This window comes from Lampropedia hyalina DSM 16112 (assembly GCF_900129055.1).
Lineage (GTDB): Bacteria > Pseudomonadota > Gammaproteobacteria > Burkholderiales > Burkholderiaceae_C > Lampropedia > Lampropedia hyalina.
In genome coordinates this window covers 1-47,591 of sequence record NZ_FQUZ01000026.1, presented here as the reverse complement: position 1 = coordinate 47,591, position 47,591 = coordinate 1, and the positions used below count along the sequence as shown (strand labels likewise).

The following is a 47,591-nucleotide window of genomic DNA, read 5'->3' as shown; positions in this document are numbered from 1 at the left end:
GAAGGTGGGGTTTGCGTTCGAGGTGCGCGAGGGGGGCAAGGGACGGGCGGCGGCCAAAACCACAGCCCGGCCAGTGGCGAAGAAGGCGGCCAGCAAGACAGCGGCCCGGTCATCGGCGAAGAAGGCCGTGCGCGCGCCTGCTGCGGGCAAGACCCCGAGTGCGGCCCTGGCGGCGGTGATCGGGGCGGAGCCGGTGAGCCGGCCGCAGGCCCTGAAGAAGGTGTGGGAGTACATCCGGGCGCAGAACCTGCAAGACCCGCAGGATCGGCGCACGATTGTGGCCGATGCGCGCTTGCGGCAGGTGCTGGGCAGGGACAGGGTGGGCATGTTGGAGATTACTGGGTTGCTCGGGGAGCATTTGCAGTAAGGCTATCCGCTACACTGCTGAGCGTTCTTCCGTGCTGTTTTTCCATTGTCGTACCTCGCCATGCCTTTCACCGCTTCCGTTCCCGACGAAACACTGCTGCCCGCTGCCGGTGCGGCGTGGCGTTGGCATGGCGTGACGACCCCGGCGGAGCTGGATGCGGTGTTGGCCATCGAGGCGCAAAGCTACAGCCATCCGTGGACGCGCGGCAATTTCACCGATGCACTGAAGGCAGGCTTCCACATTCAGTTGCTGTCGCATGGTTCGCAGTTGCTGGGCTACACGGTGGCCATGCCGGGGGTGGAGGAGGCGCATCTGCTCAATATCACCGTGTGCCCCGACGTTCGCCGACAGGGGCTGGCCGGGGTGCTGTTGCAGGCACTGGCAGTGTGGGCGCAACAGCAGCAGGCGCAGTGCATCTGGCTGGAGGTGCGTGCCAGCCATGCGGCCACGCAACGCCTGTATGCCCGCCACGGCTTTGAGTTCGTGGCCGTGCGCAAGGGCTATTACCCGCTGGATGGCCAGCAGCGCGAGGATGCGGTGGTCATGAAGCGCGTGCTGCCGGGGAGTGCCGCCTGATGCACGCCCCGCTGCAACTGGATGCCCGCCGCCATGCCATGCTCAAGGCCATGGGGCTGGAGCTGTGGTGGATGCCTGCACCGCCGTTGCCATCGCCATCGGCAGTGCAGGAGCAGCCGGGTGAGGGCGTGAAGCCGCTTCCCGCATTGCGCACGCAACCGCCACCGGTTGCAGCTCCGGCACAGAAGCATGTGCCTTCCTCTGTGCCCACGGCATCGCCATTGCCTGCCGAGCCGAAACCGGCGAGTAGCCAGACGGCCACTTTCGCTGAATCTGTGGCTTCGGTGCCGCAGCGAATGGCACTGGGCGCATGGTGGTGCCAGCCGCCCGTGCCGGTGTTCGACAGGGCAGCCCAATCGCCGCAGCAGGGCACACGCTGGCTGTTCGTTACCGATGATTTTGCCGATGCCGGGGTCGATGCGCCGCAGGTGCAGCAGCTTTTCCACAACATGTTGCGTGCCATGGGACTGTTCCAGCAGGCCGGTGTCTGGCAGGCGCGGATGCAGCGTGCCGTCCCGGATGCGGTGGCCGATACTGCCCTCACGCTGGAACAGGTGGCGCAGACCTTGCGCCCGCAGGTGGTGGTGCTGATGGGGCGGGTGGCCGCGCAGACCCTGTTGCAGAACCAGCAGCCGCTGGGGGTGTTGCGGCAAACCCCCCACCAGGTCTGCGGCATGCCGGTGCTGGCCACCTACAGCCCCGGCTACCTGCTGCATGCCGCCCATGCCAAGGCCGGGGCCTGGGCCGATTTGCGCCAGGCTCTGCGGTTGGCACAGCCTTCCCGCACCACGCGGTAAGGGGGATGCCGCCCGATTTGTCCAGCGTGCCGGGGATGGGTGCGGGGGCATTGGCCGCCGTGGCCCTGTAGTGGCCTGAATTCGCGCACACTCCACGGCTTTCGCTCCTGTCTGATCGACACAGGAGATGGACGAACCGGCTCAGGTGGTGGGTATGCAAAAAGGAATTCTGGCTTCTGTGGCGGCATCGGGCATTTTTGCCTGCATGTATTTTCTGTCGCCTGCCCTCGCGCCCTTGCAGGGGCAGGAGGTGTTTGGCTGGCGCATCGTGCTGACCATTCCCCTCACCACGGCCCTGCTGTGGCTGCGCCACGAGTGGCCTGCCGTGCGTGCCCTGTGGCAGCGGGTGTGTCGCCAGCCGCTGCTGGTGCCGTTGCTGCTGCTCAGTGCCTTCTTGCTGGGCATTCAGTTGTGGCTGTTCCTGTGGGCACCGCTCAATGGCCGTGCCTTGCCAGTGGCCCTGGGGTATTTTCTGTTGCCACTGGCCATGGTGCTGACCGGGAGGCTGGTGTATGGCGAACGCCTCAGCCGCGCCCAGTGCTGGGCCACGGCCCTGGCGGCCCTGGGCGTGGCCTGGGAGTTCGGGCGCACGGCCAGCTTCTCGTGGGAGATGGCGGTGGTGTCGCTGGGCTATCCGGTGTATTTCGTGCTGCGCCGCCGCCTGGGCACGGCGAATCTGGCCGGGCACTGGCTGGATGTGGTGCTGATGGTGCCGGTGGCGTGCTGGTTCGTCTGGCAGGGGCCGCCCGTGGCCGAGTTGTTCGGTGCGCACCCCCGGCTTTATGCCTTGCTGCCCTTGCTGGGGCTGCTCAGTGCCGTCTCGCTGGCCTTGTACATGGTGGCGCACCGGCTGCTGCCGCTGGGGCTGTTCGGCTTGCTGTCGTATGTGGAGCCGGTGCTGCTGGTGGTGGTGGCCCTGTTGCTGGGCGAGCGGGTGCAGGCTGCGCAATGGCCCACCTATGGCCTGATTTTCGCTGCCGTGGCCTGTCTGATGCTCGAAGGCGTGGTGCAGGTGCGCCAGCAAATGCGTACAGGCCGGATTTGACGCCATGGTGAACCGCACGAAAAAACCTGGCAGGCCGCCCCGTTGCCCACTGCCGTAGCAGATGCCGGTGCGATAATGGCGACCATTTTTGCGTGCCTGCCCTGACAGGCATCCATTCATCCACATTGCAGGAGAAATCCCATGGAAGTTGCCCCGAGTTGGCAGCTTTCAACCCCTTCGGAAACACTTGCCGACACGCCCTGATTCTGTGTGGCGCGATGGCGAGGATTTTCAATCGGTGACAGGCTCTTTGCCAGCCTGAACCTAGGGCGTGTCATCCATTAGATTCGCCCTAGGGGTTGAAAGCGTCGTTTCACTGCCGCCCCGTCCCCCTTGAAAAAATCTTGTGTTCCCACGCCCGAAGGAGTGAGTTGCCATGCTCAACGTCTTTACCTTGGCCAATGGTCGGCTTGTGCAGGAAGAAGTCGAATCCCTCTACGATCTGACCCAGTTGCAACCCATCTGGGTGGACATGGAGTCCCCCACGCCAGAGGAGAAATTCTGGCTCAAGCAGCACTACGGGCTGCTGATTCCCGACGATGCCGTCGATGACGACATCGAGGAATCCGCCCGCTTCTATGAAGAAGACAATGGCGAGCTGCACATTCGCAGCGACTTTCTGATCGACGATGACGAGCCGCACTCGGCGCGGGTGGCTTTCATCCTGAACCAGAGCAACGCCAACCTGCGCAGCTACAACGTGCTGTTTTCCATCCGCGAGGAAGAAGTGCCGGTGTTCCGGCTGCTGCGCCTGCGCGCGCGTCGCACCCCCGGACTCATCAGCGATGCCAAGGAAGTGCTGCTGAACCTGTTCGATGCGGATGCCGAATACTCTGCCGACACGCTGGAGACCATCTACGACGAGCTGGACGCTTCCAGTGAGCGCATTCTGTCGGGCGAAGTCACCGACACCGAAGCCAGCGACGTGCTGGGCAGCATTGCCCGGCACGAAGACCTGAACGGCCGCATTCGCCGCAACGTCATGGACACGCGCCGTGCCGTCAGCTTCATGATGCGCAGCAAGATGCTCAATGCCGAGCAGTTCGAGACCGCCCGCCAGATTCTGCGCGACATCGAGTCGCTGGACAGCCACACCGCCTTCCTGTTCGACAAGATCAACTTCCTGATGGATGCGACGGTGGGTTTCATCAACATCAACCAGAACAAGATCATCAAGATATTCTCGGTGGCCAGCGTCTGCCTGTTGCCGCCGACGCTGATTGCCAGCATCTACGGCATGAACTTCACCTACATGCCCGAGCTGGAATGGAAGCTGGGCTACCCGTATGTGCTGGCCCTGATGGTGGCCAGTGCCGTCATTCCGATGTGGTATTTCCGCCGCAAGGGCTGGCTCAAATAGCGCAGGCAGAGCCTGCATCGTGCTTTCTTCGGCGGGTAAATGCGAATAAATTCTACAATCGCGCCTTCCAGCCAGCCACAGTGCCCGCCTCGGTATCTCCCTGTCTCCCCGCACCGGTTGCCGCATCGTTGGATGCGGTGATGGCCGTGCGGGTGTGCAGGAGCCTGCCTTGATGCTGCGGACGACTCAGCCAGCCAATATTCCCGTTTCATCACCCAAGCTGTGAAAGTGAATCTGTATGGTTGAGTCCTTTGCATCGGGGCGGCACACGTCTGCCCTGCCTCCCTCGTTCCGTCTCTCGGGTACGGCCTTCGCGCTGGCATGTGCCGGTCTGCTGGGAGGTGCGCTGCTGCCGCTGGCAGCCAGGGCACAAACGGCAGCGGCTCCTTCAACCGTCTCTGCCACCGCGCTGCCGGAAGTGCAGGTCACGGCTTCCGCCGAGGAAGCAAAAAACCAGGGGCATACCACCACCATCACAGCCGAAGACCTGCAAAAACAGGGCGCGGCCAGCATGGCCGATGTGGTGCGCTATCAGCCGCTGGTGTCCGCACCCGAGACTGCCAGTGGCACCGGCAACCTGTGGGACGGTGCGGGCACGCCCGGCTACAACGTGCGGGGCCTGGAAGGCAACCGGGTGGCTCTGGAGGTGGATGGCATCGAGTTGCCGCCTGCCGAAATCAAGCCCGATGGCATGAGCACCAGCAGCTTCTCCACCGGCCGCGATACGCTGGAGACCGATCTGTTCCAGCAGGTCGAGATCGCCTCCGGTGCGACGGCGGCGGGGCGCGCTGGCAGTCCGAACCTGGGCGGGCGGGTCAGCTTCACCACCAAGTCCCCGGAAGACTTTCTGCGCGATGGCAAGCAGTCGCACCTGGGCTACAAATTCGGCTACCAGTCGGCGAACAAAAGCCGCGCCCATACCCTGACCGGCGCAACACAGATCGGCGCGGTGCAGGCCCTGGGCATTTATGTGCGCCGCGATGGCGAACAGGCGAAATCCGAAGGCGATATTTCCCCCAACCCGCAAGACTGGGACAGCAATGCGCTGCTGACCAAGTTCGTCTGGGGTGCGCACACCGGCAACCGCCTGGGGCTGAGCGTGGAGCACTTCGACCGGGGCACGCAATACACCAATGCCAGCGAGGTCACGGCCTCGATGCCGCAGGCCCCCGGCAGGATGTCACCGACCGCCGCAGCCGCATCAGCCTGGAACACCGCTACACTCCGGCGCAGGAGCTGGCCGTGTTCGACAGCCTCGAAAGCCGCATCTATTACCAGAGTGCCGAAGCCAAAAACATCACCTTCGTGCCCGAAGTCATTCCCCGTGCCGGTGCCAGCTATGCCCGCCACCTCTATACCAACAGTGAATACGACACCTGGGGCGCGAGTGCCGATGCCAGCAAGTCCCTTGGGGCACACACTCTGTACTATGGCCTGTCCTACACCCAGATCGACAGCCAGCGTCCCTGGGAAGAAACACGCACCGACCTGTCAGGAGTCTTCGTCTCCCAAACCATCAAGGATCGCGCCAGTGCCGCCAAGGACGCGCGGCTGAGCCTGTATGTCCGCGATGAGATTGCCCTGAGTCTGGGGGGGCGGCGTGTCAAGGTCACACCGGGGCTGACCGTGCAGCACCAGCGTGTCAAACCCACCGATCAGGCCCGCTATGCGCAGGGTTCCGGTGCTTCGGCGGGCGAAGTGCGCAAGAGTTCCGATACCGCCTTGCTGCCCAGCCTGAACGTCAGTCTGGAACTGGCTCCCCAATTCGATGCCTATGCCCATTACAGCCGAGGGGTGCGCCGACCCAGCATCACCGAGCTGACCGGTTCTTTTGAAAATCCGGGTACGGGCTATGCCGTGCTGGGCAATCCTGATCTGGACAAGGAAACCAGCCAGACCCTGGAGCTGGGCGTGCGCGGCCAGGCTGCCAAGGGCATCACCCTGAATGCCTCTGCGTTCTACAGTCGCTACAAGAACTTCATCGAATATGAAAACATCGGGCGCGACCCCAATCTACCGCAATTCGGGCTGTTCGTGTACCGTGCCCACAACATTGGCAAGGCGGAAATCTGGGGAACCGAACTCTCCAGCCGTTTCGATCTGGGGGTCTGGGCACCGTCGGCGCGGGGTCTGAGTGTGAATCTGGCCGGTGGCTGGTCGCAGGGCAGTGCACAGAACACCCGCACCGGCAATCGCGGCTGGTTGCCATCGGTACTGCCGGCCAAGGTGGTGGCGGGGCTGGCCTACGATGACCCGTCCAGGCGTTTCGGCACGGCATTGCACGCCAGCCACACCCGCAGCAAACAGGCCAGCGATGCCGCCAGTGCCAGCACCACCGAATACTTCGCCGTGCCTTCCGCCACGGTGCTGGATTGGACTGCTTACTGGAACCTGAACCGCAACGTCACCTGGAATGTCGGCATCTACAACCTGAGCGACCGCAAGTACTGGGACTACGCCTCGGTGCGCTCGCTGGCCGCCAACGCCACCGCAGACATCCAACGCCAGACCCGCCCAGGCCGCAGCTTCGGCACCAGTCTGGAAGTGAAGTTCTGATCTGGCTTTGCCCAACACAAACCCCATAACTCCGTCATGCTCGGCATGACGCTGTGGGTGGGCTTCACCAGCACGCCATTTCAGTTCCCGGTGCGCGTACCTGCCTGCACCCGCTCGAACTGGGGTTCTTTCCAGGAGCCGTGCAGGCGGAATTCTCGAGTGGCCGCGCTGGCCAGCGGGCGGCTGAGCAGCAGTTGTGCCACGAAGCTGCCTGCGCCTATGGCAGGGTTGATGGCGGTGGCCACCAGCGAGGCGGTCAGGGCGTTGATTTCCGGCACGACGACGACGTGCAGGTCTTGCGTTTCGCGCAGGATGTCGGCTTCGCCTTCCATGATGACGGCGGCATTCACGCCTTTCATCTGAAGGTTGTTGCTGCGGATGATGCCCTGTGAGAGCTGGAAGTCGCCCTGCACGAAGTCGAACGCGAAGCCGTCGCTGAAGATGTCGCGGAAGTCCAGCGACAGGCGGCGCGGCAGGGCTTGCAGGTTCAGCACGCCCAGCAGCCGGGCCATGCCTGCATCCACCGGCAGGAACTGTCCCTGTTCCACACGAAGCTGAAATGCGCCGTCCAGGCTGGGGTAGTCCAGCCGCGCAGGCGACCCCAGCCAGCCGAGGTGGCCTTGCAGTGTGCCTTGTCCGCCTTGCAGCACGCCAGGCATACCCAGCCGGGCCAGCAGTCGCGCGGCGTTGTGCACCTTCAACTGGAATTGCAGCGCGGTGCGCTTGCCATCGCCCAGCAGGGAAGGGGGGGCGTTGCCCAGCGGCACGATTTGCTTCCAGTTGCCCTGGGCGGTGAGTTCGGCTTCGGGGGTCTGGATGGCGAGGTGGCTGACGCGCCATTCGTGGCCTTGTCCGGCGGATGGGGGGCGGTTGGTGGCTTGCAGTTCCACGCGCCCCCAGTCGCGGCGGGCGAACAGCAGGCGGTCGATCTGTACGTCCAGCGCGGGCAACTGTTGCAGGGCCGGATGGCTGGCGGATGGGGCCGGAGACGCAGTGGCGGCTGTCGTGGCGGATTCGGGCAGTTCCAGATAGTCCAGGCGGGCCGTGATCTGTCCGGCATCGCCTTGTGGCTGGCGACGGGGCAGACGGTAATCCAGGTCGCCCACCAGTTCCTGCGATTGCACGCGGGCACTCCAGTGCGGGCGTTGTGCCGTGGCGTGGCTGAGCTGCATCTGGAACTGGTGCAGGGTGCGCCCCTGCCAGTGCAGGCGGTCGATCTGCCAGTCCGATTGCCCCGGCAGGTAGCGTGTGCTGGCAGAGGTGTCTGCCACGCTGCCGGAAGCCGCCGCGCTCTGGCCGTCGGCTGATGCGAGCAGGTTCTGCCAGGCGTGAACATCGAGTTCCGGCAGGCGCACCACGGCGCGAATGCCGGAGCGGTCGGCCTCTGGTCTGGGTGGGGGCTGGCCAATCCAGATCGTGCCGTTGTTCTGCGCCAGATCGGCCCGCAAGGTGTCACCCAGACGGATACGCAGACCCTGAGTGGCCGAGTCGGTGTGGATGCGCAGTGGCATGGGGCGGTCGGCGGGTTTGTCCAGCGGTGCGGGCAGGTCGCTTTGGATGCCTTGCAGGCTGCTGTCGATGTCCAGTTGCACGGCTTCGCCGCGCGTCTGCACGGTGACGCGGTAGTCGGTCTGGCCTTGCAGGGCGTTCAGCCACGGGCTGGCGGCTTGCGGCCAGTGGCGGCGCAGTCCTTCGGCATTCAGCGTGCCCTGTGCCTGAATCCGGGTTTGCACGGGCTGGCCGGAGACGAAGGGCCGCATGTGTCCATCCAGTTGCACGCTGCCGCCCAGGGCCTGGGCGCGGAGTTGCTCGAAGCGAAAGTCTTTTTCGCTGAAGTGCAGGTTGCCGCGCAGGTCTTGCAGGGCCGGAATCTGTGGCCACCAGTCCAGGCGGTTGCCCTGAAACTCGACGGTGCCCTGCACACGGTGTTCGTCCCCCCTGGACAGCCCGATACCCAGTTGCAGATGCAGTGCGGCTTCGCCCGTGGCCTGCATGTCGTCCAGCAGGTGGTGGGTGTAGCCTGCCACCGGGGTGTCGCGCACGGCATCGAACTGCTGTTGCAGCGGGCCGCTGGCTTGTACATCGACTTCCACCACGGCCTTGCGCAGGTCGGCAATGCGCGCACTGGCGCGGTGGATGCGCACGGCCCTGTCCTGCTTCAACTGGCCTTGCTGTACCTGCAACTGCATCCGGTTGCCCTCGAATACCAGTTCGCCGCGCAGTCCGGCCAGATCGGGCCACGGGCGCACGGCCTGTTGATTCGGGCGCAGCAGGTAATGCGGTACATAGCGGTATTCAACGTCTTGCAGTTGCGCGGCAATGCGGAATTGTTCGGCGGGCGCGGCAGTGCGGGCGGAAGCCGTCGCAGGATGGGGGTCGAACGGGAACCGCCGCAGATCGCCGCGCACGGTGAAGTCCACGCGTGGGGCGCGGCCTTGCAGCACGGCTTCCTGTACATAACGGCGCGTGTCGGCGGGAATGCTCAGCGGCAGGTAGCGGTGTACCTGGGCGGCATCGACGTTCTGGAGCTGGCCGTGGAGTGTCAGTACACCCGGCAGGCGCGAGGCCGGCTGGCCGGGGCGTTGGCGGGCGTGCGCCTGCATCTGCGCATCTGTGTAGTTGCTCCAGACGGCACTGGCCTGCCCCTGGGCATGGGGATTGGCCCATTGGCTCTCGCGCACTTCCAGCCGCATCTGGCCGTTGGCACTGCGTTGCCAGTGCAGGTCGGCAGAGAGCCGGGTGACGGGAATGCGGTGGCTGAAGACTTGCGGCAGGTGCAGATCGCCGTTCTCAACTTGGACGCGCGCCTCGCCGCCATCCTGGGTGAGGGTGACTTCGCCCGACAGTCCGTGCAGCCCGGCTGGGGCCTGGGGCAGGGCCGAGCCGTCGGCGGCCACGCCCAGCCGCAATTGCTGCACGCGAGCCTGCACGCGGTACTGCGGCGGCTGGGTGGCGGTGGTGGAAGGGGGGGCGGTCTGCCAGTCCAGCACCAGTTCGTCCAGCATGCCAGCGGGTTGCCAGCGCGCCAGTTGTGCGGGCAGGGTCTGCGCCCAGTGTGGCGAGGCTGCGGTCGTCTCCTGGGCGGTTTGCGCGGTGTCTTGCGCCAGCCAGGGCCAGGGGACGAACTCCAGCAACCGCGCCACGGCTGCCAGATCGGCATGGCTGGCCTGCACGCGCGTCTGGCCATTCTGGCGGGCGGTGGCGCGTTCGTGGTGCAAGGTCAGATTGCCTTGGTTCCAGCGCAGGCCACCCGTGGTGTGCAAGTCCAGATCGCGGGTTTGCAGCGACCAGCCGCGCGGCAGGCGTTCGGCCTCCACACGGGTGGAGAAGTGTTCCACGGCCAGCGCGCGTGCCGCACCGGGCAGATGCACTCGTGCCTGTTGCAGGGCGACATCCAGACTGGCTTGCTGCACCTGCCCTTGCTGCCATTGCAGCCAGGCGCGCACGCTGGCCTGCCCTTGCAGCGGCTCCAGCCATGCACCCTGTTGGGGCAGATGCTCGCGCCACTGCGCCAGCAGTGGCAGGTGGTGCACAGAGGCCAGCGTGGCCAGATTCACGCCCTGCCATTGCATCCAGCTCTGGCCGCTCCAGCGTGGCCACCAGGTTGTGCCGGTGGAGACCAGCGGGCGGCGCAACTGGGCACGCCATTCCAGTGCGGGCACGCCGGGCAGGTCGGGGCGCAGCTTCAGTGCAATCTCGTGACTGCGCAGATGGTGGCGCAGCAGCAGTTGCACTTCTTGCAGCTTCAGCGAGGTGGTGGGCGTGCTGGCATCGGTCAGCCAGATTTGGGCATCCTGCACCAGCAGTTCGGGCTGGGTCAGCAGCCATTCCAGCACCGGGCTGGCGCGCTGCATGGCGGGCGCAGCGGCTGCATCGGCGGGGGTATTCGGGCCAGTGCCAAGCGTTTGCCCCGCCACTTGCCATTGGCCGTCGCTGCCATGCTGCACATGAATGGTGGGCGATTGGAACACCAGTTGCTCGAAGCCCTTGCGCCAGAGCGAACGCGGCGAAACGGCGGCCACCACTTCAGGAATCGCCAGCACCTCTGTACCGGAGGCATTGCGCAGCGAGACATGGCGCACCGTTACAGCGGGAATCAGCCCATTGGGGCGGCTTTCGATCTGCCCGATCTGCAATGGGCCACCCAGCCAGCGGCTGGCCTGGGCCTCGATTTGCGGTTTCCATTGCGACAGGCGCGGCATCACCCAGCCGTGCAGCAGGGCCAGTGTCGCCAGCACCAGCAGCCAGAACACCAGCAGCAGCAGCAAGGCCCAGCGCACCAGGCGGCGCGCCACACGTTGCCACCGGGGAATGAAAGAGGCAGAAGCAGACATGCGGGAGGGGGGATGAATCGGAGCGGGTGGTGAGGTGAACGGGCGGCCTGCATTATCCGGCACGCCTTCCGTCGCTCAAGGGAACGAGCGTTTCCTCAAGGCAACCTCTGCCGGGCACAGGGACTGTAGTGGCCTTTTACGCGAGAACCTTCTGCGCAGTACACTTGGCGCATATTGAGTTCGTCGGAGTTCCCGCCATGCCTTCCAGTTCCGTTGTGCTTTCTTCTGCGGTCGTGCCAGCCACGGCGGCCTATTCGCGTTTCTTCCAGCGGCTGGCGCGGCGTTATGCGGCAGAGCTGCATTTGCTGCCAGCAGGTGTGCCCGACCGCAGCCGCATGGCCGCCACGCTGGCGCAGTTGCGCCCTCAGTACGAGCTGGGCGCGGCCCTGCGCATTCTGCGCCAACTGGTGCTGCACCGGCTGGTGGAGCTGGACACCGAAGGCCAGGCCAGCCTGCGCGACATCACCGGCCCCATGACCGTGCTGGCCGAACTGGCACTCGATGCCGCCTGCCAAGAGGCCCAAGCCAGTCTGCTGGAGCGGCACGGACGGGCACAGGATGCACACGGCCAGCCCGTGGCCCTGTGGGTCATCGGCATGGGCAAGCTCGGGGCGCGGGAGCTGAACGTCTCCAGCGACATCGACCTGATCTACGTCTATGAAAAAGATGGCGAAACCAGCGGCAACGCCCAGGGGCGCGGGCGCATCTCCAACCACGAATACTTCGGCCTGCTGGTGCGGCGCATCCAGACGCTGATCGGCGACACCACCGAACACGGCTTCGTTTTCCGCATGGACCTGGCCCTGCGCCCGCACGGCAATTCCGGCCCGCCTGCCGTTTCCTTGCAGGCACTGGCCGAGTATTTTGTCGCACACGGGCGCGAGTGGGAACGCTTTGCCTGGCTCAAGAGCCGGGTGGTGGCTTCTACTGGCACCGTTCATCCGCACAGGGACGAGGCGGATGCTCCGGGGTCGGGCTACGCCTTCCCCGGCGTGCAGAAACTGCGCGAAGTGGTGTTGCCCTTCGTCTTCCGCCGCTACCTGGACTATGCCGTGTTCGATGCCCTGCGCAATCTGCACCGGCAAATCCGCGACCATGCCAACACCCGCAGCGCGGGCCGCCCTGAGCGCGCCAACGATGTCAAGCTCTCGCGCGGCGGTATCCGCGAAATTGAATTCACCGTGCAACTGCTGCAAGTGGTGCGCGGCGGGCACTTCCCCGAACTGCGCTGCCGCCCCACGCTCGAAGCCCTGCGCCGCCTGACCCACGCCGGGCTGATGGATGAAGCCACCGCCACCAGCCTGGCCGATGCCTACCTGTTTCTGCGCCGTGTGGAACACCGCATCCAGTACCTCGACGACCAGCAGACCCACATCCTGCCCGTGCGCGACGACGACCTGCAATGGATTGCCGCCACGCTGGGTTTTGGTGACACCGCGCATTTTTTGCGCGAACTTGACCAGCACCGCGAACGGGTGGCGCAGGAATTCGACAGCCTGCTGGGCGGCAATGCGCCACGCCGCTGCACCGGCGGACAATGCAGCCGCAAACACGCCATGCCCACCTCGCTGGCGCAATTGCTGGAGCAGGTGCCACCCGACTTTGCCCAGCATCTGCGGGCATGGCAGGACTCGCCGCGCTTTCTGGGGCTGCGTGACGAAGCCAGCGCACGCGTCCTGAAAATCCTGCTGCTCACCGGCCAGCATCTGGCCCAGGGCACTGCCACGCTGGAAGGAGCCTGCCGCTTTGCCGACTGGCTGGAAACCATGCTGGGGCGCGAAACCTACTTTGCGCTGCTGCTCGAACGCCCCATCGTCCACGACCGCCTGCTGCACCTGCTGGGTGCGGCCCGCTGGCCACTGCGCTACATGCAGCGGCATCCTGCCGTCATCGACGAACTGGCCAGCGGCTCCATCTTCAGCGACCGCTTCGACCGCGCCACCTTCCAGCAGGAACTGGAGCGGCGGCACACCGCGCTGCAAAGCACCGGCGAGGCCGACGAGGAAAGCCTCATGAACCTGCTGCGCCGTGCCCACCACGGCGAAGTCTTCCGCACCCTGGCGCGGGATGTCAATGGCTCCATCAGCGTGGAACAGGTAGCCGACGACCTCAGCGCGCTGGCCGATGCGGTGCTGGAAACCACCACCGCCTGGTGCTGGCAGCACCTGCGCAAGAAACACCGCGACACCCCCCAGTTCGCCATCATCGGCTACGGCAAACTCGGCGGGCTGGAGCTGGGCTACGGCAGCGATCTGGACATCGTGTTCGTCTTCGACGATGACGACGATGACGCGCCCGTGGTCTATGGCAACCTGGTGCGCAAGCTCATCTCGTGGCTCACCACCAAGACCGCCGAAGGCGACCTCTACGAAATCGACACTGCACTGCGCCCCAATGGCAACTCCGGCCTGCTCGTCACCGGCTTTGCGGCCTATGCCAACTACCAGCAGCAGCGCGGCAGCAACACCGCGTGGACGTGGGAGCATCAGGCCATGACCCGCGCCCGCTTCGTACTCGGCAACCCGCATCTGCGCAGCGAGTTCGATACCGTGCGCCAGGCCGTCATCCAGTCCCCCCGCGACCACGCCCTGCTGGCGCAGGAAATCTGCACCATGCGCCAGCGCATGCGCCAGGCCCACCCGGTCAAGGCCGGCGAATTCGACGTCAAACACAGTCCCGGTGGCATGATCGACATCGAATTCGCCACCCAGTACCTCGTGCTGGCCTGGTCAGGCCAATACCCGCAACTGGTGCGCAATGCCGGCAACATCGCCCTGCTCCAGATGGCCGAAGACGCTGGCCTGCTGCCCGCTGGCATCGGCCACGCAGCCGCCAACGCCTACCGCGAAATGCGCCGCATCCAGCACAACGCCCGCCTCAATGAACACGAACCCATCGTGCCCCAGTCCGGGCAGCCCTGGCAGCAGGCCGGCCCGGTGCTGTGGCAAACCTTGTTTGGCACGAATGCGGCATGATGTAGAAAATCGTTGCCTGCACGGTTTACGGCACACCTGAAGGCATTCGGCGCATGTTGCGGACTGGGCTTGTGGTTATGGGGACATTCCGTTGAAGCCGCAGGGCGCGTTTTGATGGTGAAAAAAGCGTTTGTGTTGCGCATTCCCTTCTGCGCTTCGCTGGGGGCTATCCTTGCCTTGCGCTGCCCCTTTCCCGATACGCCTTATCGTCAGGGTGCAGAGCTTCCTTCACCGGGCTGGCAGGCACTCAAGACCGCACGCCACATGGCGGCATCGTGCTGTGCATCCCGCTGCACCTTCTCCGGCCAGTGGTGCGTTGTCAGCTTTTGTTTGACCGTGGTCTCGTCGCCCAGAACCTTCAGGGCCTCCAGAACGCGGCGCATGTAATCATGGCCCGGAATCTGGTCGTCCTGCAACACCGGCGTGCCGTTGCGGTAGCGCAGACTGCGCACGGCAGCCGGAATCTCTGCCGGTGCGGCAGTCCTGCTGCAACGCTTAATCAAGCCATGCCAGACCGCAACCGCTGCATAGGACTGTTGCCAGAATGCCCGCAAATCCAGTGCATGGGCTGGAACCGGCTGCGCAACCGCCTTGCGCTGGCCCAGCAGCGTTTCGGACCAGCGGGCCGTGCCCTCGTAAAACCACGCACGCTTGAACGGCGTGTAGCCGTTCTGCACCTGGTGGAACAGTTCATGCGCCGGAGTCAGATTGCCGCTGCGGTAATGGCTGGCAATCTGAATCATCAACACACATTCCCCTGAGGGCAGACGGCTGACCTCATCAAAGGCAAGACCCGTCTTTTTCAGTTTCTGGAAAAGCACCAGAATGTGGCTGGCCCCTTGGGTTTGGTAGCGAGGGCTTTCCAGCGGCAACTGGAAGTGCAGGCTTTTGAGCATCTCCCGCATGGCCAGCAATTGCTGCTCCACATCCGCGACCACATCCGGCAGGCCCGAATCGGGTGTATCGACGGAGGAATGCAGGGCATGTTCACCCGTCAGCGAGTACTGGAAGATGAACTCGCCACTGCGGTGTTCGCTCCAGTCGCCTGCCAGTGGCCGCAGCGCGCGCTGGCACTCGGCAGCCTGTGCCGGCAGGCACCACAGTGCAAGCCCAAGGCTGACGATGCCCATACACAGCTTGGCTGCGCCAATCGGTGCAATCTTCGTTGTCATTTGCCCTTGCGCACCAACTCCTCCACCAGACGGTGCAGCCCGGTGCCATTGGAGCTTTTCACGAGCACCAAATCCCCATCGTGCAGGTGCGCTTCAGTCCATTCGATGACTTGTTCCACGGACTGAAAAGCCTCTATCACACAAGAGGACCCGGACTCACGCAGCTTCGCAGCAAGGTGGGCCATCAGAGGGCCGCACAGCACCAGCACATCGGCAGGCTGTTTCTTCAGCGCATCTGCCAGTGCAGCATGGTAGGCCACTTCATCTGCGCCCAATTCCAGCATGTCTCCCAGAATCAGGACATGCCGTTGGTATTCGCCATTTCTGAACCGGGCATTGGATGCGTCAATCGCGGCTTTCATGGACAGGGGGTTGGCGTTATAACTCTCATCAATGACGGTGAATGAACCGCCATTGTCACGTTGCAACACATGCACGACGCCTCTGCCTTTGACAGGTTTGAAAGTGCTGAAGCTTTTGACCAGTTTTTCCGCATCCAATTCAAGAGCCAGTGCCGTGGCGATGCAGGCCATTGCATTCTGTACCATATGCAGTCCTTCAACTGGCATGTGAAAATGCAATGAACCGACTGGAGTGGCAACCAATGCCTGTTGCTCTGCCTCATCCCAATTCAATAAGCGAATTGTTGCATCTGTATGCTGGCCATAGGTATAAATACGAAGCCTTTGGTCTTTTGCCTTGTTGATCAGAATGTCTGAATGTTCTGTGTCATGGCAAATGATCGCTATGCTACCGTCTGCCATGCCATCAAAAATCATCGCTTTTCTTTTGGCAACGCCAATCGTGTTTTTATGCTTCTCCAAGTGCCCAGGCCCGATACTTGTAATGATGGCCACATCCGGGCGTGCCACCAGGCTGCTGATATCGATGGTGGATTGCTCTATTTCCACGACATAGAAGTCAGCGTCCCATGGCATTCCGCGTAAACTTTTCGCAATGGCAGCAGATACATTGCCTCCCCTGCTGATCTGGGTGTCTTTTTCTAGATCCAGAAGTGCCTTGAAAAGCATGCTTGTCGTGCTGGTTTTTCCAGATGTTCCAGTGATTCCAATTAATTTTCCCTTGAATTGAGATCGACTGAAATGAGCAAGATGGTATAAAGCGGTTTTGCTGCTTTTGACTTGATAGATCGGCGTTGCCTTTGATGTCAGAGGTTCGGGTATATTGTCGTGTTCCAATGACGTAATGATGGCTGCTGGTGGCGCGGGCAGCTTGACAAGATCATCTGGTTGAATTCCTAAGCCCGAAGTGCCGTTTGCAAGAACGACTACGTCACCTGGTTGATAATCTGGAGTCAAAGCCACAATCCGTTTTGCCAGAAAGTGAGATTTTGGTTTTGTCAGCCATGTTCCAGGGGTAGCTTGTTCAATGCCATGAGCAGACCAAAAGCGAGTTACTTTATCTCCAGGAAAATAGGTGATGTGCCAAGGTTCGGATTCATACTCCCAACAAAATCCAAAAATTGGCGCGTGATCCAGTAGCCAATCTTTTTCCCTGCCATAAAAAGTAAGCCGTACATCGATGGATAAGCCCCAGCCGTGATTGCTGGTGCCTGGTATGGCGGCTAAGGCAAGGTTTTTCTTCAGTGACCAGTGACGGTCATTCCATTGAATAGCCGCATTTGATGGCTCACAAGGATCATGGCATGCTAGAAATATTTTTTCCTGTTGTGTCAAGTTACGGTATGTGCTGTCAGCGTTGACAGGCATCAAGACCACACCATCCAGGAATGCGGAATGTCGCATTTCATTCCATTTTTTTGCTGCAGGTGCCAATAAAAAACCTCCACGAATTTCTTCGAGCAAGCGGGCGTCCACTTTGCCATTTTGTTGTCCTTTAAGGCAGGCTGGTATTTTGATTTCGTGAAAAATAAGATCGGAGGATGTTGCTGTGATATCAGATTGCTTCATATTTTTATCCATTGCTGGATTTGAAGGGTTCTTGTTGATAATTTCAAAACCATCTGTTAATGGGCCTGACCAGCTTTCGGTTTTTACTTCAATTACGTTACTTTCATCCGGTCCTTTGCGACATTCTGCCAGCATATCGCTTATTGCATCAGAATCACCAGCCAGTAGCATCTGCACTGAGCCGTCATTTTGGTTGCAGACCCAACCGCTTAAAGCGCGTAATTTTGCATTCCTACGTGCCCAGTTTCTGTAACCGACTCCCTGCACCTTGCCTCGGATGCTGACGAGTGTCGCAGTTGGAGCTGATTTTTTATACTGAATTTTCTGAAAATTTTCTTTCAGTTTTTTTAAAATATTGGGGAGAACCTCGCCAAAATCACATCCTCTACTGGCACCCAGTAGTAAAACTGAATCACCTTCCTGTACATATTCCATAAATTGGCTGACAGTGCCTTTGGCATCTGTTGATACACCACCTACCAAGCCCTCTGGTAATTTTGGAAGCAGTTTGTCCCATTCGTGGTTTGGGTTGTGGATGAAGAATTTGTCAAAACCATAACTATTGAAAGGCTCCTCGAGCTTCAGGTGGAAGTCTGTGGCAATATTTCCCATGTTCACGATGCGACTCATGATGACAATACGTCTGCCATTTTTCGAAAATTCACTCTGCTTCAAGACATCGAATGCTGCAAGAATAGAAGGTATTTCGAGGTTGTGGGAACAGTCCACGACCAGTACATTGTTGTGCGTGGATATTGCCAGTGTATTGTCTCGGGCTTTGAAGTCTTCCAGTGCTTTGGCTGAAGCTTGAATGTCGAAACCGGCCAGCTTGGCTGCTGTCAGGGCGGCCAGGGAGTTGAGCGCAACGGGTTTGCCTATGGCTCCCACATCGTATGAAACTTCCTCGCCGAGGATGTTGGCCTTTACGCTCATCGTCAGATCGGTTTGTTGCTGGTCGATGGTCGGCAGGTTGAAATGGTATGAAAGCAGGCGGGCGTCTGCGTCTGGGCTTTCGCCATAGGAGCAGGGCGTTGCACCGTAGTTTTTGACATACTCAAGCACCTTGTCGTACAAAGGCATTTCTCGGTACAGGACGGCTTTGCCATCAGGATAGATGGTTTCGCATATTCTGGATTTGAAGTACGCCACATCCTCTATGCTCTTTGAGCTGGCACCATATTGGGTGAGTTCAATGTGGGTGATGATGGCGATGTTGGGGCGTACTGCCTGCATGGCCCAACCGCTTTTCATCCAGAGTGCGGAGCCGGCCACTTCCAGAATGCAGGTATTTGGAAGGTTGTTTTCTTGATTGAACGCAGGATCAAACATGCCAAGACTTGCAGTCCAGATTACCACGCCTGTCCTTGAGTTATGGCCATTGGTCATGGCAATGCAATTGCTGAAGGGGCGGATTGCACGGGTCAGTAAGTCACAAGTTGTTGATTTTCCTACAGCACCTGTTACGGCAAAAATGGTGCCGTTATCGGCCATTTTGTTGCGTGCGGCTGTTGCCAATGTTTTCAATATCTGATAACTGTCTTTTACCACAAGCTGTGGAATATGAGAGAGTTCTGGTATGGGCCGTTGTACAACAAGACAGTTTACGTTTTCTTTTAAATTTGCTTTGTTGTATTGATTCAGAAAAGAAATGTGGCTATCTGAAAAAATATTTTTGTAATGGCCAGAGTTGCCAGTTCCTTTTAGCCAGGTTTCATAAAACATGCACACCATGCAAGTGCGTGGTTCTTTGACGAAGCCTGCCCCTGTAACAAAGTAGTCCAGATAAATTTCTTTTTCTGGAGGGTATTCCCAATGTCCGTGGGTTAATTTTTCCAATTCTGAAGAAGAGAATGAATATCGAGCTGGTTTTTCATCTTGAGCGTTGAGGGATGAAGATGCGGTTTGATTTTTGCCTGGCACTGCCAGTTGCACAGTCCATGGCAGCCACACCGGTTGGGTAGGGTATATGGCTGAAACAATTTTGACGCTGACTTGCAGATCAACGTTTTCCCAATCCTTCAGATATGGTGGGCGCAGGCCATAGTAGTCACGGTAAATGGTGCCGGGCTTCCAGCGCGAGGTGGGCATCAGCCAGTCGCATGGATCGTGGTCCATGCTGATGCCCCACGGTTTCATCCGGGTTGGGCTTTGGGGTACGGCGCGGAAATCCAGGCGTATGTCTTCCTGAACTGCATCGTCGCAACACCAGAAGCTTTCCACCCACAGCATTCTGCGTCGGTCGATGGTGGTGGGGCTGACTCGGCATCCCAACAGGGTCAGTGGCCCCAGTTTGCATGGTTCCATGCGTGCATCGGCTGGAATGGTGTCTATTGTCCAGTTTTGATGGGTTTCCAGTTCGGGGTAGATTGGAGCAGAGAGTATTTCCGGAGAGCAGGTGGCCTGGGGTGCAGGTATTTTTCTGAGGAATGGGCGGGCAGGTGGTGTCAGTTCGATATAGCCGCAGCCATCTGCCGTCGGAATCAGTTGGCTTGCGGTGGCAGCGCACTGAATGGCATAGTTGCGAACGGCAGTTTGTGCTGCTTGGCCAGACAGTTGCTCGGAGAATCCGAAGCCGATGCCAATCGGTACGAAAACGATGCGTTCCACACCATGATGGCTCAGTTCCAGGCGGAAGATGCCGCTGTCGCCCAGGGTGCTGCGTACCGAATCGAACAGCAGATCGCCTGCGTCATGAATGATGGGCCGATCACGATAGATTTCGATGCCTTGCAATACGTGGGCCGAGGCACCCAGCACGGCATCGGCACCTGCATCGATCAGGCTGTGGCCCACGGCGATTTCAGCCGCATCCGGCATGGTGGCCAGGTTTTCCCCCCAGTGAACCGCCACCAGTACGATGTGCGCGCGCTGGCGAATGGCGGTAATGCGTGGTGCGAATTCGGCATGCCAGGCTGCGGCATCATGGAGGGGGAGATAGGCAGAGCCAGGCCTGCGATCGGTGGCGGCATAACGGTGCTGTGTCGCATCGATGGAGAAGATGGCGATGTTCAGCTCTCCCGCACGTCGCAGCACAGGGGTCAATGCGGCTTCCCGATGTGCTCCTGTGCCGGCATGGCCAATACCGATGGCATCGAGCCAGGCACCTTGTTCCAGCAACGCATCAGGCCCGTAGTCGCCGCTGTGATTGTTGGCCGTTGTCACCACGTCGATATGGGACTCGAGCAGAATCTGAAGCATTTCAGGACGGGCGCGATAGTAGTAGGGGCCGCCTTCGCCCTTGTTGATGCCTTGTTCTCCTTGCGTGGCGACGACACATTCCAGATTGACGATGCTGAGGTCTGCGTCTTTCAATGCGGGAATGGGCAATACATTGGCAGGGCCCAGTTCGGCGGTGCGGTAGTGCTGACGGCGACCCAGATTGACATCGCCCCCCCAGGCGACCACGGGTCTGGATGGGGCTGGAGCGGAAACCGCGACGGAGTTCGCAGCCGGCAAGGTATTCGTGACCTGATCTCCCCCAGGCTCTGGGGTGGGTGGTGGGCTGATTGATGCCGTTTTTTTCAGCATCTTCCAGTACGCCACATACCCCGAAAGGTAATGTTCGATGTCATCGATGCGCACCCGGAAGGTATGGTGGCGGATGAAGAAGCTGCCCAGAATGCTTTCTGGCTTGGCAAAGTACATGGCGAACTCTGGCCAGAAGAAGCCATTGAGCAGGTAGTGGGCGCGGTGGTGCAGTGCACGATGGAACTTGTCGATGTCCAGGCCTTCGAGCACATGGCGCATTTCAGGGTGATTGGTCTCGATGCGGCCGAGCATGGCTTCGAAGGCCATGGACAGCTCCAGCAGCGTGGGGTAAGTGGTCTCGCGCTTGAGGATGAAGTCCAGATAACCTGCGACGTTCTGCACACCAAAGCGGAAGTATTTTTCTTGCGGCTTGTACAGGGTCAGCTCGTTGGCGCAATAAGACAGCCAGTGGTCGTGGTGTTTCCAGTGATCGGCACGGATGAAATAGTCAAAGGCCCGTTCTACGATGCTCAGCCAGCGCGCATCGCGGGTCAGGCCGTACAGGCGCATCAGGCCGAAGGCGGCTTCACCGTCGTAGTAAACGATGCGGAATGTCTCTTTCAGCGAAAGGTCTGTGCTGTGGAGCACATGCACGAAGCTGCCGTTTTCTGCGTTCTGCATGCGCCCAATGCCCAGTGCCAGTTGTTCCATCAGGGGGCGGTAGCGGGTGTCGCCGGTCAGTTCGTCGTACTTGACCAAGGCCAGCAGGCTCACGGCATTGGCCCCGAGCTTGATTTCGCCGTTGATGTCCACGTTGTAGGCGAGGGTGGTGCCATCGGGCTGCGGATAGTGGCGGATCAGGGTTTCGGTCAGGTAGATGAGTGAACGGCGCACGGCAGCCAGCAGCGCATCGTTGCGTGTCAGCTCCCAACCTTCGAGCATGGAGTACACCGAGCTGGCGTGGCGCAAGGCGTTATAGGTGGGAATTTCGCGCCCGAAGCAGGGAAAATGGCCGTAGATGAATTGCCCAGTCTGTTGGACTTGACTGGCGAGAAAATTGGCACTGCTGTCGATCAGGGTGTAGACCTGGTCCGGGTTCAGGCTCTTGATCTGGCGGCGGCTGGCATTCAAAGATGCGCTGTCACGCCAATGCACCTGCGTGGTGCCAGGGCCTGGCAGAGCAATGGGCCCATTGCCTTCAGGCAGGGCTGCCAGTTGCGGGTCATCGGACAGGAACAGGCCATCGTGGGCAAAGAGGTAAACTGGGTTTTCGGGCGAGAAGTCCAGCACGACTTCCTTGCCAAAACGCCGTCGTGCGTAAACGGTGAAATTATTCAGGTTCAGTCCGGCTTCCACCTTGTTGGAGCCGGGGTAAAGCATGGCGTTGGCGTTGAGTTCCTGTTCCAGGAATGCCACGTCAAGCTTGGCGTCCAGGGCGAGGCCCAGGCGAAAGTAGTTGCGCTTGGTTTGCTTCAAAAGGGCATTGAGGTCTTGCCAGGTCGTTGGCTGTATCTCACGAACCCAGTCCACACGCAGCCATTTGAAGGCATTTTTGTTCCGGCTGGCCAGGCGTTGGGTGTTCTGAACGGCTTGTTGCCAAGCGGCTTCCAACGTGTCGGCCCGATAGTGCCGAACCACTGCACGACTTTGCCCGTCACACAGGGAGAAAAACAGGATGATGGAGCTTGCCCCTGATGGCATCAACGCCTGCTGTTGCGTAAATTGCGATTGGATACGATCGTGCGCATGTACGAGCAAGCCAGACAAAGACATCGGTAGGATCCTTTATGGAATGAAGAAGAGGCAGACTTTTGAGAAGAATGATGGCGGTGAGCATAACCTGCAATTGCCCAGGTCACACCGACCGTATCTGTCATCGATGCAGCGAAGCCAGAAAAACTTGCACGGTATGGTCTCAAGCGCAAATGGTAGACCCCGACAGCATGACCCGAGACACATCACCCGGTGCAGCAGCCCCCGGTACAGCGATGCGTATTGCCCGCGCTCCGCTTGCACCACCATGCCTTCATCTACCATGTGCAGGCCTCAGATGCGTGAGTTGCCACTATTGACCGCGCATACTTGGCCATTCACACAGGCCATACTTGCCGCACGCAGCGTACCCGTGCCGGAAGCTGCTCACCAGCGCAGCCAGTCCGGCACCTTGAAGCGCACGATGGCGACGTAGGCGGCGGTGTAGGTGATGGCGAAGAAGACACAGAACAGCATCAGCACCCAGCTGGTGTGCCAGAAGATGACGGCGGGCAGCACGGTGAGCACGGTGTAGGCCCACAGATACGGGGAGGTGCGGTTGTTGCGCATCAGCATGTCGCGCGCCTCGTTGTCGTCGTCGAACACGCGCTGCACGATGCGGCGGTAGATGAGCTGGTGGAAATGCAGTGCGTCGGCCATGCCGGGAGAGGAGCCACGCACCCATTTGCGGTACATGGAAAACAGCGTTTCCCAGACCGGGTAGATCAGCAGCAGCAATGGGAACCAGGGCGAGACTTCCTCGTGCCGCTGCACCAGCAGGATGCAGCCGATGGAGAGGATGCTGCCCCACAGATACGCCCCGCTGTCGCCCGCAAAAATCAGGCCGCGCGGGTAGTTCCACAGCAGAAAGCCACCGCTGGAGGCAGCCGTGACCACGAACATGGCGGCCAGGGCACGGTCATTGACCTGAAGGCTCACATGCGCCAGTGCCAGCGAGACGATGATGGCCACCATGCAGGCCAGGCCGTTGTAGCCGTCGATGATGTTCAGCGCATGCGGCAGTCCGGCCACCGCCAGCAGCGCGATGCCGATGCCCAGCCACGGCCACAGCCATGTGGTGCCGTCCAGCCAGCCAATGTCCAGCCGGGGCACGCTCGCCCCCAGCAGCCAGACGGCCAGGGCCGCGCTGGTGAAGGTGAGCAGGAAACGCCAGCGCACCGACATGCGCTGGCTCAAGTCTTCGAGCAGGCCGCCGAGCACGGCAGGAATCATGCACAGCCCCCACACGATGCTCCACCAGCCCAGGTTCAGATTGGCCACGTCTCCGCGCAGGGTGTTGAACATGCCCACGAACGCTGCGCAGCCCATGCCGCAGGCCAGGGCCACGCCGCCGATGCGGGGCACGTCGCCCTTGTGGAACCGCTGGGGCATGCCTCCGGGGTAGCGGCGGGCGTGCCGCCGGGCGCGGCGCACCAGCAGGCCACTGATGATGGTGGTGATGAAGAAGGCAAAAACACAGAGAATCAGCATGGTGTTGAATCGTTTCCTGGCCTGGCGGGCGGTGGCTGGCGTGGCTGGGAGGAGGGGTGCTGCAAGGCCCAGCGAAATGACGGCAGGTGCCACAGCCGCCACATGCTGCGCACATGCCACCACAGGTGCAGCCACTGGCGGCTGCTGGCGCGCTGTGCCTGGTGCTGCATCCATACGGGGGCGCGCACCAGCGCACCGATCTGCTGGCGCACCCGCAGCGAGAAGTCCACGTCTTCGCAGTACATGTGAAAGCCTTCGTCGAAGCCGCCCAGTGCCTGCCAGTCGCGGGTGCGCAGCACCATGCACGCGCCACTGACCCAATCGACCCGGTGCTCTGTCTGCCGCAGCACCCGCCGGCGCAGCAGGTTGCGCAGTGAGGGCAGGGCGCGCTCGTTGTCCTGCCACTGCCCTGCCGGGTCGCACAGCACGGGGTAGGCCAGCCCCATGCCGGGCTGGCTGGCGCAGGCAAGCAGGGGGCCGAAGGTGGGGGACTGCAACAGGGCCATGTCGGGGTTGAGGATGCAGACGAAGTCTTCGCTGGCTCCGTGCAGCGCGCGGTTGTGGTTGCGCGCGAACCCCTGGGGGGCGCGGTTGTGGCGGATGTCCAGGTGCAGGCCGTCAATCCCGGCCTGAGCCTGCTCCAACTGCTGTTGCAGGCCGGGTTCGGGTACATTCAGTGTCAGAATAACGCGTTTGACGCACGGCTCCGGTTGCCGTGCCATTTGCCGCAGCAATGCCAGCACCCATGGCCCATGCCCATGGCTGACAATGGAGACGGCCACAGATTGTTGATTGACTGTTGTTGGTTCCACAACCTGTGTTTCCTGTGCGCTGGCTTTGCCTCGCGCTGACTCTGTGATGGTTTCCGACCCCAATGATGACTTCCCAAAGCGACCAGCATATCTATTTCCGCCGCATCGAAGAAGGTGAGCGTACCTCGCTTCTGGTGCTGGTGCAGACCATCGCGGCAGACTCGGACGTGCTCGACCTGGGGTGCGGCAGCGGTGCCCTGGGGCAATACCTGACGCGGCGCAAGCAGTGTCGTGTCGATGGCCTGACCCTCAACCACGGCGAAGCAGAGATGGCCCGCGCCTATTATCGCAAGGTTGTGGTGGCCGACCTGGAAACTGCCGATCTGCCGCAGCTCTTTGCCCCGCGCCAGTACGATGCCATCGTCTGCGCCGATGTGTTGGAGCATTTGCGCACGCCCCAGCACAGCTTGCAGGCCATCCGTCGCCTGCTCAAGCCGGGCGGCAAGCTGCTGATTTCCATTCCCAATACCGGCTATGCCGGACTGGCCGCCGAACTGGTGCTGGGCGAATTCCGTTACCGGGAGGAGGGGCTGCTGGATGCCACCCACCTGCGGCACTTCACGCGCCGTTCGCTGCTGCGTTTTCTCACCGATGCGCATTGGCAGGTGGAGCATCTGGAGACGATCGAGCGTCAGGTGGTCGATTCCGAGTTTCATCTGGAATTCGATCGCCTGCCACCGGCCGTGGCACGCTACTTCCTGGCCATGCCCGATGCCCTGAGCTACCAGTTCATCGTCACGGCCAGCCCTGCCGACCGCGAACCCGACAACAGCCGCTGGCTCACCGCACTGCACCATGCGGCACAGGAAGATGCCCTGTTCACGGCACAGCTGTACTGGCTGGATGCCCAGGGCGGCTGCGAAGACCACAAGCTCACCCGGCATGGCATTGTCGGCAAGGGGCGGCAGACCCTGCGCTTCGACCTCTCGAGCCTGCCCGCAGACCTGCGCACCCTGCGTCTGGACCCGGCAGACCGACCGGGCTTTCTGCACCTGTACGCCATCCGGCTGTGCAACGACCGTGGACAGCGGCTGTGGGGGTGGGACATATTCGAGGATGGCATTGCCCCGTTGCAGGCACAGCCCCACCACGATCTGCTCTGGAACCCGCAATTGCCTGCTCTGGCAGGGCCACCCGTGGCCTTGCTGACCGGGCAGGATCCCTGGCTGCACCTGCCGATTCCCGATGTCGTGTTGCGGCAGGTGGGGGCAGGGGCCGCCTGCACGCTGGAAGTGGAAATGGGCTGGCCCTTCTCTGCCGATTATCTGGCACTGGCACACATGGCACGGCCTTTGCAGGAAGAGCGGCAGGCACTGCGGGAGCAGAAACAGGCCTTGCAACAGCAGCTTGACCAACTGCACCACACACTGGCCCAGCAGGGGCAGGAGGTGGAGGGCTGGCAGGCACACCTGCACAATGCCCAGGAGCACATCGACAGCCTGCAAGCCGAACTCGCTCGCCAGCAGGAGCGGGGGCAGCAGCAGGAGCAGGACATTGTGGGCTGGCAATCACACCAGCGCAATGCCCAGGAACACATCGACAGCCTGCAAGCCGACCTGGCTCGCCAGCAGGAGCTGGGGCAGCAGCAGGAACAGGACATTGCCCGCTGGCGTGAACAATGGCTCCACGCCGAGGAACAGATGGCCCATTTGCAAGCCGAACTGACCGACCGGAAAAACCAAGTGACACAGCAGGAACAGGAAATCGCACACTGGCGTGACCAGCAGCACAGTGCCCAGGAGCGCGTCGAGGTTCTGCAACAGGCCGAGGCACTCTGGCAGTCCCAGGAAACAGCGTACCAGGAGGAAATTGATGCCCTGCAACTGCGCATCCAGACGCTGGATGCCGAGCTGCACCAGCGTGAACTGGCATTCAAGAACCAGGTGTTCCTGACGCAGCAGGCCGAGCGGCGTATTCAGGAGCGTGCCCGCGAGCTGGAGCGGGTGCGTGCCCTGGCACAAAGCCAGCAGGCGCGCCTGGCCGAGGTGCAGCAAACGCTGGCACAGCAGCGTGGCATCCAAAGCCAGCTTGAGCAGCAACTGCGCACCGAATCCCGGCAGGGCCACGAACTGCTTCAGCAGCACACGACCCAGCAGCACGACGTGCAGGTGCTGCGCCAGCAACTGGAGCAGCAGGCCCAGACCATCCGCGAGCTGAACCAGCACCGCGACTTTCTACAAGGCCAACTCCATGGCTGGCTGGAGCATCTGCGCAACCTGGAGAATTCGCGCCTGCTGCGCTACTCTCGCCCGTTCATCCGCGCCAAGCAGTGGCTGCTGGGGCAGAAAGCCCACTACCCGCAATTGCCGCAAGATTTCCCCGTCAGTGCAGGCCGTGGCGATGGTGCCACGGCGGCACTGCCGACCGCCACTCCTGTGGCGGATGCTGCCACTGCGATGGTTGCGGCCACCCCGGTGGCAGTGCCGGTGCCCGACCCCATCAGCGACACCGTGGACATCATCGTGCCGATCTACCGGGGGCTGGCCGACACCATGCTGTGCGTCGAATCGGTGCTGGCCAGCACCAACCGCACCGCCAGCCGCCTGATTGCCATCAACGATGCCAGCCCCGAACCCGAAGTCACCCAGTGGCTGCGCGACAAGGCCAAGGCCGAACCGCGCCTGACGCTGCTGGAAAACGCCGAAAACCTGGGCTTCGTCGGCACCGTCAATCGCGGCATGGCCTACAGCGGCAGCAACGACGTGCTGCTGCTCAACAGCGACACCGAGGTGGCCAACGACTGGCTGGACCGCATCCGCGCGGCCGCCTACAGCAGCGCGAACGTGGCCTCCGTCACGCCCTTCTCCACCAATGCCACCATTTGCAGCTACCCGCTGTTCTGCCAGGACAACCCGCTGCCGCCGGGCCAGACCACGGCCAGCCTGGATGCCATCTTTGCCAGTGTCAATGCCGGGCAGAGCGTGGAAGTGCCCACCGGCGTGGGCTTCTGCATGTACATCCGGCGCGATTGTTTGCGTGAGGTCGGGCTGTTCGATGTCGAGAACTTCGGCAAGGGTTATGGCGAGGAAAACGACTTCTGCCAGCGTGCCATCCGTCAGGGCTGGCGCAACCTGCACGCGCTGGACTGCTTTGTGCTGCACACCGGTGGCGTGAGCTTCCGGGAGCACAAAAGCCCGCGCGAACAGGCCGCCATGGAAACCCTGCGCCGCCTGCATCCGCGCTACGAGGCCGATGTCCATGCCTTCCTGCCGCAAGATCCGGCCCGCGCCGCCCGCGCTGCCGTGGACTGGGTACTTTACAGCCGCCAGAACCAACGCCTGGTGGTGCTGTCGGTGCTGCACAACCGGGGCGGCGGCACGACCCGGCACGTCCATGAGCTGGCGCAGCACTTGCGTGAGCGCGTGCTGTTCCTCACCCTCAAGCCCTCGTCCGACCAGAACGTGGTGCTGGAAATGCTCAACCCCGACCAGCCACCCGCCTGCCCGCCATCGCCCAACTGGCAGATGCACTTCCACCTGCCCGAGGACTTGGGCAAGCTCGTGGACATTCTGCGCTCCCTGGGTGTGGCGCATGTGCACTATCAGCACTTCATCGGCCAGCCGGACTGCATCTGGAGCCTGCCCGAGCAACTGGGCGTGGCCTATGACTTCACCGCCCATGACTTCTACAGCTTCTGCACCAACATCACCCTCACCGGCACGGCAGGCCGCTACCTGGGGCTGGATGGCCACGGTGAATGCTGTGGGGGCGTGCATCCGCCGCCATCGCCCGCCGTCGAACCCGACACGGCGGCCTGGCGCGAGCGCAACCGCCGCATGTTGCGTGGCGCGCGCCATGTGCTCACACCCAGCCAGGACACCGCCCGTCGCATCCGCGCCTTCGCCCCCGATGCGAACGTGCGCGTGGCCGTGCACACCGACATCGATCCCCGCACCCCATTGCCATTGCCCGCACCGCGTCGCCTGACCGCCGATGCACCCCTGCGCATTGCCATCATCGGAGCCATGAGCATCATCAAGGGCGCGGATGTGCTGGAAGACGTGGCGCGGCTGGCCAGTCAGAACGGGGTGCCGCTGGAATTTCATCTGGTGGGCTATGCCTACCGGCATTTGCAGACCGTTCCGCAGACCCGTCTGCACGTCCACGGCCAGTACGATGAGGCGCGTCTGCCAGCCATCCTGGCCGGACTCGCCCCCGATCTGGTCTGGTTCCCGGCGCAGTGGCCGGAAACCTACAGCTACACGCTCAGCGCGGCCCTTCTGGCGGGGCTGCCGGTGGTGGCTCCCGATCTCGGGGCCTTTGCCGAACGCCTGCAACACCGCCCCTGGTCCTGGGTGCAGCCCTGGGACACATCCACGCAGGCATGGCTGGATTTCTTCCTGCGGGTGCGCTCACAGCACTACGTTGAAGGCCAGCCGCCCGTGCCGCCCACCGGTCATACCCCGGATGCAGCTCTGCTGCCTGCCTGGGACTACGCACGCGATTATGTGGCCCCGCTGCTGGCGCGGCAGGTGGCTGGCGAACTGCGCACCGGCGAGGAGCGCGGTGGCGAACAGGTGGTGCACCAGCACCGTCGGCATCTGGGCGAAGGCGAGCGCGAAACTACGCGGGAGCAGCGCACCCGCCAGGCGGCCTTGCAGCGGCTGACCGTGTGGCGTTCCGCGCCCCTGTTGCGTCCGGTGGCCCGTGCCATTCCCCAGCAATGGCAACGCCGTGTCAAGAACTGGCTGCTCAAGCCCTGAATCGCCTGCCAGACCGAAACCGCAAGGATTGCCGCCCATGAGATTTTCTTTTGCAATTCCCCGATATATGGCATGGCAGTGGTTGTGCTGCTGTGCCCTGTTGCTGATCGGGCTGGCATCGCCACTGCATGCCCGCGACAGCCGCCACGACAGCGAGGCCCTGCCGGTGCTGCTGTTGCGGGATTTGCCACGCCAGGGGCAAGACACCTACGCGCTGATTCTGGCGGGTGGGCCGTTTCCGTACGAGAAGGACGGCACGACCTTCCATAACCGCGAACGCCTGCTGCCCCAGCAAAAGCGCGGCTACTACCGCGAATACACGGTGCGCACTCCGCGTGTGCGCCATCGGGGCGCGCGGCGCATCGTCTGTGGCGGTGCCGTGCCGAGTGTGCCCGATCGCTGCTATTACACCAGCGATCACTACGCCAGCTTCAGTCTGATCGCCGCGCCTGCTGCTGCGGCACGGCCCGACTGAACAGGTTCTCAGACTGCGGACTCGCCGGACTCGCCGGTGCGGATGCGGATGACCTGTTCCACCGAGGTGACGAAAATCTTGCCGTCGCCAATCTTGCCGGTGCGGGCGGCCTTGGCAATCGCTTCCAGGCTGGTTTCCACCGCGTCTTCGGCCACGACCACTTCAATCTTCACCTTGGGCAGAAAGTCCACCACGTATTCCGCGCCCCGGTAGAGTTCCGTATGGCCTTTCTGGCGGCCAAAGCCCTTGACTTCGGTGACGGTGAGGCCGGTGATGCCGGACTCGGCCAGGGCTTCGCGAACGTCTTCCAGTTTGAAGGGTTTGATGATGGCGGTAATCAGCTTCATGCTCATGGGTGTGCTCCTGGGGGAAATGGCGGTGGTTCCGATGGGATGCCGGTATTGCAAAGGGATGGCGAATGGTAACGCTATTTTTCCACCCCGTGCGGGTCAGGCAGGTGTTGCATCGGCATGGGCCACAAACCCATAGCCATAGAGCCAGGGCGAGTCCATCAGCCGTGGCCCTGCCAGGGTCAGGGCCAGATCGCGCCCCAGACGCACCGGCCCTCCCAGGTGGAAGATGCGGCCATTGCGCCGCGACTGTTGCTGCACGCGGGCATTGCGCTGCCAGCGGTGCTGTGCGTAGTGGTGCAGCCGTGCGGGCACGTCCGGCAGGCCCGGCTGGGTGAGCGATTGCTGCAACTGCCGCGCATCTTCGATGGCCATGGCCGCACCCTGCGCCAGATAGGGCAGCATGGGGTGGGCGGCATCGCCCAGCAGGGCCACGCGCCCCTGCGCCATCTGCCCGGCATGCTGCACGGGCGGGCGGCCCGCCAGCGGCCACATGCGCCAGGGCGCGCCGCCATGCGCCGTGCCGTGGTCGCTGATGGCCTGCACCAGGTCTTGCAGCGGCGTGCAGGCGGTGTGCAGCAATTGCTCCAGTTGGGCCTGGGGGGCCTGCATGTCCCAGCACTGTGCGGCGGCTCCGCTGGCCGATTGGGTCAGCAGCCGGGGCAGGATTTCCGGCAGGGCGAAGATGACCACCATGTTCAGCCATTCGCCGCCGCGCACCGGGTAGAGCACGGCGTGCATGTCCTGCCCCATCCAGGCGGTGACGCACTGGCTGCGCAAGGACGCGGGCAGGGCACTTTGGGCGATCAGCCCCCGGTAGGCGCAGTGCCCGGTGGGGCGGGCCGGGCCATCGTGCAGCAGTTGTTCGCGCAGGCGGCTCCAGACTCCATCGGCCACCAGCAGCGCGTCGGCTTCGGCCAGCGTCTGCTGTGCCTCGTCCTGCACGGCGATGCGATGGCCGTCGATGGCAAAGGCATGGGCGCGCACGCCCAGCCGCAACCGGCAGTCGCTGTGCTGTTGCACCTGCTCCAGCAACAGGCGGTGCAGATCGCCCCGGTGGATGCTGGCATAGGGTGCGCCGTAGCGGCGTTCCATGTCCTGCCCCAGCGGCAGCCGCGCCAGCAGCCGGTGCGAGCGGGCACTGCGGGTCTCGATGCCGGTGGGGAAGGCCGCCCACTCGCGCAGGGCCGCTTCCAGATGCCAGTGGCGCAGACAGTGCCAGGCATTGGGGCCGAGCTGAATGCCTGCGCCCACTTCCGCCAGGGTCGCGGCCTGCTCCAGCAACTGCACTTGCCAGCCAGCCTGACTGGCGGCGAGTGCGGCACTCAGGCCGCCAATGCCTGCACCGGCAATGGTGAGGGAGTGGGCTGTATCCATCGTGTGTTCTCGTGTGTTCCTCAGCGGGCGGTTCAATACACCGGCGGCTCACCCGGCGGGCGGGTCTTGAAACGCTTGTGTACCCAGAAGTATTGGGCGGGCATCTCGCGGATCCAGCCCTCCAGTTGTTCGTTCATCCGCGCGGTATCGGCGGTGGCATCCCCGCTGGGAAAGTTTTCCCATGCGGGCAGCATTCGCACATGGTAGCCCGTGGGCGTGACCTGTGCGACCACCGGCACTACCCGCGCCCGCCCCAGTTGCGCAAAGCGCGACAGCGACGGCACGGTGGCGGCGGCCACGCCGAAGAAGGGCACGAAGATGGATTCTTCCGGGCCGAAGTTCATGTCCGGCAGCAAAAACAGAATGCCCTTCTTGCGCAGCGCGGCCACGATGGGGCGGATGCCGTCGCGCCGGTTCAGCATGTGCACGTCGCCAAAGCGGGCGCGCGAGGCCTTCATCCACGCATCGATGCCCGCATTCGGTTGCGTGGTGTAGATGCTGGTGACGGTGCGCGTGGTCTCCAGTGCCAGCCGGGTGCCGGCGGCATCCAGCCCGTAGAAATGCGGGGTGAACAGAATGGTGCCGCAGTCTTCGGCATCCCCCAGATGCTCCAGCGCGCCATCGAGCCGGATGCGGCGGCGCACCACCTCGGGCGAGCGCAGCCAGACCCAGCCGCGATCCATCCAGGTCTGGCAGAAATACACGAAGCTCTGGCGTGCCCAGCGTTTGCGCCGCGCCGGGGCCACCTCGGGAAAGCACAGCTCCAGATTGCGCAGCACCACCTTGCGACGGGGCGCGACCAGCACGAACAGCACCTGCCCCAGCAGCCAGCCCAGCGCGCGCAGCAGCGGCAGCGGCAGCCAGGCGAACCCATACATCAACCCGATCACCAGCCGCGCCATCATGTCTGCTCTCCGTCGGGTGCGGCCCCCTCTGCGGCCTCGTCGGCGGGCATCCCGCGCGGCCTTTTGTAGCGTTCATAGCCCCACAGGTACTGGCCGGGGGTTTGCAGAATCTGCGCCTCCATGGCCCGGTTGATCTGTGCCACCAGCGTATCGGTGTCGGCAGCGGCATCCAGCGACAGTGGCTCCAGGTGCAGCGTATAGCCTGCGCCGCGTGGCAGGCGTTCGCAACGCGCCACCAGCACCAGTGGGTGGGTTTGCTGAATCAACTTCGCGGCCATCGTCATCGTGTAGGCTGGCTTGCCGAAAAAAGGCGACCAGATGCCCAGCCCGTAGGGCGGAACCTGATCGGGCAACAGCCCCACCGAACTGCCCTTGCGCAATGCCTTCAGCATGGCGCGCACCCCGCCCAGATCGGTGGGCACGGCCTCCACGCCAAAGCGGTCGCGTGCGGTCTTCATCCACTCCGCCAGCCAGGGCTTGCGCGACGGGCGGTACAGCACCGTCAGCGGGCCGCGCGCACCCTCCCAGTAGCGCGACACCGCCTGCGCCGACAGCTCGAAGCAGCCAATGTGCGGGGTGAAGAACAGCACCCCTTGCGGCTGCGTGCGCAGTGCATCCAGCCGGGCGCGGGTGGTGGCATCGATCTGCACTTTCTGCGGCTGGCCGTGCCAGATTTTGGGCATTTCCGCCACCATCTTGCCCGTGTGGCCGACGGCCGGGCGCACGGCGGCAAAATCCAGCCCGGCCTGCCGGGCGTTTTCCAGGAAACGCTGGCGGTAGGCGGGCGATGCCAGAAACACCAGCCAGCCCAGCAGCCAGCCGATCGCGTGCAACAACCGCAATGGCAACAGTGACAAGATTCGGAAAACCAGGGGCATACAATCAGGGGCTAAAATGGATGCTGTCGCCGAGTTAAAAGAGCAACTTGCAGGGCGACGTAAAAAAATACTGCTAAAGCGTTCGCCAGAACTCCTTGAGGCTTCGGGCAACGCCCTTTTTGTTCCACCAGCCAAGGAGTTTTTGCATGGCCAATGATTTTTTGTTCACCTCGGAGTCGGTCTCGGAAGGCCACCCCGACAAAGTCGCCGACCAGATCTCGGATGCCATTTTAGATGCGCTTCTGCGCCAGGACCCGTACAGCCGCGTTGCAGCCGAAACCCTCACCAACACCGGACTGGTCGTGCTGGCCGGTGAAATCACCTCCAACGCCACCGTCGATTACATCCAGATCGCCCGCGACACCATCCAGCGCATCGGCTACGACAACACCGAATACGGCATCGATTACAAGGGCTGCGCCGTACTCGTGGCCTACGACAAGCAAAGCCAGGAAATCGCCCAGGGCGTGAACGCCGCCGCCGACGACGAACTCAACATCGGCGCGGGCGACCAGGGACTGATGTTCGGCTACGCCTGCGACGAAACCCCCGAGCTGATGCCCGCGCCCATCTACTACGCACACCGCCTGGTCGAACGCCAGAGCCAGTTGCGCCGCGATGGCCGCCTGCCCTTCCTGCGCCCCGATGCCAAGAGCCAGATCACCATGCGCTACGTCGATGGCAAGCCGCACAGCATCGACACCGTCGTGCTCTCCACCCAGCACAGCCCCGACCAGAGCGAAACGCCCACCAAACTCAAGGCCAGCTTCATCGAGGCCGTCATCGAGGAAATCATCAAGCCCGTACTGCCCCAGGAATGGTTGCAGAACACGCGCTACCTGGTCAATCCCACCGGTCGCTTCGTCATCGGTGGCCCGCAAGGCGACTGCGGCCTGACCGGACGCAAGATCATCGTCGATAGCTACGGCGGAGCCTGCCCCCACGGTGGCGGTGCATTCAGCGGCAAAGACCCCACCAAGGTGGATCGTTCCGCCGCCTATGCCGCCCGCTATGTGGCCAAGAACATCGTGGCCGCCGGGCTGGCGCGGCAGGCGCAGATTCAGGTCTCTTACGCCATCGGCGTGGCCAAACCCATCAACGTCACCGTCTATACCGAAGGCACGGGCGTGATTTCCGACGAGCGCATCGCCGCACTCGTGCAGGAACACTTCGACCTGCGCCCACGCGGCATCATCGAAATGCTCGACCTGCGCCGCCCCATCTACGAAAAAACCGCTGCCTACGGCCACTTTGGCCGCGACGAACCGGAATTCACCTGGGAAGCCACCGACAAGGCCCAGGTGCTGCGCGAAGCCGCCGGGTTATAAGCCCCCTTGGATGGTTTGATGGTTCCCACGCTTCCGCGCGGGAACCCCACCGAGACGCTCCAGCGTCTCTGCAAGACACAGCATGGGCCGCAGCCGATACCTCATACTGGAACCAGATCAACCGCATTTTCTGACATGCACGGTGCTGGAGTGGTTGCCGGTATTCACCCGCCCGGATGCCGTGCAAATCCTGCTCGATACCTGGGCACACCAACGCCAGCATGCCGGTTTGCGCTACAGCCCGTCTTCCATGCCTTCGAGTTCCAGCTCGTCTTCGTCGTCGGTGTGGTTGTTCTGGCGGGCGGCGGTTTGCAGCGGGGCTTCCAGTGTGGCTGCGCCTTGCAGGAAGGTGGATACGTCTTCGGCAGGGGCCAGGCGCAGGGCAGGGTGGGCCAGGGAGCTGGCGTAGAGGGGGGCAAACCAGCGGCCAGTTTCCTGCTGGCGCAGGCTCAGGTGGGTGGCCAGCAGGCCCAGGCACAGCAGCACGCTGGTGCCGGCGACCACGCGCCGGTGGCGTGGCAAGACCCGCATGAGGTGGGCGTAGAGCATGACCATCAGCACCAGCCACGGCAACTCGGGCTGGATGCGCGAGAGGATCGGGATGGACAGCGCGAACGACAGCCCGCCCAGCGCGTACATGCCCAGTTGGGTGGCAACGGTGCCCCAGGCGGCGATGCGCAGGTGTTGCCAGTACAGCATCTGGTGGCGGAACATTTTGCTGCTGAGCGACCAGAGCAGCGACCACAGGGCCACCAGCAGGCCGACGATGAGCAGTTCTCTGGTCAGCGAGATGCTGAATTTGCCGGGCACGCTGTCCAGGTAGCTGCTGATGCCGGTCAGTCCCGCCAGGGCCAGCACGGCCAGGGTTCCCGACAGCAGGCCGCCCACTCCCGCGTGGGCCACGGCCTGTTCGGGGGCGAGGGGGCCTTGGGCCAGTCGCAGCCGCAGGCGGGTCTGGCCTGCCTGCCATTCCTGCCCGTGTGCCAGCCGGTGTTCGCTGCCGCTGGCCAGGCGGGTGCGGCCCAGCAGTACGCCGTTGCGGGTGTCGCCTACCTGTAGGGCGATGGCGGGTTTTTCTGCATGGGGGGTGAGGGTGCAGTGGTGCGCGGCCACGCCGGGGTCGTCGAGTACCAGGTCGTTGTCGAGGGCGCGGCCTATGCGCACCGGCCAGCGTGTGACGGAGATGCTCTGGCGGGCACGGCCGTCGCGGTCGAGTACGTCAATCAGGGCCAGCCGGGGTGGGGGAGAGAGCGGGGGCGGGCTGGAGGGCAGGGCGGTGGTGGTCATGGGCAGGTGGGGGCCGGTGGCATTCGGTTAGGGAAGGTCTGCAAAACCCTTTGCGGTAAGCACGCGCCCAGTGGCGGGATGCGGGCGGCGCAACGGGTTTTGCAGACCTTCCTTAGGGCTGGCGGGCAAAGCCTGCCAGGAAGTATTCCGACAGGCGCATGGCGTTGGCAAAGCTCACGCCGTAGGCGGAGAAGGTGCTTTGCACGCCCTGGTCGGCCTGATCGACGGAGGCCAGCATCAGGCGCATGTCGTACAGGCCCGGCAGTTTCTTGTAGGCATCCATGCAGAGCACGGCACGCATGGGCAGGTCGCCGTTGGTGACGAAGCGTTCGTGGCATTGCGCCGGGGTGCTGTGCGGGTCGGCGGTTTTCGCGCCGTGGATTTGCCCGCCAAAGCGGTCGGAGTAGCGGCTGGCGAATCGCCAGGGGCCGAGGTGGCTGCCGTCCATCCAGCGGTGCGAGAGTTCGATGCCCTGGATGTAGAGCCGGTTGCTGATGAAGATTTGCGTGTCCATGCTGCACTGGGTGCTGCGCTGGCGCAGTCCCTTGCTTTCTTCGGGCGAGGAGCGTCCCCAGCAGCGCATGAAGGCTTCCTGCGGCACGGGCACCTGGTAGCCCGCCGATTGGAAGGGCTGCCACGGCAGGGCGAGGAAGCGGTCGGTCATGTGCTGCTGGTGGGCCAGCAACTGGCGGGTGATTTCCGGGTGGATGTCGCCGTGCAGCGGAGGGCTGCCTGCGTGGCTTTGCTGCAATTGGCGGGCGTATTCGGCGGGTACGAGGAAGCTGATCTGTTCGCCGTCGCGCCGCGCGGCGACGTTCACGCCGATGACGCGGCCTTGCTCATCCAGCGTGGGGCCGCCGCTCATGCCGCCGCTGAGCGAGCCGCCGAAGAAGATGTTGGGGTAGAACGCCCGCTCCACCAGCCCGTTGTAGTTGCCCTCCATGACGGCAAAGCCCACGTCCAGCGGGTTGCCCAGCGAGAAGATGCGCTCGCCGCGCTGCAAGGGCTGGTCGGGGCTGCGCAAGGCCAGCGGCTCCACGCCGCGCAGACCTTCGCCGACCACGCGCAGCAGGGCGAGGTCGTGGATGACATCGAAGCCCAGCAGCTCCAGTGCGCCTTCTTCACCGTCCAGCGTGGTGTAGATGAGTTCAAAGCGGCTCGGTTGCAGGGCCGCGCCGCTGACGACGTGGTAGTTGGTGATGAGCAGGCCATCGCGCGAGACCAGGAAGCCCGAGCCTACGCTGTTCTGGCTGCTTTGCCCCTTGAGCAGGGTGCGCACCTGCACCAGCCGGTCGCGCGCCAGCCCATAGACTTTGGCGGCGGTGTCGGACAGGCGCGGGGGCGGGGCTTCGGTGGGGGCGGTGGCCTGTGCTGCTGTGGTGGCTGCCGCTGGCGTGTCGGTGGCCTGTGCCAGCGCGGCGGCGGGCAGGGCCAGACTGGCCGCCAGCACAAGGCTCCCAAGGGGGAATCGGAGGGTCATCGGTGGTGGGGCAGAGGGGGGATGGGGTCAGCTCAGTACCACGCTGGAGAGGCGGCGGCGGTAGCTGGCCACGGTGGGGTCTTCGGGGGGAATCTGGCCTTCGGCGACGGTGGGGCGCGGTGGCTCAATCAGGTCGAGAATGGCCACATAGGTCTTGCGGGCGAGGCCGTCGTGCCATTCCTTGTCGCGCATGAGGATTTCCAGCAATTCGTCCATGCTGGCCGTCCACTGGCGGGCGGCCAGCAGCAATTGGGCGCGTCGGAAGCGGGCCTCGAAGTCGCGGCGTTGGGCGGCAATCTGCGCGTCCAGTGCGGCCAGCGCGTCGGGCAGGTCGCCTGCGGCGTAGGCGGCATCGAGGGCATCCATCCAGCTCTTGAGTGCGGCATAGCGTTGCGAGGTCTTGGCCTGGTCGATCACCGGCGCGAATGCCACTTTGGCATCGTCTTCCAGCCCCAGTTCCAGCAGCAGCTTGATGTAGTCGAAGCGGGCCTGCTCGTCGTCGGGCTTGTCCTGCACCTGCTGTTGCAGTTGTTCGAGTTGCGCCTGCAAGTCCAGTTCGGGGGCGGCTTCTTCGGCATCGGGCAGCTCTGCGTTGGCTTCGGCACTGTCTTCAGCGGGGGGCAGGTGCTTGTCGAGGAAGGCGCGAAGCTGGCCTTCGGGCAATGCGCCGGTGAAGCCGTCGATGGGCTGGCCGCCGGACATCAGCACGCAGGTGGGAATGCTGCGGATGCCGAACATGCCCGCCAGTTGCTGTTCCTGGTCGGAGTCGATTTTCACCAGCTTGAAACGCCCGCCATAGGCGACTTCGAGTTTTTCCAGAATCGGGCCAAGAGTGCGGCAAGGGCCACACCAGGGTGCCCAGAAGTCCACCAGCACGGGCGTTTGCAGCGAGGCGGCAATCACCTCGGTTTCAAAGTTTTCAATCGTGACATCGATCATGGGTTGGCTCCAGAGAGGGTTGGCGGCACCTGCTGCGCGGGCAGAGGGTGCAGACAACGTAAAATCAGGGTTTTGGACATTTCTGCCCGATTGTGCAGCATTCGGATGTTCCCCGTGGCGGGGCGCGCTGCATGGCATTGCAGGCGGGCGGTTTTCTTTACCTTCAAGGCGTTATGACAGCAGACATTCAGGTGGGAGTCGTGATGGGTTCCAGCAGCGACTGGGACACCATGCAGCACGCGGTCGCCATTCTCCAGCAATTCGGCATTGCGCACGAAGCCCGCGTGGTTTCGGCCCACCGCATGCCCGACGATATGTTTGCCTATGCCGAGCAGGCTGCCGGGCGCGGCTTGCAGGCCATCATTGCCGGAGCCGGTGGCGCGGCGCACCTGCCGGGCATGCTGGCCTCCAAGACCGAAGTGCCGGTGCTGGGCGTGCCGGTGGCCAGCCGCCACCTGCAAGGCGTGGATTCATTGCACAGCATCGTGCAGATGCCCAAGGGCGTGCCGGTGGCCACGTTTGCAATTGGCGCGGCGGGAGCGGCCAATGCCGCGCTGTTCGCGGTGGCCCTGCTGGCCAACCACGACGGTGCGCTGCGCACCCGCTTGCAGCAGTTCCGCCAGCAGCAGACCGAGGCCGCCCGCGCCATGCAGTTGCCGCCCGTGCAGCCCTGATGCCAGCCGCCATCGTGCCCACCGCATTCCGTTTTACCCCATGCCCACCCGCCAGGGATTTGCCATGACAGATCGCACCCATGCCCCGTTTCTCTCTCCCGCCGTTTCGTCTGCGGCCTGCCTGCCGGTTCTGCCGGGCGGTACGCTGGGGGTGCTGGGCGGCGGACAACTGGGGCAGATGTTCGTCCATGCCGCGCAGGCCGCTGGCTATCGCACCGTGGTGCTCGACCCCGATGCCAGCAGCCCCGCCGGGCTGGTGAGCCACCAGCACATTCGCGCCGACTACACGGATGCCAGCGCGCTGGTGCAGCTCTCCAGGGCCTGCGATGCCATCACCACCGAGTTCGAGAACGTGCCCGCCACTTCGCTGGCCGCCCTCGCCAAGGTGCGCCCGGTGGCCCCGCCTGCCGTGGCCGTCTCGATTGCGCAGAACCGCGCTGCCGAGAAAGTGCATTTCAGCCACCACGGCGTGCCCTGCGCACCGTTTGCGGTGATCGATTCTGCCGACGCGCTCGCCAAGGTCGGCCCCACGCTGTTCCCCGGCATCCTCAAGACCTCCCGGCTGGGCTATGACGGCAAGGGACAGGTGTCGGTGGCGCGCAAGGACGATCTGGCCGCCGCCTGGGAGCAACTCGGTCAGGTCGATTGCGTGCTGGAGCAACGCCTGCCGCTGGACTTCGAGTGCTCCGTCATCGTCGCCCGCAGTGCCGATGGCAGCATCGTGCACCTGCCGGTGCAGCGCAACCTGCACCACAACGGCATTCTGGCCGTCACCGAAGTCCTGCCCGGTGGCATTGCGGCCGATGTGGCCGAACAGGCCATCGATGCCGCCTGCACGATTGCCCGTGCCACCGAATATGTGGGCGTGCTGTGCGTGGAATTCTTCGTGCTGGAAGATGGCCGTCTGGTGGCCAACGAAATGGCCCCGCGCCCGCACAACAGCGGCCACTACAGCCAGGATGCCTGCGACCTGAGCCAGTTCGACCTGCAAGTGCGCACCCTCGCCGGTCTGCCGCTAGTGCCGCCGCGCCAGCACAGCCCGGCCATCATGCTCAACCTGCTGGGCGACCTCTGGTTTGCCCCGGACGATGCCCAAGGCACGACCCCCACCACCCCGAACTGGGGGGCGATACTCGCCCTGCCCGGCGTGCATCTGCACCTGTACGGCAAGACCCAGGCACGCCGGGGCCGCAAGATGGGCCACATCAACATCACCGCGCGCGAAGCCACCCAGGTTCTGAACACCGCCCGCGAGGTGGCGCAGATTCTGGGCCTGCCTGCGGATTTCTGAAGCCCCTGCCATGATTCTCGACGGCGACCAGACCTCCCACATCGACCAGGCCTGCCAGCAACTGCGCCACGGGGCACTGCTGGGGCTGCCCACCGAAACCGTCTATGGGCTGGCCGCCGATGCGGGCAACGATGCGGCGGTGCGACAGATATTCCAGCGCAAGGGCCGACCGGCAGAGCATCCGCTCATCGTCCATGTGGCCAGTGCGGCACAGGCCGAGCACTTTGCCTGCGACATTCCGCCCTTCGCCCGCAGCCTGATGCAGGCATTCTGGCCGGGGCCGCTCACCCTCATCCTGCCGCGCCGCGCCGGAGTTGCCAGTGTAGCTGCCGGAGGGCACGCCAGCATCGGCCTGCGCTGCCCCTCGCACCCGGTCGCCCAGCAGGTGCTGCACGCCTGCCTGCGCCTGCCCGAGCCGGTGTACGGGCTGGCCGCACCCAGTGCCAACCGCTTCGGCAAGGTCAGCCCCACGCTGGCTGCCCATGTGCAGGCCGAATTCGGCGACGATCTGCTGGTGCTCGATGGCGGAGCCTGCGAGGTGGGCATCGAATCCACCATCATCGACTGTACCCGCGCCACCCCCACCATCCTGCGCCCAGGCCGCATCGGTGCGGCGCAGATGCAGGCTGCCACCGGCATCCCGGTGGCCGACCCATTCGCTTCGGCGGCTGCCGATGATCCTGCGGTCTGCGACGATACCGATGCTCCAGCGGCTCCCGGCACACTGGCCGCCCACTACGCACCCAATGCCAAGGTGCGCCTCATGGATGCCCGGAGCATCCAGGCCGGGCTGGACATTCTTGGCCCCCAGGCGCGCCACATGGCCGTCTATGCCCGCAGCCGTCTGGCCATCCGCGCACCGGGCATCGCGCACTTGCCCATGCCCGACGACCCCGCCCAGGCTGCCCATGAGCTGTTTCGTGTCCTGCGTGAACTGGATGCGCGTGGCGTGGCCCTCGTCTGGGTCGAAACCCCACCCGATGATGCCGCGTGGAACGGCGTGCGCGACCGGCTCCAGCGTGCCGCCGCCAGTGCCTAGCCCAATCCCAGCCTGCAATGGACAAACTCAAAGCCATTGAATCCTTCGTCGCCGTCGCGGCCAAGGGCAGCCTCACCGCCGCTGCGCGTACCGAAGGCGTGGCCACCGCCATCATCAGCCGCCGCCTCGATGCCTTGGAAGGCCATCTGGGCGTGAAACTGCTGCTGCGCACCACGCGCCGCATCAGCCTCACCCACGAAGGCACGGCCTATCTGGAAGACTGCCAACGCCTGCTCACCGATCTGGCCGAAGCCGAGGCCAACGTCACCGCTGGCAGCGTCAAGGCCACCGGCCACCTGCGCATCACCGCGCCAGCCGGGTTCGGGCGCAGGCATGTGGCCCCGCTGGTTCCCGCGTTTCATACCGAACACCCGCAGATTCGCCTCTCGCTCAACCTCAGTGACCGCCTGGTGGACTTGCAGGGCGAGGGCTACGACTGCGCCGTGCGCGTGGGCGACCTGCCCGACTCCTCGCTCATCAGCATCCGCATTGCCGACAACCGCCGCCTGTGCGTCGCCTCGCCCGCCTATGTGCAACGCCACGGCCAGCCCGCCACCCCACAGGAGCTGACACAGCACCCGTGTCTGGCCCTCTCCAGCGAAGCCTCGCAGACGCGCGGCTGGGCGTTCACCATCCCGGTGGCGGCACAGGAGTCCCCGGCGGGGCAGGGAGCGCAAGTCATCCACATCAAACCGCGTGGCGCGCTGGACTGCACCGATGGGCAGGTGCTGCATGAATGGTGTCTGGCCGGGCAGGGCATTGCCTGGCGCAGCACCTGGGAGGTGGAAGCCGACATTGCCGCCGGTCGCCTGCTGCACCTGCTGGCCGACTACGATGCCCCGCCCAACGGCATCTACGCCGTTTATCCGCAGCGCAAGCACATGCCCCTGCGCGTGCGCCTGTGGATCGACTTTCTGCGCCGCCACTACCAGCAGCCGGAATTCTGGTTGCCGCCCGTGCCCTGAGCGACACACCGCAGCCATCTACAATGGTGGCCCATCCTTTCTGCCACGCCCCCGCTCCGGTCGGCTGTGGCCCTGGCCCCACGGCCTCCCCCTGACGCGATCACTGCACGGCATGACACAGCCCCCATCCAGCACCCCCCCTTCGACCCCGCCACCCGGCAACCCCCAGGCCGCCCAGCAGGCCATGAACTGGCTGCACACTGCCCGCTTCCTCACCACCGCCGCGCAGCTCCACCAGTTGCCCGCGCTGAGCCTGCCGGAAATCGCCTTCGTGGGCCGCTCCAACGCAGGCAAGTCCACCTGCATCAACACCCTGACCCAGCAACGCCAACTGGCGTTTGCCTCCAAAACCCCTGGCCGCACCCAGCACATCAACCTGTTTGAAATCGGCCCCAAGGCACAGGCCGATGCCGTGCTCACCGACCTGCCCGGCTATGGCTACGCCGCCGTGCCCCAGCAGGACAAACTGCGCTGGCAGCGCGTCATGGCCAACTACCTGGTCTCGCGCCCGAATCTGGCGGGCGTGACCCTGCTGTGCGATTCCCGTCTCGGACTGACCGAACTGGACGAAGCCCTGCTGGAAATCATCCGCCCGCGCGTGGAACAGGGCCTGCAATTTCTCGTGCTGCTCACCAAGGCCGACAAGCTCAACCGCAGCGAACAGCAGAAGGCACTCTCCATCACCCGCCTGCACGCCGGTGGTGGCACCGTCAAACTGTTCTCCGCACTGAAGAAAACCGGCGTGGCCGACACCGCCTTGCACCTGCGCCAGTGGATCGATGCCCTGCCCGCACCGGCTCAGCCACCTGCCGAATCGACCGCATAAACGCTTGGGACGTTCTGCAAAATCCGCCTTGTGCTGCATCCCACTGGCGGACGCGGGCTTACCGGAAAAGTTTTGCAGACCTTCCCCAGCATTCCGTCATGCCGGGCTTGACCCGGCATCCAGTGGCAACGTTTGCCTTCAAAGCCCCGATAGCCGGGATCGCACAATGCTTCTGGATGCCGGGTCAAGCCCGGCATGACGCGGTGAGTGACTTGCACCATCGCGCATTTTGCAGCCCTTCCCTTGGCGGCATCAAGCAAACTGCTTACAATGGCGGGTTTTGCGAACAACATCCACAAACTCCAAGGATTGAATCATGGCAACCAAGCCCGTCAAAAAGAACCCCCGTCTGGCATCCGGCCGCAAACGCGCCCGCCAGAACATCAAACTGAACGCCGCCAACACCTCGCTGCGTTCCAAGTACCGCACCTTCGTGAAGAACGTCGAGAAGGCCGTGCTGGCCGGTGACAAGGACAAGGCCACCGCCGCCTTCGCCGCTGCACAAAGCGTCATCGACACCATTGCCGACAAGGGCATCTTCCACAAGAACAAGGCCGCCCGCGACAAGAGCCGCCTGTCCGCCAAGGTCAAGGCCCTGTCCCAGGCAGCCGCCTGATTGGCCCACCGGAAGCTACCGATGCCCGCCATCACCGCTTCCACCCCTTTTCCCATACACCGCACGGCCTGATACTCGCCCTCGCGCTAGGTCAGGCTGCCGTTTGAAACGGGTGCGCTGTTCGCAAAAACAAGAAATGCCGGTTCGTCCGGCTTTTTTTGTGCCTGTGCCGCACCGGGCACGGCAGCACTGGCTTTCTATAATGGCTTTTTGCTGTCCCCCGTCTGTCGCATGTCCACTCCCGCCTTTCTGCTCCGCCAGCCCATTGAAGAACTGCCCGACGCGCTCATCAGCCAGATTGCGGCGGGTGAAGTGGTGGAACGCCCCGCCTCGGTGGTGCGCGAGTTGCTGGACAACGCCCTCGATGCCGCAGCCAGCCATGTTCAGGTGCGGCTGATGGCCGGTGGCACGCGGCTGGTGAGCGTGCAGGATGACGGTTTTGGCATACCACCAGACGATTTGCCGCTGGCTGTGCGCCGCCATGCCACCAGCAAGATTCGCTCCCTGCACGATCTGGAAACCGTCGAGACGATGGGCTTTCGCGGCGAGGCACTGGCGGCGATGGCCTCTGTGGCGCACCTGCGCATTGCCTCGCGCACGGCCGATGCCGACAGCGGCCAGTTGCTCGATGCCGTCACCGGTGAACTGGAGCCGGTGGCGCACGCAGTGGGCACCACGGTCGAGGTGCAGGAGTTGTTTTTCTCCACCCCGGCACGGCGCAAGTTCCTCAAGGCCGATGTGACCGAATACGCGCACTGCGTGGAAGCCGTGCGCCGCCACGCGCTGGCGCATCCGGGAGTGGAATTTGCCATCTGGCACGGCGGCAAGCTCCAGCAGCAATGGCGCGGCCTGCCCGCCGCACGGCAGGCATCCATCGCAGTCGATGCCTTCGCCAACGGCACCGACACCGCTGATACGGAGTCGGCAGCGCACACGGCCATGAACCGCCGCATGGCCGACGTGCTGGGTGCGGAGTTCATCGAGCAGAGCATTGCCGTGCACTATCAGGCGGGTGGCATTCGCATCGAAGGGCGCACCGGCATTCCCACGGCATCGCGTGCGCGCGCCGACCAGCAGTTCTGCTATGTGAATGGCCGCTTCGTGCGCGACAAGACCATTGCCCATGCCGTGCGTTCCGCCTACGAGGATGTGCTGCACGGGCAACGCCAGCCCCTGTATGTGCTGTTCGTGCAGATTGACCCGGCGCGGGTGGATGTGAATGTCCACCCCACCAAGATCGAAGTGCGCTTCCGCGACGGGCGCGAAGTCCACAGTGCCGTGCGCCACGCCATCGAGCACGCGCTGGCTCCTTCGCGCGCGCCTGCCACCGATCAGGCCGGTTCTGCCGATGCCAGCGACGCTGTGGCATGGCCTGCCAATGTCACGCCACCGGCCTGGTTGCCGCGACGCGACAGCTTTGGGGCCGGCATTGTGCAGACCCAGCAAGCCTTGCGGGCCTTGTGGGAAGGCAGCAACCCGCCCGCGCCAGACCGCCTGACCGATACAGCCGATGACGTGCCTGCGTCATATGCCGCTGCCAGCCAGTCTGCTTCAGGCCACACCTGGAGCGTGCAGGAGCGGCTGGAGCCTCTGGCCGACGCGCCTTCCGGTATCGCCCCGCACCCCCTGCCTGTCACCGCCGAGGCCGGGGAGTTGCCGCTGGGCCATGCCATTGCGCAACTGCACGGGGTGTTCATCCTGGCGCAGAACCGGCAGGGCATGGTGATCGTGGACATGCACGCGGCCCACGAGCGCGTCGTCTATGAACGCCTGAAAGAGCAGATGGATGCGCGGCAGATGGCCAGCCAGCCGCTGCTGATTCCGCCCACCTTTGCCGCTACCGAGCTGGAAGTGGCCACCGCTGAAAAGAACGCTTCGGTACTGCAACAACTGGGGTTGGAGGTGACGCGCCTGAGCGAGCAGAAGCTGGCCGTGCGCACCCTGCCGCAGATGCTGGCCAAGGCCGACCCGGTGGCTCTGGCGCGTGCGGTGCTGGCAGAACTGGCGCAACACGACGAAAGCACCGTGCTGCAACGCGCCCGCGATGAAGTGCTCTCCACGATGGCCTGCCACGGCTCGGTGCGTGCCAACCGGCTGCTCACCGTGGCAGAAATGAACGCCCTGCTGCGCCAGATGGAAGCCACCCCGCGCTCCGACCAATGCAACCACGGCCGCCCCACCTGGCGGCAACTGACCTTGCGCGAACTCGACGGCCTGTTCCTGCGTGGCCGCTGATTACGGCACAGGCTGTTTACTTAAGCTGTGTCATTCCGGGCTTGACCCGGAATCCAGTGACGACGTATCCAAAGAACACCTTGGTTCTCCATTGGATACCTTGCTACTGGATTCCCGCTTTCGCGGGAATGACGGGTGGTTCTTTTGACTGAACAGCCGGGTGATTACGGCACATGCCGCAGCCATTGTGCGGTGCTGAATTTGTCGGCAATGCGTTGCTCGGCAGCGGCGAATTCTTCCGGGGTGATGGTGCCGGGGGTGCCGCCGTGCAGGGTGGTGAAGGTTTCCTTCATGCGGGCGATGACCGCTTCGCGTGGCAGTCCGGTCTGGCTGCGCAGGGGATCGACGCGCTTGGCGGCACTGGTGGTGCCCTTGTCGCTGAGTTTTTCGCGGCCGATGCGCAGTACCTGGAGCATTTTGCTGGCATCCATGTCGTAGGCCATCGTCACATGGTGCAGCACGGCTCCGCCTGCAAAGCGTTTCTGCGCCGCGCCGCCGATCTTGCCCTGCGCGCTGGTGATGTCGTTGAGCGGTTTGTAGAAGGCGGCAATGCCCAGCGAATTCAGTGCCTTGAGCACCCAGTCGTCCAGAAACGCGTAGGACTCGGCAAAGTCCATGCCCTGCACCAGTTCCGCCGGGGCGTAGAGTGAGTAGGTGACGGCCGAACCCGGCTCGACGAACATGGCTCCGCCACCGGTGATGCGGCGCACCACTTCCACCCCCAGTTGGGCGGCGGCTTCGCTGTCCACCTCGTTCATCAGCGACTGGAAGCAGCCGATGATGATGGCCGGGGTGCTCCACTCCCAGAAACGCAGCGTGGGTGCGCGCCGACCCGCAGCGACCTCCTGCCCCAGCACTTCGTCAAGTGCCAGGTGCATGGCGGGTGCGAGTGGCGGGGCTTCGATGATCTGCCATTCAAAATCGCGCCAGGTTTTCTGTACGCCCAGGGCGCGGCGCACGGCAATGGCGACGGCTTCGGGGCTGAAGCCGATCAGGGCGGCTCCGGGGCGCAGGCCTTGCTGGATGGCGGTGCTGATGTCGGCCACGCTGGCCGTGGCGGGCAGGCCTTCCAGCGCGGCGCAGATGTCTTGCAGGGCTTCGGCGGGTTCCAGAAAGAAGTCTCCGGCCACCTGCACGCTGTGCAGCCGTTCATTCTGTACGTCGAGATCGACGGTCACGAACTTGCCGCCGTGTACCTTGTATTCACCATGCTGCATGATGGCGTGTCTCCTTTGATTGTGGATTATTTCGTGGCCGTCTGGGCATAGGGCGTGTCATTCATCAGATTCGCCCCCGCGTTGGAGTCCAAAAAGGCTGTGAGCAAGGCACAAAACGCAGCAAGGCTTTATGCCTTGCGAGGCTTTGCAACGCCGCGCACAGCCTTTTTGGGCCCAACCCTTCGGGCCAGTGTGCCCCGGCAGGCCACTCGTCGTTGCCCACCTTGCCCGTATCGACATACGGGCGGCGGCGTGCGCCTAGATTGGCCTGCCGGGGCGCACTGGCGCGGGGGTGAATCTGATGAATGACACGCCCTAGGGAAACGAGACCAGGTCGCCATACAGTTCGCGCAGCTTGGCCTTGACGGCA

The 47,591-nt window shown here is 63.4% G+C and carries 31 protein-coding genes and 1 pseudogene; 19 read left to right on the top strand and 13 right to left on the bottom strand.

From position 1 onward, the window contains the following. From BUE21_RS10715 to BUE21_RS14835, 7 genes and pseudogenes are all read left to right on the top strand, one after another. Positions 1-367 (top strand): SWIB/MDM2 domain-containing protein (locus BUE21_RS10715; RefSeq protein ID WP_327068995.1); only part of this gene is annotated, 367 nt, incomplete at its 5' end. Between the two features lie 60 nt (positions 368-427). Next, positions 428-943 carry a ribosomal protein S18-alanine N-acetyltransferase gene (gene rimI / locus BUE21_RS10710; protein WP_073356661.1) on the top strand — a complete coding sequence of 172 codons (516 nt, stop codon included), beginning with the start codon at positions 428-430 and terminating at the stop codon, positions 941-943. Continuing rightward, positions 943-1,740 carry a uracil-DNA glycosylase family protein gene (locus tag BUE21_RS10705; protein ID WP_073356660.1) on the top strand — a complete coding sequence of 266 codons (798 nt, stop codon included), beginning with the start codon at positions 943-945 and terminating at the stop codon, positions 1,738-1,740. The genes rimI and BUE21_RS10705 overlap by 1 nt, the downstream gene beginning before the upstream one ends. Positions 1,741-1,894: 154 nt before the next feature. Continuing rightward, positions 1,895-2,785, top strand: a complete 891-nt coding sequence (gene rarD / locus BUE21_RS10700) for an EamA family transporter RarD (RefSeq protein WP_073356669.1) — start codon at positions 1,895-1,897, stop codon at positions 2,783-2,785. A 376-nt stretch (positions 2,786-3,161) separates the two neighbouring features. After that, positions 3,162-4,145 (top strand): magnesium/cobalt transporter CorA, encoded by a 984-nt coding sequence (corA, locus tag BUE21_RS10695; RefSeq protein WP_073356659.1) that lies wholly within the window; start codon positions 3,162-3,164, stop codon positions 4,143-4,145. A gap of 238 nt (positions 4,146-4,383) precedes the next feature. After that, positions 4,384-4,944, top strand: a pseudogene (locus BUE21_RS15120) (TonB-dependent receptor plug domain-containing protein); the annotation flags it as partial. Positions 4,945-5,027: 83 nt separating this feature from the next. After that, positions 5,028-6,701, top strand: a complete 1,674-nt coding sequence (locus tag BUE21_RS14835) for a TonB-dependent receptor domain-containing protein (protein WP_234971127.1) — start codon at positions 5,028-5,030, stop codon at positions 6,699-6,701. Between the two features lie 80 nt (positions 6,702-6,781). Here the strand turns inward: BUE21_RS14835 and BUE21_RS10680 are convergent, their stop codons facing one another. Continuing rightward, positions 6,782-11,035: a YhdP family protein gene (locus BUE21_RS10680; protein ID WP_073356657.1), complete on the bottom strand. Its 4,254-nt coding sequence runs from the start codon at positions 11,033-11,035 to the stop codon at positions 6,782-6,784. A 197-nt stretch (positions 11,036-11,232) separates the two neighbouring features. Here BUE21_RS10680 and glnE point away from each other — a divergent pair, with 197 nt between their 5' ends. Beyond that, the gene (gene glnE / locus BUE21_RS10675; protein ID WP_073356668.1) at positions 11,233-14,010 is read left to right on the top strand and encodes a bifunctional [glutamate--ammonia ligase]-adenylyl-L-tyrosine phosphorylase/[glutamate--ammonia-ligase] adenylyltransferase; all 2,778 of its coding nucleotides are present in this window, start codon (positions 11,233-11,235) and stop codon (positions 14,008-14,010) included. Between the two features lie 209 nt (positions 14,011-14,219). Here the strand turns inward: glnE and BUE21_RS10670 are convergent, their stop codons facing one another. The 4 genes from BUE21_RS10670 to BUE21_RS10655 form a co-directional block, all read right to left on the bottom strand. Beyond that, a complete protein-coding gene (locus tag BUE21_RS10670; RefSeq protein ID WP_143164500.1) occupies positions 14,220-15,182 on the bottom strand; it encodes a hypothetical protein in 963 nt (320 codons plus the stop codon). Then, a complete protein-coding gene (locus BUE21_RS10665; protein ID WP_084523187.1) occupies positions 15,179-22,354 on the bottom strand; it encodes a CapA family protein in 7,176 nt (2,391 codons plus the stop codon). Before BUE21_RS10665 ends, BUE21_RS10670 begins: the two co-directional genes overlap by 4 nt. Before the next feature lie 366 nt (positions 22,355-22,720). Beyond that, positions 22,721-23,824 (bottom strand): MraY family glycosyltransferase, encoded by a 1,104-nt coding sequence (locus tag BUE21_RS10660; protein WP_073356654.1) that lies wholly within the window; start codon positions 23,822-23,824, stop codon positions 22,721-22,723. Then, positions 23,818-24,636, bottom strand: a complete 819-nt coding sequence (locus BUE21_RS10655; RefSeq protein WP_200796728.1) for a glycosyltransferase — start codon at positions 24,634-24,636, stop codon at positions 23,818-23,820. The genes BUE21_RS10660 and BUE21_RS10655 overlap by 7 nt, the downstream gene beginning before the upstream one ends. A gap of 62 nt (positions 24,637-24,698) precedes the next feature. On the opposite strand from BUE21_RS10655, the gene BUE21_RS14240 reads away from it, so the two are divergent. Then, entirely contained in the window at positions 24,699-29,339 is a 4,641-nt protein-coding gene (locus BUE21_RS14240; RefSeq protein ID WP_084523185.1) for a methyltransferase domain-containing protein, read from the top strand. 37 nt (positions 29,340-29,376) lie between these two features. Further along, the gene (locus BUE21_RS10640; RefSeq protein ID WP_073356653.1) at positions 29,377-29,814 is read left to right on the top strand and encodes a guanyl-specific ribonuclease; all 438 of its coding nucleotides are present in this window, start codon (positions 29,377-29,379) and stop codon (positions 29,812-29,814) included. A gap of 8 nt (positions 29,815-29,822) precedes the next feature. On the opposite strand, the gene BUE21_RS10635 is transcribed toward BUE21_RS10640, so the two are convergent. From BUE21_RS10635 to BUE21_RS10620, 4 genes are all read right to left on the bottom strand, one after another. Next, positions 29,823-30,161, bottom strand: a complete 339-nt coding sequence (locus BUE21_RS10635; protein WP_073356665.1) for a P-II family nitrogen regulator — start codon at positions 30,159-30,161, stop codon at positions 29,823-29,825. Positions 30,162-30,263: 102 nt separating this feature from the next. After that, positions 30,264-31,541: an FAD-dependent monooxygenase gene (locus tag BUE21_RS10630; protein ID WP_073356652.1), complete on the bottom strand. Its 1,278-nt coding sequence runs from the start codon at positions 31,539-31,541 to the stop codon at positions 30,264-30,266. Positions 31,542-31,573: 32 nt separating this feature from the next. Then, positions 31,574-32,446 (bottom strand): lysophospholipid acyltransferase family protein, encoded by an 873-nt coding sequence (locus BUE21_RS10625; RefSeq protein WP_073356651.1) that lies wholly within the window; start codon positions 32,444-32,446, stop codon positions 31,574-31,576. Further along, on the bottom strand, positions 32,443-33,324 hold the full coding sequence (locus BUE21_RS10620) for a lysophospholipid acyltransferase family protein (protein ID WP_073356650.1): 882 nt from the start codon (positions 33,322-33,324) through the stop codon (positions 32,443-32,445). Before BUE21_RS10620 ends, BUE21_RS10625 begins: the two co-directional genes overlap by 4 nt. Before the next feature lie 16 nt (positions 33,325-33,340). Here BUE21_RS10620 and BUE21_RS14715 point away from each other — a divergent pair, with 16 nt between their 5' ends. Next, positions 33,341-33,481 (top strand): hypothetical protein, encoded by a 141-nt coding sequence (locus tag BUE21_RS14715; RefSeq protein ID WP_159435851.1) that lies wholly within the window; start codon positions 33,341-33,343, stop codon positions 33,479-33,481. Continuing rightward, a complete protein-coding gene (gene metK, locus BUE21_RS10615) occupies positions 33,471-34,652 on the top strand; it encodes a methionine adenosyltransferase (RefSeq protein ID WP_073356649.1) in 1,182 nt (393 codons plus the stop codon). Before BUE21_RS14715 ends, metK begins: the two co-directional genes overlap by 11 nt. 234 nt (positions 34,653-34,886) lie before the next feature. Here the strand turns inward: metK and BUE21_RS10605 are convergent, their stop codons facing one another. From BUE21_RS10605 to BUE21_RS10595, 3 genes are all read right to left on the bottom strand, one after another. After that, positions 34,887-35,939: an FHA domain-containing protein gene (locus BUE21_RS10605; protein WP_073356648.1), complete on the bottom strand. Its 1,053-nt coding sequence runs from the start codon at positions 35,937-35,939 to the stop codon at positions 34,887-34,889. 112 nt (positions 35,940-36,051) lie between these two features. Then, on the bottom strand, positions 36,052-37,419 hold the full coding sequence (locus BUE21_RS10600; RefSeq protein WP_073356647.1) for a S1C family serine protease: 1,368 nt from the start codon (positions 37,417-37,419) through the stop codon (positions 36,052-36,054). 27 nt (positions 37,420-37,446) lie between these two features. After that, entirely contained in the window at positions 37,447-38,358 is a 912-nt protein-coding gene (locus BUE21_RS10595) for a tetratricopeptide repeat protein (protein WP_073356664.1), read from the bottom strand. Between the two features lie 173 nt (positions 38,359-38,531). On the opposite strand from BUE21_RS10595, the gene purE reads away from it, so the two are divergent. The 7 genes from purE to mutL all read left to right on the top strand — a co-directional run bounded on the left by purE (position 38,532) and on the right by mutL (position 46,004). After that, positions 38,532-39,032 (top strand): 5-(carboxyamino)imidazole ribonucleotide mutase, encoded by a 501-nt coding sequence (purE, locus tag BUE21_RS10590; RefSeq protein WP_073356646.1) that lies wholly within the window; start codon positions 38,532-38,534, stop codon positions 39,030-39,032. Between the two features lie 64 nt (positions 39,033-39,096). After that, positions 39,097-40,323: a 5-(carboxyamino)imidazole ribonucleotide synthase gene (locus BUE21_RS10585; protein ID WP_073356663.1), complete on the top strand. Its 1,227-nt coding sequence runs from the start codon at positions 39,097-39,099 to the stop codon at positions 40,321-40,323. Positions 40,324-40,333: 10 nt separating this feature from the next. Next, positions 40,334-41,362, top strand: a complete 1,029-nt coding sequence (locus tag BUE21_RS10580; RefSeq protein WP_073356645.1) for an L-threonylcarbamoyladenylate synthase — start codon at positions 40,334-40,336, stop codon at positions 41,360-41,362. A gap of 17 nt (positions 41,363-41,379) precedes the next feature. After that, a complete protein-coding gene (locus BUE21_RS10575; protein WP_073356644.1) occupies positions 41,380-42,327 on the top strand; it encodes a LysR family transcriptional regulator in 948 nt (315 codons plus the stop codon). A gap of 112 nt (positions 42,328-42,439) precedes the next feature. After that, positions 42,440-43,153 (top strand): ribosome biogenesis GTP-binding protein YihA/YsxC, encoded by a 714-nt coding sequence (gene yihA / locus BUE21_RS10570; protein WP_073356643.1) that lies wholly within the window; start codon positions 42,440-42,442, stop codon positions 43,151-43,153. A gap of 316 nt (positions 43,154-43,469) precedes the next feature. Further along, on the top strand, positions 43,470-43,769 hold the full coding sequence (gene rpsT, locus BUE21_RS10565) for a 30S ribosomal protein S20 (RefSeq protein WP_073356642.1): 300 nt from the start codon (positions 43,470-43,472) through the stop codon (positions 43,767-43,769). 231 nt (positions 43,770-44,000) lie between these two features. Then, positions 44,001-46,004, top strand: a complete 2,004-nt coding sequence (gene mutL, locus BUE21_RS10560) for a DNA mismatch repair endonuclease MutL (RefSeq protein WP_073356641.1) — start codon at positions 44,001-44,003, stop codon at positions 46,002-46,004. A gap of 164 nt (positions 46,005-46,168) precedes the next feature. On the opposite strand, the gene BUE21_RS10555 is transcribed toward mutL, so the two are convergent. Then, a complete protein-coding gene (locus BUE21_RS10555; RefSeq protein ID WP_234971126.1) occupies positions 46,169-46,882 on the bottom strand; it encodes a lipoate--protein ligase family protein in 714 nt (237 codons plus the stop codon). Positions 46,883-47,591 lie beyond the last annotated feature (709 nt).

Excerpts from the sequence above, each read along its gene's own strand:
- rimI (WP_073356661.1), top strand. The coding sequence starts at position 428 with ATGCCTTTCACCGCTTCCGTTCCCGACGAAACACTGCTGCCCGCTGCC.
- BUE21_RS10705 (WP_073356660.1), top strand. The coding sequence starts at position 943 with ATGCACGCCCCGCTGCAACTGGATGCCCGCCGCCATGCCATGCTCAAG.
- rarD (WP_073356669.1), top strand. The coding sequence starts at position 1,895 with ATGCAAAAAGGAATTCTGGCTTCTGTGGCGGCATCGGGCATTTTTGCC.
- corA (WP_073356659.1), top strand. The coding sequence starts at position 3,162 with ATGCTCAACGTCTTTACCTTGGCCAATGGTCGGCTTGTGCAGGAAGAA.
- BUE21_RS10680 (WP_073356657.1), bottom strand. The coding sequence starts at position 11,035 with ATGTCTGCTTCTGCCTCTTTCATTCCCCGGTGGCAACGTGTGGCGCGC.
- glnE (WP_073356668.1), top strand. The coding sequence starts at position 11,233 with ATGCCTTCCAGTTCCGTTGTGCTTTCTTCTGCGGTCGTGCCAGCCACG.
- BUE21_RS10670 (WP_143164500.1), bottom strand. The coding sequence starts at position 15,182 with ATGACAACGAAGATTGCACCGATTGGCGCAGCCAAGCTGTGTATGGGC.
- BUE21_RS10665 (WP_084523187.1), bottom strand. The coding sequence starts at position 22,354 with ATGTCTTTGTCTGGCTTGCTCGTACATGCGCACGATCGTATCCAATCG.
- BUE21_RS10660 (WP_073356654.1), bottom strand. The coding sequence starts at position 23,824 with ATGCTGATTCTCTGTGTTTTTGCCTTCTTCATCACCACCATCATCAGT.
- BUE21_RS14240 (WP_084523185.1), top strand. The coding sequence starts at position 24,699 with ATGATGACTTCCCAAAGCGACCAGCATATCTATTTCCGCCGCATCGAA.
- BUE21_RS10640 (WP_073356653.1), top strand. The coding sequence starts at position 29,377 with ATGAGATTTTCTTTTGCAATTCCCCGATATATGGCATGGCAGTGGTTG.
- BUE21_RS10635 (WP_073356665.1), bottom strand. The coding sequence starts at position 30,161 with ATGAAGCTGATTACCGCCATCATCAAACCCTTCAAACTGGAAGACGTT.
- BUE21_RS10630 (WP_073356652.1), bottom strand. The coding sequence starts at position 31,541 with ATGGATACAGCCCACTCCCTCACCATTGCCGGTGCAGGCATTGGCGGC.
- BUE21_RS10625 (WP_073356651.1), bottom strand. The coding sequence starts at position 32,446 with ATGATGGCGCGGCTGGTGATCGGGTTGATGTATGGGTTCGCCTGGCTG.
- BUE21_RS10620 (WP_073356650.1), bottom strand. The coding sequence starts at position 33,324 with ATGCCCCTGGTTTTCCGAATCTTGTCACTGTTGCCATTGCGGTTGTTG.
- BUE21_RS14715 (WP_159435851.1), top strand. The coding sequence starts at position 33,341 with ATGGATGCTGTCGCCGAGTTAAAAGAGCAACTTGCAGGGCGACGTAAA.
- metK (WP_073356649.1), top strand. The coding sequence starts at position 33,471 with ATGGCCAATGATTTTTTGTTCACCTCGGAGTCGGTCTCGGAAGGCCAC.
- BUE21_RS10605 (WP_073356648.1), bottom strand. The coding sequence starts at position 35,939 with ATGACCACCACCGCCCTGCCCTCCAGCCCGCCCCCGCTCTCTCCCCCA.
- BUE21_RS10600 (WP_073356647.1), bottom strand. The coding sequence starts at position 37,419 with ATGACCCTCCGATTCCCCCTTGGGAGCCTTGTGCTGGCGGCCAGTCTG.
- BUE21_RS10595 (WP_073356664.1), bottom strand. The coding sequence starts at position 38,358 with ATGATCGATGTCACGATTGAAAACTTTGAAACCGAGGTGATTGCCGCC.
- purE (WP_073356646.1), top strand. The coding sequence starts at position 38,532 with ATGACAGCAGACATTCAGGTGGGAGTCGTGATGGGTTCCAGCAGCGAC.
- BUE21_RS10585 (WP_073356663.1), top strand. The coding sequence starts at position 39,097 with ATGACAGATCGCACCCATGCCCCGTTTCTCTCTCCCGCCGTTTCGTCT.
- BUE21_RS10580 (WP_073356645.1), top strand. The coding sequence starts at position 40,334 with ATGATTCTCGACGGCGACCAGACCTCCCACATCGACCAGGCCTGCCAG.
- BUE21_RS10575 (WP_073356644.1), top strand. The coding sequence starts at position 41,380 with ATGGACAAACTCAAAGCCATTGAATCCTTCGTCGCCGTCGCGGCCAAG.
- yihA (WP_073356643.1), top strand. The coding sequence starts at position 42,440 with ATGACACAGCCCCCATCCAGCACCCCCCCTTCGACCCCGCCACCCGGC.
- rpsT (WP_073356642.1), top strand. The coding sequence starts at position 43,470 with ATGGCAACCAAGCCCGTCAAAAAGAACCCCCGTCTGGCATCCGGCCGC.
- mutL (WP_073356641.1), top strand. The coding sequence starts at position 44,001 with ATGTCCACTCCCGCCTTTCTGCTCCGCCAGCCCATTGAAGAACTGCCC.
- BUE21_RS10555 (WP_234971126.1), bottom strand. The coding sequence starts at position 46,882 with ATGCACCTGGCACTTGACGAAGTGCTGGGGCAGGAGGTCGCTGCGGGT.